Source organism: Moraxella sp. CTOTU47618 (genome assembly GCF_032017425.1).
GTDB classification, from domain to species: Bacteria; Pseudomonadota; Gammaproteobacteria; order Pseudomonadales; family Moraxellaceae; genus Faucicola; species Faucicola tetraodonis.
In genome coordinates, this window is sequence record NZ_DALZPW010000005.1 from 1 (window position 1) to 56592 (window position 56592).

The 56592-nt window shown below is 44.8% G+C and carries 63 protein-coding genes (1 of these 63 only partly in view); 19 read left to right on the top strand and 44 right to left on the bottom strand.

Annotated features, from left to right (window positions below):
- The first annotated feature begins 204 nt into the window (after nucleotides 1-204).
- Both hslO and RTS09_RS05320 read left to right on the top strand, forming a co-directional pair.
- Nucleotides 205-1140, top strand: coding sequence for an Hsp33 family molecular chaperone HslO (gene hslO / locus RTS09_RS05315; RefSeq protein ID WP_312535025.1), 936 nt, complete (start codon nucleotides 205-207; stop codon nucleotides 1138-1140).
- A 233-nt stretch (nucleotides 1141-1373) separates the two neighbouring features.
- Nucleotides 1374-1595: a dodecin family protein gene (locus tag RTS09_RS05320; RefSeq protein WP_062331757.1), complete on the top strand. Its 222-nt coding sequence runs from the start codon at nucleotides 1374-1376 to the stop codon at nucleotides 1593-1595.
- A gap of 58 nt (nucleotides 1596-1653) precedes the next feature.
- On the opposite strand, the gene topA is transcribed toward RTS09_RS05320, so the two are convergent.
- From topA to RTS09_RS05335, 3 genes are read right to left on the bottom strand one after another with little or no spacing between them, the layout of a single operon-like run.
- On the bottom strand, nucleotides 1654-4410 hold the full coding sequence (gene topA, locus RTS09_RS05325) for a type I DNA topoisomerase (protein ID WP_312535030.1): 2757 nt from the start codon (nucleotides 4408-4410) through the stop codon (nucleotides 1654-1656).
- 47 nt (nucleotides 4411-4457) lie between these two features.
- Nucleotides 4458-4958: a hypothetical protein gene (locus RTS09_RS05330; RefSeq protein ID WP_095355881.1), complete on the bottom strand. Its 501-nt coding sequence runs from the start codon at nucleotides 4956-4958 to the stop codon at nucleotides 4458-4460.
- 8 nt (nucleotides 4959-4966) lie between these two features.
- A complete protein-coding gene (locus RTS09_RS05335) occupies nucleotides 4967-5722 on the bottom strand; it encodes a nucleotide-binding protein (RefSeq protein ID WP_309574761.1) in 756 nt (251 codons plus the stop codon).
- Between the two features lie 241 nt (nucleotides 5723-5963).
- On the opposite strand from RTS09_RS05335, the gene RTS09_RS05340 reads away from it, so the two are divergent.
- Nucleotides 5964-6629, top strand: coding sequence for a DUF2799 domain-containing protein (locus RTS09_RS05340; RefSeq protein WP_312535033.1), 666 nt, complete (start codon nucleotides 5964-5966; stop codon nucleotides 6627-6629).
- Nucleotides 6630-6885: 256 nt separating this feature from the next.
- On the opposite strand, the gene ttcA is transcribed toward RTS09_RS05340, so the two are convergent.
- A complete protein-coding gene (ttcA, locus tag RTS09_RS05345; RefSeq protein ID WP_409418376.1) occupies nucleotides 6886-7923 on the bottom strand; it encodes a tRNA 2-thiocytidine(32) synthetase TtcA in 1038 nt (345 codons plus the stop codon).
- A 478-nt stretch (nucleotides 7924-8401) separates the two neighbouring features.
- Complete coding sequence (locus tag RTS09_RS05350) at nucleotides 8402-9628, bottom strand: AI-2E family transporter (RefSeq protein WP_312535035.1); 1227 nt, start codon at nucleotides 9626-9628, stop codon at nucleotides 8402-8404.
- 315 nt (nucleotides 9629-9943) lie between these two features.
- Here RTS09_RS05350 and purM point away from each other — a divergent pair, with 315 nt between their 5' ends.
- Complete coding sequence (gene purM / locus RTS09_RS05355) at nucleotides 9944-10990, top strand: phosphoribosylformylglycinamidine cyclo-ligase (RefSeq protein WP_050324706.1); 1047 nt, start codon at nucleotides 9944-9946, stop codon at nucleotides 10988-10990.
- A 169-nt stretch (nucleotides 10991-11159) separates the two neighbouring features.
- On the top strand, nucleotides 11160-11852 hold the full coding sequence (purN, locus tag RTS09_RS05360; RefSeq protein ID WP_312535038.1) for a phosphoribosylglycinamide formyltransferase: 693 nt from the start codon (nucleotides 11160-11162) through the stop codon (nucleotides 11850-11852).
- 70 nt (nucleotides 11853-11922) lie between these two features.
- Here the strand turns inward: purN and ubiA are convergent, their stop codons facing one another.
- The 3 genes from ubiA to RTS09_RS05375 form a co-directional block, all read right to left on the bottom strand.
- On the bottom strand, nucleotides 11923-12834 hold the full coding sequence (gene ubiA, locus RTS09_RS05365) for a 4-hydroxybenzoate octaprenyltransferase (RefSeq protein WP_312535040.1): 912 nt from the start codon (nucleotides 12832-12834) through the stop codon (nucleotides 11923-11925).
- Nucleotides 12835-12962: 128 nt separating this feature from the next.
- Nucleotides 12963-13781: a methyltransferase domain-containing protein gene (locus RTS09_RS05370; protein ID WP_312535042.1), complete on the bottom strand. Its 819-nt coding sequence runs from the start codon at nucleotides 13779-13781 to the stop codon at nucleotides 12963-12965.
- 16 nt (nucleotides 13782-13797) lie between these two features.
- Complete coding sequence (locus RTS09_RS05375; RefSeq protein WP_309593456.1) at nucleotides 13798-14613, bottom strand: oxygen-binding di-iron domain-containing protein; 816 nt, start codon at nucleotides 14611-14613, stop codon at nucleotides 13798-13800.
- Between the two features lie 345 nt (nucleotides 14614-14958).
- Here RTS09_RS05375 and tsaB point away from each other — a divergent pair, with 345 nt between their 5' ends.
- From tsaB to RTS09_RS05390, 3 genes are all read left to right on the top strand, one after another.
- Nucleotides 14959-15630, top strand: a complete 672-nt coding sequence (gene tsaB, locus RTS09_RS05380) for a tRNA (adenosine(37)-N6)-threonylcarbamoyltransferase complex dimerization subunit type 1 TsaB (protein ID WP_312535045.1) — start codon at nucleotides 14959-14961, stop codon at nucleotides 15628-15630.
- 113 nt (nucleotides 15631-15743) lie between these two features.
- Nucleotides 15744-16580: an undecaprenyl-diphosphate phosphatase gene (locus tag RTS09_RS05385; protein ID WP_007115602.1), complete on the top strand. Its 837-nt coding sequence runs from the start codon at nucleotides 15744-15746 to the stop codon at nucleotides 16578-16580.
- 63 nt (nucleotides 16581-16643) lie between these two features.
- Entirely contained in the window at nucleotides 16644-17387 is a 744-nt protein-coding gene (locus RTS09_RS05390; protein ID WP_312535049.1) for a class I SAM-dependent methyltransferase, read from the top strand.
- Between the two features lie 31 nt (nucleotides 17388-17418).
- Here the strand turns inward: RTS09_RS05390 and RTS09_RS05395 are convergent, their stop codons facing one another.
- On the bottom strand, nucleotides 17419-17844 hold the full coding sequence (locus tag RTS09_RS05395) for a hypothetical protein (protein ID WP_095355870.1): 426 nt from the start codon (nucleotides 17842-17844) through the stop codon (nucleotides 17419-17421).
- 115 nt (nucleotides 17845-17959) lie between these two features.
- Nucleotides 17960-20770 (bottom strand): preprotein translocase subunit SecA, encoded by a 2811-nt coding sequence (gene secA, locus RTS09_RS05400; RefSeq protein WP_312535055.1) that lies wholly within the window; start codon nucleotides 20768-20770, stop codon nucleotides 17960-17962.
- Between the two features lie 283 nt (nucleotides 20771-21053).
- Between secA and RTS09_RS05405 the strand changes: the two genes are divergently transcribed.
- From RTS09_RS05405 to fdxA, 3 genes are all read left to right on the top strand, one after another.
- Nucleotides 21054-22064 (top strand): adenosine deaminase, encoded by a 1011-nt coding sequence (locus tag RTS09_RS05405; protein WP_409418375.1) that lies wholly within the window; start codon nucleotides 21054-21056, stop codon nucleotides 22062-22064.
- 143 nt (nucleotides 22065-22207) lie between these two features.
- Nucleotides 22208-25099 (top strand): DNA mismatch repair protein MutS, encoded by a 2892-nt coding sequence (mutS, locus tag RTS09_RS05410; protein WP_312535058.1) that lies wholly within the window; start codon nucleotides 22208-22210, stop codon nucleotides 25097-25099.
- A 72-nt stretch (nucleotides 25100-25171) separates the two neighbouring features.
- Complete coding sequence (fdxA, locus tag RTS09_RS05415; RefSeq protein ID WP_007115596.1) at nucleotides 25172-25495, top strand: ferredoxin FdxA; 324 nt, start codon at nucleotides 25172-25174, stop codon at nucleotides 25493-25495.
- A 269-nt stretch (nucleotides 25496-25764) separates the two neighbouring features.
- Here fdxA and RTS09_RS05420 read toward each other — a convergent pair whose 3' ends face one another.
- Both RTS09_RS05420 and RTS09_RS05425 read right to left on the bottom strand, forming a co-directional pair.
- Nucleotides 25765-26598, bottom strand: a complete 834-nt coding sequence (locus RTS09_RS05420; RefSeq protein ID WP_007115595.1) for an inositol monophosphatase family protein — start codon at nucleotides 26596-26598, stop codon at nucleotides 25765-25767.
- Between the two features lie 35 nt (nucleotides 26599-26633).
- The gene (locus tag RTS09_RS05425; RefSeq protein ID WP_312535061.1) at nucleotides 26634-28775 is read right to left on the bottom strand and encodes a 1-deoxy-D-xylulose-5-phosphate synthase; all 2142 of its coding nucleotides are present in this window, start codon (nucleotides 28773-28775) and stop codon (nucleotides 26634-26636) included.
- 508 nt (nucleotides 28776-29283) lie between these two features.
- Between RTS09_RS05425 and ribA the strand changes: the two genes are divergently transcribed.
- Complete coding sequence (ribA, locus tag RTS09_RS05430) at nucleotides 29284-29922, top strand: GTP cyclohydrolase II (protein ID WP_312535063.1); 639 nt, start codon at nucleotides 29284-29286, stop codon at nucleotides 29920-29922.
- A 47-nt stretch (nucleotides 29923-29969) separates the two neighbouring features.
- On the opposite strand, the gene RTS09_RS05435 is transcribed toward ribA, so the two are convergent.
- Entirely contained in the window at nucleotides 29970-30782 is an 813-nt protein-coding gene (locus RTS09_RS05435) for a sulfite exporter TauE/SafE family protein (RefSeq protein WP_312535066.1), read from the bottom strand.
- 109 nt (nucleotides 30783-30891) lie between these two features.
- Between RTS09_RS05435 and RTS09_RS05440 the strand changes: the two genes are divergently transcribed.
- The 3 genes from RTS09_RS05440 (at nucleotide 30892) to RTS09_RS05450 (ending at nucleotide 33114) form a co-directional block, all read left to right on the top strand.
- On the top strand, nucleotides 30892-31821 hold the full coding sequence (locus tag RTS09_RS05440) for a biotin--[acetyl-CoA-carboxylase] ligase (protein WP_312535069.1): 930 nt from the start codon (nucleotides 30892-30894) through the stop codon (nucleotides 31819-31821).
- A 26-nt stretch (nucleotides 31822-31847) separates the two neighbouring features.
- Nucleotides 31848-32576: a pantothenate kinase gene (locus RTS09_RS05445; RefSeq protein WP_309592736.1), complete on the top strand. Its 729-nt coding sequence runs from the start codon at nucleotides 31848-31850 to the stop codon at nucleotides 32574-32576.
- 64 nt (nucleotides 32577-32640) lie between these two features.
- Nucleotides 32641-33114, top strand: coding sequence for a hypothetical protein (locus RTS09_RS05450; protein WP_312535074.1), 474 nt, complete (start codon nucleotides 32641-32643; stop codon nucleotides 33112-33114).
- Nucleotides 33115-33184: 70 nt separating this feature from the next.
- Here RTS09_RS05450 and RTS09_RS05455 read toward each other — a convergent pair whose 3' ends face one another.
- The gene (locus RTS09_RS05455) at nucleotides 33185-34753 is read right to left on the bottom strand and encodes a TerC family protein (protein WP_312535076.1); all 1569 of its coding nucleotides are present in this window, start codon (nucleotides 34751-34753) and stop codon (nucleotides 33185-33187) included.
- Between the two features lie 304 nt (nucleotides 34754-35057).
- Between RTS09_RS05455 and RTS09_RS05460 the strand changes: the two genes are divergently transcribed.
- Together RTS09_RS05460 and RTS09_RS05465 are read left to right on the top strand one after the other, a co-directional pair.
- On the top strand, nucleotides 35058-36107 hold the full coding sequence (locus RTS09_RS05460) for an esterase/lipase family protein (RefSeq protein WP_312535078.1): 1050 nt from the start codon (nucleotides 35058-35060) through the stop codon (nucleotides 36105-36107).
- Between the two features lie 10 nt (nucleotides 36108-36117).
- Nucleotides 36118-37218 carry a lipase secretion chaperone gene (locus tag RTS09_RS05465; protein ID WP_312535080.1) on the top strand — a complete coding sequence of 367 codons (1101 nt, stop codon included), beginning with the start codon at nucleotides 36118-36120 and terminating at the stop codon, nucleotides 37216-37218.
- 74 nt (nucleotides 37219-37292) lie between these two features.
- On the opposite strand, the gene hisD is transcribed toward RTS09_RS05465, so the two are convergent.
- From hisD to RTS09_RS05500, 7 genes are all read right to left on the bottom strand, one after another.
- Complete coding sequence (hisD, locus tag RTS09_RS05470; RefSeq protein ID WP_312535082.1) at nucleotides 37293-38588, bottom strand: histidinol dehydrogenase; 1296 nt, start codon at nucleotides 38586-38588, stop codon at nucleotides 37293-37295.
- 272 nt (nucleotides 38589-38860) lie between these two features.
- Nucleotides 38861-39208 carry a gamma-glutamylcyclotransferase family protein gene (locus RTS09_RS05475; protein ID WP_312535085.1) on the bottom strand — a complete coding sequence of 116 codons (348 nt, stop codon included), beginning with the start codon at nucleotides 39206-39208 and terminating at the stop codon, nucleotides 38861-38863.
- Nucleotides 39209-39224: 16 nt separating this feature from the next.
- Entirely contained in the window at nucleotides 39225-39887 is a 663-nt protein-coding gene (hisG, locus tag RTS09_RS05480; RefSeq protein ID WP_099834369.1) for an ATP phosphoribosyltransferase, read from the bottom strand.
- Between the two features lie 13 nt (nucleotides 39888-39900).
- A complete protein-coding gene (murA, locus tag RTS09_RS05485) occupies nucleotides 39901-41166 on the bottom strand; it encodes a UDP-N-acetylglucosamine 1-carboxyvinyltransferase (RefSeq protein WP_312535088.1) in 1266 nt (421 codons plus the stop codon).
- Nucleotides 41167-41186: 20 nt separating this feature from the next.
- A complete protein-coding gene (locus RTS09_RS05490) occupies nucleotides 41187-41444 on the bottom strand; it encodes a BolA/IbaG family iron-sulfur metabolism protein (protein ID WP_036594190.1) in 258 nt (85 codons plus the stop codon).
- Between the two features lie 92 nt (nucleotides 41445-41536).
- Nucleotides 41537-41941: a YraN family protein gene (locus tag RTS09_RS05495; RefSeq protein WP_312535091.1), complete on the bottom strand. Its 405-nt coding sequence runs from the start codon at nucleotides 41939-41941 to the stop codon at nucleotides 41537-41539.
- A gap of 7 nt (nucleotides 41942-41948) precedes the next feature.
- Nucleotides 41949-42506: a hypothetical protein gene (locus RTS09_RS05500; RefSeq protein ID WP_312535094.1), complete on the bottom strand. Its 558-nt coding sequence runs from the start codon at nucleotides 42504-42506 to the stop codon at nucleotides 41949-41951.
- A gap of 69 nt (nucleotides 42507-42575) precedes the next feature.
- Here RTS09_RS05500 and rsmI point away from each other — a divergent pair, with 69 nt between their 5' ends.
- Complete coding sequence (gene rsmI, locus RTS09_RS05505) at nucleotides 42576-43421, top strand: 16S rRNA (cytidine(1402)-2'-O)-methyltransferase (RefSeq protein WP_312535095.1); 846 nt, start codon at nucleotides 42576-42578, stop codon at nucleotides 43419-43421.
- 182 nt (nucleotides 43422-43603) lie between these two features.
- Here the strand turns inward: rsmI and coaBC are convergent, their stop codons facing one another.
- Nucleotides 43604-44926, bottom strand: a complete 1323-nt coding sequence (gene coaBC, locus RTS09_RS05510) for a bifunctional phosphopantothenoylcysteine decarboxylase/phosphopantothenate--cysteine ligase CoaBC (RefSeq protein ID WP_312535097.1) — start codon at nucleotides 44924-44926, stop codon at nucleotides 43604-43606.
- Between the two features lie 87 nt (nucleotides 44927-45013).
- On the opposite strand from coaBC, the gene radC reads away from it, so the two are divergent.
- The gene (gene radC, locus RTS09_RS05515; protein ID WP_065253360.1) at nucleotides 45014-45691 is read left to right on the top strand and encodes a RadC family protein; all 678 of its coding nucleotides are present in this window, start codon (nucleotides 45014-45016) and stop codon (nucleotides 45689-45691) included.
- Here the strand turns inward: radC and RTS09_RS05520 are convergent.
- The 22 genes from RTS09_RS05520 to rplP form a co-directional block, all read right to left on the bottom strand.
- Nucleotides 45688-46257 carry a DUF4126 domain-containing protein gene (locus RTS09_RS05520; RefSeq protein WP_050324676.1) on the bottom strand — a complete coding sequence of 190 codons (570 nt, stop codon included), beginning with the start codon at nucleotides 46255-46257 and terminating at the stop codon, nucleotides 45688-45690. The two genes, radC and RTS09_RS05520, sit on opposite strands and share 4 nt — an antisense overlap.
- A gap of 53 nt (nucleotides 46258-46310) precedes the next feature.
- Nucleotides 46311-47063, bottom strand: coding sequence for a TSUP family transporter (locus tag RTS09_RS05525; RefSeq protein WP_312535225.1), 753 nt, complete (start codon nucleotides 47061-47063; stop codon nucleotides 46311-46313).
- A gap of 89 nt (nucleotides 47064-47152) precedes the next feature.
- Nucleotides 47153-47512, bottom strand: coding sequence for a 50S ribosomal protein L17 (gene rplQ / locus RTS09_RS05530; protein ID WP_036593417.1), 360 nt, complete (start codon nucleotides 47510-47512; stop codon nucleotides 47153-47155).
- A 20-nt stretch (nucleotides 47513-47532) separates the two neighbouring features.
- Nucleotides 47533-48540, bottom strand: a complete 1008-nt coding sequence (locus tag RTS09_RS05535) for a DNA-directed RNA polymerase subunit alpha (RefSeq protein WP_007115569.1) — start codon at nucleotides 48538-48540, stop codon at nucleotides 47533-47535.
- Between the two features lie 29 nt (nucleotides 48541-48569).
- Nucleotides 48570-49211 carry a 30S ribosomal protein S4 gene (gene rpsD, locus RTS09_RS05540; protein WP_007115568.1) on the bottom strand — a complete coding sequence of 214 codons (642 nt, stop codon included), beginning with the start codon at nucleotides 49209-49211 and terminating at the stop codon, nucleotides 48570-48572.
- Between the two features lie 10 nt (nucleotides 49212-49221).
- The gene (gene rpsK / locus RTS09_RS05545) at nucleotides 49222-49611 is read right to left on the bottom strand and encodes a 30S ribosomal protein S11 (protein ID WP_007115567.1); all 390 of its coding nucleotides are present in this window, start codon (nucleotides 49609-49611) and stop codon (nucleotides 49222-49224) included.
- Between the two features lie 20 nt (nucleotides 49612-49631).
- Nucleotides 49632-49988 carry a 30S ribosomal protein S13 gene (rpsM, locus tag RTS09_RS05550; RefSeq protein WP_007115566.1) on the bottom strand — a complete coding sequence of 119 codons (357 nt, stop codon included), beginning with the start codon at nucleotides 49986-49988 and terminating at the stop codon, nucleotides 49632-49634.
- Between the two features lie 155 nt (nucleotides 49989-50143).
- Complete coding sequence (rpmJ, locus tag RTS09_RS05555; protein WP_040403280.1) at nucleotides 50144-50260, bottom strand: 50S ribosomal protein L36; 117 nt, start codon at nucleotides 50258-50260, stop codon at nucleotides 50144-50146.
- A 19-nt stretch (nucleotides 50261-50279) separates the two neighbouring features.
- Nucleotides 50280-51617: a preprotein translocase subunit SecY gene (secY, locus tag RTS09_RS05560; protein WP_007115565.1), complete on the bottom strand. Its 1338-nt coding sequence runs from the start codon at nucleotides 51615-51617 to the stop codon at nucleotides 50280-50282.
- Between the two features lie 6 nt (nucleotides 51618-51623).
- Nucleotides 51624-52064, bottom strand: coding sequence for a 50S ribosomal protein L15 (gene rplO, locus RTS09_RS05565; protein ID WP_007115564.1), 441 nt, complete (start codon nucleotides 52062-52064; stop codon nucleotides 51624-51626).
- On the bottom strand, nucleotides 52064-52243 hold the full coding sequence (gene rpmD, locus RTS09_RS05570) for a 50S ribosomal protein L30 (RefSeq protein WP_007115563.1): 180 nt from the start codon (nucleotides 52241-52243) through the stop codon (nucleotides 52064-52066). The genes rplO and rpmD overlap by 1 nt, the downstream gene beginning before the upstream one ends.
- 14 nt (nucleotides 52244-52257) lie before the next feature.
- Nucleotides 52258-52755: a 30S ribosomal protein S5 gene (rpsE, locus tag RTS09_RS05575; protein WP_312535098.1), complete on the bottom strand. Its 498-nt coding sequence runs from the start codon at nucleotides 52753-52755 to the stop codon at nucleotides 52258-52260.
- Nucleotides 52756-52757: 2 nt separating this feature from the next.
- Nucleotides 52758-53108, bottom strand: coding sequence for a 50S ribosomal protein L18 (gene rplR, locus RTS09_RS05580; protein ID WP_007115561.1), 351 nt, complete (start codon nucleotides 53106-53108; stop codon nucleotides 52758-52760).
- 11 nt (nucleotides 53109-53119) lie between these two features.
- Entirely contained in the window at nucleotides 53120-53653 is a 534-nt protein-coding gene (gene rplF / locus RTS09_RS05585; protein ID WP_007115560.1) for a 50S ribosomal protein L6, read from the bottom strand.
- A gap of 73 nt (nucleotides 53654-53726) precedes the next feature.
- Nucleotides 53727-54125: a 30S ribosomal protein S8 gene (gene rpsH, locus RTS09_RS05590; RefSeq protein WP_312535099.1), complete on the bottom strand. Its 399-nt coding sequence runs from the start codon at nucleotides 54123-54125 to the stop codon at nucleotides 53727-53729.
- A gap of 11 nt (nucleotides 54126-54136) precedes the next feature.
- A complete protein-coding gene (gene rpsN / locus RTS09_RS05595; protein ID WP_036593424.1) occupies nucleotides 54137-54442 on the bottom strand; it encodes a 30S ribosomal protein S14 in 306 nt (101 codons plus the stop codon).
- Between the two features lie 18 nt (nucleotides 54443-54460).
- Nucleotides 54461-55000, bottom strand: a complete 540-nt coding sequence (gene rplE / locus RTS09_RS05600) for a 50S ribosomal protein L5 (RefSeq protein WP_007115557.1) — start codon at nucleotides 54998-55000, stop codon at nucleotides 54461-54463.
- A gap of 19 nt (nucleotides 55001-55019) precedes the next feature.
- On the bottom strand, nucleotides 55020-55337 hold the full coding sequence (gene rplX, locus RTS09_RS05605) for a 50S ribosomal protein L24 (protein WP_036593426.1): 318 nt from the start codon (nucleotides 55335-55337) through the stop codon (nucleotides 55020-55022).
- A 7-nt stretch (nucleotides 55338-55344) separates the two neighbouring features.
- Complete coding sequence (gene rplN / locus RTS09_RS05610; RefSeq protein WP_007115555.1) at nucleotides 55345-55713, bottom strand: 50S ribosomal protein L14; 369 nt, start codon at nucleotides 55711-55713, stop codon at nucleotides 55345-55347.
- 116 nt (nucleotides 55714-55829) lie between these two features.
- Nucleotides 55830-56114: a 30S ribosomal protein S17 gene (rpsQ, locus tag RTS09_RS05615; protein ID WP_007115554.1), complete on the bottom strand. Its 285-nt coding sequence runs from the start codon at nucleotides 56112-56114 to the stop codon at nucleotides 55830-55832.
- 2 nt (nucleotides 56115-56116) lie between these two features.
- A complete protein-coding gene (gene rpmC, locus RTS09_RS05620; RefSeq protein WP_007115553.1) occupies nucleotides 56117-56323 on the bottom strand; it encodes a 50S ribosomal protein L29 in 207 nt (68 codons plus the stop codon).
- Nucleotides 56323-56592, bottom strand: partial view of a 50S ribosomal protein L16 gene (gene rplP / locus RTS09_RS05625; protein ID WP_007115552.1) — the 3' portion only. 144 nt of this gene lie beyond the right edge of the window; only the last 270 of its 414 coding nucleotides appear in the window; its start codon lies off the right edge, out of view — the gene reads right to left on this strand; the stop codon is at nucleotides 56323-56325. The genes rpmC and rplP overlap by 1 nt, the downstream gene beginning before the upstream one ends.

A 56592-nucleotide genomic window follows, 5' to 3' on the forward strand; every position in this document is an offset into this window, starting at 1 on the left:
TCGGTTGAGTATGCCATTTTGTTATTGTAGCACTTCTATATTTCTTTAACTATAGTAATTTACTTTTCTGTGTTGTGACAATAGATTTACAAAAAATATTTTTTTCTTTATCGACAATTTTTTTACCATTTTTTTGCTATTTTGTATTTTATCCCCATTTATAGCTCAATAAATTGATTAAAACTCACTTAAGATAGGTTATTTATGACAACAGCGACTCAAGCACTTCACGATTTTGATATGCGCCAACGTTTTTATTTTGAGAAAAGCCCTGTACGCGGTGACGTGGTACGCATCAATGACAGCCTGCAGACGATATTGCAGCAAAAAGATTACCCAGTTGCCCTGCAAAAACTACTTGGGGAAATGTTGGTTGCGGCAAGCTTGCTGATTGGTACATTAAAAATCGAAGGTCGTCTATCCATTCAATTACAAAATTCAGGTGCAGCCGCGGATACTGAACAGGACAGCTTAACTTGGGCGATGGCAGAGTGCGACCACCAAGGTCACATTCGAGGTCTTGCAGAGTGGACAGGCTCGTGGCAATCCGCACAAACGGCAAATGATGCCTTTGCCAAACTTGGTAAAGTGGGTGAAGGGGTGTTATTTATTAATATCCAACCTGATGCCACGTATGGCACGCAAGCAGAAGGGTATCAAGGCATTGTTGAACGTGTGGCAGATAACTTAGCGGATTGTTTGGCACATTACCAACAGCAATCTGTGCAGATTCCTACCCTAATCAACTTGGCTTGTGATGGTGAGCAAGCGGGCGGTATCGTGCTGCAGTTGCTACCACGTACCACAGAAGAAGAGTATGAGACAGTGGACAATGACTTGTTCCCCCGCTTAAAAATCTTAACCAAAACGCTAAAAGCTGAAGAATTAACCACCTTGCCAGCTGATGAGATTTTATATCGCTTGTATCATGAAGAAGACGTGGTGACGGCTGAGCCTATGCCGTTGACCTTTGCTTGTACCTGCTCACAGCAGAAAAGTGAATCGGCAATTTTTCAGTTGGGCAAACCAGCTGCATTAGAAATCGCTAATGAGCATGGGGGCGCGGTGGCGTTGGATTGTGGTTTCTGCGGACATGTTTACCGTTTTGATCACAAAGATATTGAAATGATTTTTGCTTAATTTAATGGATTGCATAGCTACTTTTACATCATTTAAAATTGCGCAATATTGGTTACGCTTCTAGTTGATGTGATAGCCAAAACTAATACCAAAGTTACAAGTTAACTTTGGTATTTTTTTGCATATTTGATAAGTTATAAGCATTAAGTTTGCGATAACTTAAGTTAAACTTGATAAGTGTTAGATTAAAAATTGATTAGGAAAATAATACAATAGAAAATAAGGATATAGTTATGTCAGTGGCAAAAAATATTGAAATTAGCAGCAGCTCAACGGTAAGTTTTGAAGATGCCATCAAAAAAGGCATTGCACAAGTCAACAAAACGGTTAATAACGTGGAAGGTGCTTGGATTAAAGAGCAAAAAGTACGCATTAGCGATGGTAATATCACTAGCTATAACGTGATGATGATTGTTAGCTTTGTAATTGAAGATGACAGCACTGATTTAAAATAAAGATTTTATTTATCCATAAAAAACCCTAGCATAGGCTAGGGTTTTTTGTTGGTTGCCATTACTCTTCAATCCATTTGCCTTTTCGATAAACCAATGCAAACTTAGTCGCTTTGCCGTCTTTTTCTGAGCCGATATATTGCTCGGCATTTTTACGGCTCCAACGCAAAATTGTTGGATTGCCCTCATTGTCGGTATCTGGCGCGGTAAATAAATACTGGAATTTATCTTCCAACTGATCTTTTATCGCGCGTAATTCTGACAGTTTTGGTGGGCGCGTCTCGCGCACTTTAGGAAATTTTGACGCTGCCAAGAATAACCCTGCTGCCCCTTCACGCAAAATATAATGGTCATCAAATTTTTGTGACTTGAGTTCTGGCATAGGGATTGCGGTCATGCGTGGCGGCGCTGCATCGCCATTTTTGAGCACTTTACGGGTGTTATCGCACTGCTGACAGGCAAAATAGGCACCAAAACGCCCAGTTTTAAGCACCATTTGCCCATCGCATTTATCACAAGGTATGGTAGGCACATCGTCATTGCCTGCGGTTTCAAAGACGCCTTTTTCTAATAGATAGCCATCACAGTCAGGATTGTTACCACAGACATGGAGTTTTAACCCGCCATCGACGATATACCCATCCATCGCGGTATGGCATTTCGGGCAGCGTTTTTTCTCAAGTAGCGCTTGTATCTCGTCGTTGTTGTCCGCGTCGTCCTCACCGAGATTTTGGCTCTCTTTACTGGTTTGGCTATGAAAGGCTTCCACAGGCATCAAATTTTTGGTGCCTTTACAACGCTCTTTGGGGGGTAAATTATAGCCGGTACAACTCAAAAACACCCCTGTAGAGCCTGTACGGATCTGCATTGGGCGCTGACATAAGTCACAATGAATATCTGGGACATCGGTTGGGTCATTGGGCTTCATGCCGTCTTCGTCTTTGGCACGCTCTAACTTGCCTTTAAAATCGCCATAAAAATCATCCAGCACTTTTTTCCAGTTTTGCTGACCTTCAGCGACTTCATCTAGGTTTTCTTCCAGCCCTGCGGTAAAAGTATAATCCATCAAATGCGGAAAGCTGTTGACCAATCTGTCAGTGACGATATCACCCATCTTTTCGGCGAATAAACGTTTGTTTTCTACCTTGACATAACCACGTTCTTGAATGGTTGAGATGATAGCAGCATACGTGGACGGACGACCAATCCCACGTTTTTCCAATTCTTTGACTAAGCTTGCTTCAGTATAGCGGGCCGGTGGCTTGGTAAAATGTTGGGTAGGCTCGATACTATCGACCACCAGTTTTTCCCCGATTTTTACATCAGGTAATAGATTGTCTTCATTTTTGGCCGGGGGCTGTACTTTGGTATACCCATCAAAGGTCATTACGCGACCTTTGGCTCTAAGCTCAATCTCACCAGCATTGACAATCAACGTCATGGATTGGTACTGCGCAGGTGGCATCTGACACGCCACAAACTGGCGCCAAATCAACTCATATAGGCGCTGGGCATCGCGCTCCATGTCTTTTAGCGAGGCAGATTGCACCAAAACATCTGACGGGCGAATCGCTTCGTGCGCTTCTTGGGCGTTTTGCTTGTTGCCATACACATTGGGCGATTTTGGGACATATCTTGCGCCGTATTGCTTGTCAATAAAACCGCGCACACTGGTGAGTGCATCCGCTGACAAAAAAGTACTGTCCGTTCGCATATAGGTGATATGACCTGCTTCATACAGGCGCTGAGCCAACATCATGGTTTTTTTGACCGGAAAACCAAGGCGGGTACTTGCGGCTTGTTGCAGTGTCGAGGTGATAAAGGGTGCAGCGGGTTTTGACTGGGTGGGTTTTTCTTCCCGATCCGCCACGATAAAATCGGATTTCTCAAGCAATGCAACTACGGCATGGGTCTGTGCTTCGTTTTCTAGCGACAGGGGTTTGCCCGCTTTTTTTACCGCTTCTAGGCGAATGGTCTCTTGTTTGGCTTGCTGGCTGTGGGTATTGCTGTGGATTTCCCAATATTCCACTGGGGTAAAAGCGCGAATTTCACGTTCACGCTCCACCACTAGACGCGTGGCAACAGATTGTACTCGCCCTGCCGACAGTCCGCGCGCTACTTTTTGCCATAGCAATGGCGATACCATGAAGCCGACGACACGGTCTAAAAATCGTCTAGCTTGCTGCGCGTTGACACGGTCATAGTTTAGCTTGGTGGGGCTTTTAAAGGCATTTTGAATCGCGTTTTTGGTGATTTCGTTAAATACCACACGGCTGTATTTGTCATCACTGCCACCGATAACTTCTTTGAGATGCCAGGCAATCGCTTCCCCTTCTCTATCCAAGTCGGTTGCGAGATAAATTTCTTTGGCGTCTTTGGCAAGGGATTTTAATTCTTTAATGACTTTAACTTTGCTGGGTAGAATTTCATAATGTGCCACCCAGTCGTGCTCGGGGTCAATGCCCATACGCCGCACCAAAGCTTGCTGCGCTTTTTGCTCTTTAGTAAGTTTGTTATCCGACTTATCATCGGTTTTTGCTGCGCCAGAACCCGACACAGGTAAATCACGTACATGCCCCACGCTAGAGCGGACGATAAAATCATTTCCCAGATACTTATTGATGGTTTTGGCTTTGGCAGGGGATTCCACAATCACCAAGGCTTTGCCTTGCCCCGACGTTTTAGACGCTGCTTTTGATGCTTTTGATGTGGCTGTTGATTTGGGCGCGGCGGCTTTGGTTGCGGCTTTCGTGTCTGTTTTTGTATCAGCCGTATCCGTGGTTTTGGTTGATTTTCTCGCTGTCGGTGTTTTACTCATGTTGGGTTCACAAAATCATTAAAAAGGGTAAGTTAAAATACGAAAAGTTAGTTATTCTGCACCAATTTGGCATAATCATGCAATTTACTTTTTAACATGATTAGGTCTTTTTCGGTGGTTTCAAGTTCTGATTTCATGCCCAGTTGGCTATTTTCTTGCCAATAAATACACACAAAATTGGCTTTACAGCTTAAACCTTTAACAGTTGTTGCGATGGATGCCGGTAAATCCACCTCCCGATTATCGAGCGCAAAATTAGCGGGATAATGCCCGGTAAAGGGTCGCCATTTGCCCTCAATCACTTGATAATCACAGGGGCGCATCTTCGCGTCCTCAATCACCACGCCGTATTGCGCCATCATGCCTTTACCGCGTTCGCCTGTATCGCCGATAATCCAATCGGGGCATGCGACCAGTTTTGGCTGCACGCCCACGCGTCTGGCTGCCATACGCAGATTATCACGCATGGTCTCGCGAGCAGATGGTTTTAACCCCATGATACTACCGACAATAAACACCCCGATGGCGATGGCTATCCATATTCCCATTGATTATATCACTCGTACCAGCTGCTATTTTTGGATTTTTTAGATGACGTTTTTGCTTCAGTTTTGGTGTCAGCTTTGTTTTCGGCTTTGGCGTCAGCTTTATCAGTCGGCTGCAGCTCGGAAGCTAGCATATCCATAATCGGCTGCCACTGGGCTTGAATGTCTCGATACGGTTTTTGGCTTTTATCAAAAATCGTCAAGCCGCGCTCTGCCAAGGCTTGATAAATACTACGCTCAGATAGCCAAGCCAGGGGCTGCTGCCCAATATCAGTAAAATACGCCATCAGTTTTTCGGTCGGCTCATTGTCCTGCATCAATTGACTACGCACGCGATTGGCAACCAGATAAATATCGACTTTGCCTTTGCGGATACGTTTGATGTCTTCTAGGCTTTTTAAAAAGCGTTTGGTACTGTCAATATCAAAAAAAGCAGGTAAAACAGGAATTAAAATCGCCTTGCATTCGGCAATCAGCTGCTCGGCTTTAGTGCCTGATAACGCACCTGGGGCATCAATAATCAGCCAGTCGTTTTTACCCAAGGTTTTTGGGATATCACCTATATCATTGCTATCGCGCCAGTCAATACCGATAACGGCAGGTACGTCCGCTGGGCGCATTTTTAGCCACTGTAGGCTTGATTTTTGGGGGTCTGCATCTGCCAATGCCACTGTTTTGCCTTGGTTTGCCAATGCCGCCGCTAGACTTACCGCAATGGAGGTTTTACCACATCCCCCTTTTTGATTGGCGATTAAAATTTTTTGCATGACCCTCACCCTGTTGATAAAAAATTAATGCAATATCACCACATTAACTCAAAAATTTGACCCTGTTAATTTGACGCTATTCATTTGGTTGTATTAAGTAGCCTAACAAAATTTTAACCATTGATAAATGCTTTTATATAAATAATCTGCTAAATTAAAAAATATCAATTCATTAACGGTTTAATCGGTTTAGCCAGTTTTTGACTGACTAATGGCGACCGTAAACCTCAAAGGTGCCACCATGACGATGCTTTCATTCATAGAAACCTATCACCCAGCAACCACCTCAAAAAAAATACTTGGACTGTTTGCTGTCACTGCCTCGATGACAGGTTGTGCTACCTTGGGTGGCGGATTAACACCCACTCAGTGCCAACAAAGCAATTGGCAAACCGTTGGTTATCAAGATGGTTTACTGGGTCGCAGTCAAGATTATATTCAAAAGCATATCAAGCAATGCGCTAAAGCTAATACTGTGCCTGATCAGCAACAGTGGCGACAAGGTCGTGAAGCAGGGTTAAAACGTTATTGCACACCGCTACGTGCTTACCAGTTGGGACGTGAGGGCTATGACTACAATGATGTATGCCCACAATCGATGACGCTTGATTTGTTAAAAGCGCATGACGAAGGTTATCTCAACTACCAACGTGAGCAAAGGCTAAATCAACTGTGGTACAACACCGACCCATTTTGGGGCTCACCCTTCTATAGTAATCGTTTTGGTGGTTGGGGCGGTTTAGATAGAAGGTCACGTCCGTATTATCCGCGGAGTGTACCTAACAACCGCTATCCAAAATACACTGATACCCATCAGCCTACATCAAGCCAACCTGTAGCGCCTCGCCCTGTTATGCCAAGCCCCGTTACCCCTAGCAATGATGCAACTATAGGGTCAAAAAAATAATCGCGGATAAGATAAAAAACAACGGGACAACTCGTTGTGAAATTTTGTTTTGAAATTTCGTTGAGCAATCTCATTGAACAATATAACTCGCTGCGTGATGACAATAATTTACAGGTTAAAACTAAAAAAGAAGTTCGGGTGTATTTAACCGAACTTTCTTATTAAACCAATAGCTTATTAAATCAACCGCTTATCACCTCAATAGCCTAACCCATTACAGCAGCCAAAATATCCGTGTGCTTGACCCGCTTGGTTGTCAAATCAAAGGATTGATTGTCGGTATTTTTTGGCTCTCAGCGTTTTGGCTGGCGTTGGATTTTTGAGGCGCTTTGGGTTTTTGAGACGCTTTGTTTTTCTGAGATTTGGTGGGGTCAAAGGTTTGCACATCAGGTGCGGTTGGTACCCCTTTTTGCTGAAGCTGCTCATCAATCTGCCCCGCTTGGATGTTTTCCCCTTCAAATACACGGATATGCTCATCACGCTTTAACTGCAAATTTTCAAAGTCAAACAACTCACGGTCAGCGAGCTGTGACGGTGCGACATTTTGCATCGCGCCGAAGATCGAATCCAAGCGATTCGGGTATTGCTGATCCCATGTGCGTAGCATGTCATTAATCATCGCCCGTTGCAGGTTTTCTTGGCTGCCGCACAGGTTACAAGGAATAATTGGAAACTGCTTGTAATTGGCATATTTGATAATGTCTTTTTCTTCCACATACGCAAGCGGACGAATCAAAATATTTTGCCCATCATCCGATAGCAGTTTTGGTGGCATCGCTTTGAGACTACCGCCATGAAATAAATTTAAGAAAAATGTCGCCATGATATCATCACGGTGATGACCGAGTGCCACTTTGGTTGCGCCGATTTGTTTGGCAAAACCATATAACGAACCACGGCGCAGCCGTGAACACGCAGAACAGTAAGTTTTACCTTCTGGTACGATTTGCTTGACCACGCTATAGGTGTCTTTTTCTAAAATATAATACGGAATGCCGTGCTTGGTCAGATAGTTGGGCAAAATATCTTCAGGATAGTCAGGTTGCTTTTGGTCAAGATTGACGGCAATCACATCAAACTGAATCGGTGCTATTTTCTTTAAGAACAATAAAATATCCAGTAAGGTAAAACTGTCTTTACCGCCTGAAATACACACCATGACCACATCACCGTCTTCAATCATGTTGTAGTCACGAATCGCCCAAGAGACCAGCTTACGTAATTTTTTTTGTAGCTTGCGAAAACGCGCGGACTTGATGTCATCGCCTTGGCTATCCCCTTTAGCATCCCCCAAGGTCTGCTGCGCTTCATTGTTTAACGCTTTGTTTAACGCTTCATTGTTTAAAGCTTCATTGTCTAAAGTATCATTGTTTGACGCATCATCATCCCAATCATTATCATCAAGCCCATCTATGTCACTATCTGAGTCTACGTCACTCTCTACTAGTTGGGCTGATAATTGGGGATTTAATTGAGCGGCAGACATGGCTGCTACTGGGCTTACAGAATTGTTTGATTGCATAAGATACCTAACTAATGATAAACCAATAAATAAACCTATGAGGACGCTATCGGCTATCAACGACGCGTAATTTATGGGGAAAATTGCAAATAAAAAAAAGCATTTAACGCAAGGCTGACCAATCCCTCACAACAAATGCTTGATTGAGCGTATCTATAGCCGCCTATCAGATAGAAAACGCCTATCACATAGTCGGCTATTATACGGCAAAATTACGCGCTTGTAGTCATTTGAATGACATCTTGCTGTTTTAGAAGATATTTTTTATCCGCGTCATCCAACTGGTATTTTCTTTCTTCATTTGCGCCTCGATTTGTTTTTGTTGCTGCTCAAGCTTGATATCCATCAGATTTTTTTCTTTAAATAGACTATATTGGGCATCGCCTTTATAAAACTCAGTTTCACGGTAACTGTCATACGCATGTTTGAATAGCACATTGAGCACAGCGGCGAGCGGCAAAGCAATCAGCATACCGGCAATGCCTGCTAGTGCCGCCCCGGCAAGTACCGCAAATATCACCCACAATGGTGATAAACCAATTTTATCACCCAACAATAACGGCTGCAAAACATAACCTTCCACCGCCTGCCCTACCATAAAGGCACCGACAATTAGCACTAAATGTACCCAGTCTACGCCAAATTGAAATAGCCCTGCAATAATCGCCGCAATAAAGCCAAGGGTAAAGCCAAGATACGGCACAAAACTTGCGATACCCGCCATCATACCGATGATAAGACCGACTTTAAGTCCAATGAGCTGAAGTTGCACCGCATACACCATACCGAGCAACACCATCACTAGTAACTGACCTTTGATAAATGACATCAACGCTTCATCACTTTCTTTAGCGATACGATAGACCGATGGAATATAACGGTTGGGAATCATATGACGCATTTTTACCAAGCGCTCATCCCAATTATATAAAAAATAAAACATCAAAATCGGCACCAGTACCACAATGCCAGCCACGTTGATTACATTCATGCCTGATAACATTAAATTGGTAAAAAATGACCGCGCATCGGTGATATTGTAGTTTTCTTTGAGAAAATCGACCAAGCCTTTGGACATATCACGTACTTGCATGGCAGGCAAGCGTACGGGCGTGTGAGAACGCACCCAGCCTCGCAGCGTATTGTTATAATAGTCAATTGCCGTCGGTACATACTTCCATGCCGATTGTAACTGCTCCCACACCAGTGGAATGAGCCACCAAAGTATCAATCCAATCATCAGCGCAGTGGACAAATATACCAGCAAAATCGCCACCCAGCGGCGAATGTGTGCCTTGTCCTGTAATTTTTGCACCAACGGATTAATCGCATACGATAAAATAAATGCTACCAAAAATGGCAAAATTACCGATTGTAATTGATAAATGATATAGCCTATTGCAACCAAAAATAGCGATATAAATACCCGTTTGAAAAACACATCTTTCGTAAATCGATAAGGGAATGGGTTGTACATAGGTTCCTCAAAAAAGCCAAATACGCCAAAAATATAAGGGTAATGTCAAATAAAAGACGGTCACTGCCATCGTTGTATTTTCGACTAATTTTAGGTAATTTGACAAAAATAGATAGCGCAAACTGCACAACTCATACAAATATTCAAAGCTATGTTATAAAGCCATATCACATTTGTGGGGCTTGAAAGCGTCATAAACGATAAACAGCCTAATATTAGCCAGGTAGGAAAGCGATGGATTATTTTTCTTTTTGATGGGAATTTGGGTATAATGCGCGTATTACTTTTCCCAATGATTCTGGCGATAGGAAGACCATGACTACACAACCCACTTCGTTAAGTTATAAAGATGCTGGCGTCGATATCGATGCTGGCGAAGCGTTAGTTCAGCGCATTAAATCAGTTGCCAAAGCAACTAGCCGCTCTGAAGTAGTCGGTGGTTTGGGTGGATTTGGCGCCTTGTGCCGTATTCCGCAAGGCTATAAATCCCCTTTATTGGTCTCAGGGACTGATGGTGTCGGTACCAAACTTAAACTGGCTTTACAACTTCAGCAGCACGACACCATTGGTCAAGACTTGGTCGCGATGTGTGTCAATGACCTGCTAGTCTGTGGCGCTGAGCCGTTATTTTTCTTGGATTATTACGCCACAGGAAAACTGGACGTCGATACCGCAGCAACGGTTATCAGTGGTATCGGTGACGGCTGTAAATTGGCAAATTGTGCGCTCATCGGTGGCGAAACGGCTGAAATGCCAGGTATGTACCAAGATGACGACTATGATTTGGCAGGTTTTTGTGTGGGCGTCGTCGAAGAGTCGGAAGTTATCACGGGTAAAAACGTTGCCAACAGTGATGTGTTAATCGGTATCGCCTCTAGCGGCGTGCATTCAAATGGTTATTCATTGGTGCGTAAAGTCATTGAAGTCAGCGGTGCCGATGTTGCCACTGAACAATTAGACGGCAAAGCATTAAAAGACGTGTTGATGGCACCGACAAAAATCTATGTCAAAGCCATTGGACAACTGCAAAAAACCTTGGGCAACGCAAGCTTGCATGCGATGGCACATATCACCGGCGGCGGCTTGACGGAGAACCTACCACGCGTATTGCCCGACCATTTGGCGGCGCAAATTGATGTGAAATCTTGGACATTCCCGCCTGTATTTGCTTGGTTGCAAGAAAAAGGCAATATTGCGCAAATGGAAATGTACCGCACTTTTAACTGCGGTGTGGGTTTTGTCGTCGTGGTACCGGCAGATAAAGCAGACCAAGCCATTGAATTACTCAATGAACAAGGCGAAACCGCATGGAAATTGGGTGAAATCGTTGAAAGAACAGGCGATGCGGTAACCTATCGCTAATGTTATCCGCGACTCAATCGGTACTCTTGCGCTATTTTACTCTTGAGCTATTTTATCATTAAGCTAATTTATCCTTGAGCTAGTTTACTATTGAGCTAATTTAAAAGGTGCGTTTTTACGCACCTTAGTTTTTCCAACCTATTGCTTTGCTATCCTTATGAAGTTGAACATGACAAACCCTACCCCGTTAAAAATTGCCGTCCTCGTCTCTGGCAGTGGCAGTAACCTGCAAGTATTAATTGATAAGCAGCTGCAGCAATTATTAAACATTCAAATCGTGGGCGTGATTAGTAATAAAGCCGATGCCTATGCACTTGAGCGCATCCGCCTTGCCAATGAGCAGCAAGCTAATATTGCAACCGCAGTGATTGCGCGTGACGATAATGGCAAAAAATATACCCGTGTCGGTTTTGAACAACGGGCACTGCAAGAATTGCGCGCGTGGCAACCTGATTTGGTGGTGTTGGCAGGATTTATGCGGATTTTAACGCCGCTGTTTATTGATGGTGTCACCAGCAAGGATGGATTAAACGTGCCCATGATAAATCTGCACCCGTCACTGCTACCCAATTATAAAGGCTTAGATACCCATACCCGTGTGCTACAATCTGGCGAGCGCTATCATGGTTGCAGCGTGCATTTGGTAACGAGCGAACTCGATGCGGGGGAAGTCATCGCTCAAGCGGTGACCTGCGTCAACGCGGCTGAAAATGCTAGCCAATTACAGCAGCGCGTTCATGCGATGGAACACCAACTGCTGCCTATGGTGGTGGGGTTATTTGCTGAGCGGATTGTTTCACTGAAAAATAACCAACTCACCAACCGCCTTGGACTCAATTTGCCTATCAAGTTATGGTTATAGTTAAATTATGGCTATTATCAAAAAAAAACGCCTATAATCAAATTTAGGCGTTTTTTATGTTTATCACAGTTTATCCTCGAAGTGCCGATACACTCAATATCACGATTAGCAAAAATACATAGCGCCCTACCCACACGTTGTCTAAAAATGCGTTAAAGCAAAGCTTACGGTCATAGGTAAGACATTGTTTATTTTGTCGGTAAAACATGACAACGATAGGTAGCAGCGCCAATACTGAAAGCACGCCAAAATAATGCCAAAACACGCCCGACAAACTGAGCAAAAACACCCCTTGAAGTAGGCTGATTATCAACACATCATATTTACCAAATAAAATCGCGGTGGATTTGACCCCAATTTTTAAATCATCCTCACGATCTGCCATGGCATATTGGGTATCATACGCCACCGTCCAGCACATATAGCCGAAAAACAGCAGCCAGCACCAAATATCAACCTCGGTCTGCCCCGTTAATACTTGCGATACCGCAACATACGCCATCGGAATCGCCCAGCCGAAAGCCGCCGCCAAAAACACTTGCGGCAAATGGGTAAAGCGTTTCATAAACGGATAGATAAACGCCAGCGCCACCGCACCAAATGACCAAATAAAGACCTGCACGGGCAAAAATACTAATAACGCTGCACTCACCCAAGATAAAATTAAAAACGTCCAAACTGCTTCTTTACCCGTCAAGCGACCATCCGCCAGCGGTCTACCTTTGGTTCGCGATACATGCCCATCGACTTTTCTGTCAGCAAAGTCATTGATGGCACAGCCTGCCGCTCGCATCAACACCGCACCCGTCGCAAAGATTGCCACCACATGCCAAGGTGGGAGTTGCTCAAACCCTTTTGCCGCCAAAAACACCGCCCATAAGGTCGACCAAAACACCAGCTCAATGCCCACAGGCTTATCAAAGCGGGTCAGGTGAATATAGGCTTGTAGCTTATCTTTAAAAGACAGAGTGTGTGTAGTCATAGCATGTTTAATTAAACTAATCAAAAAGGAATAGAAGGTTGACGCTAGCATAGCGCTAGCCAATAGTGTCACACTAAGCAATAGTGTAACGCTAAACGTTAGCCAAATCGTCGATAAATTTGTTACCCTTACAGCTGTAAGCCAATCATCAGCAGTTGGTAATCCAGCCCAATCGGCGATTGGTCTTGCAGATAGCGTCTAAATGTCGCCGTATCGATGCTATCTTTGCCAGAGACGGCGCCGCCCATTTGCTTGAGATTTTTTAACAGACTTTTTAAATTGTCATAAGAGACAGCAAACGCTTGCTCGGTGTGATACATTAGCGTGCCTTGACGCTGTTGTTGCAAAGTGTGTATCGCCGCTAGCCAAGCGTGACTGGGTAAAAAATCAAACACAGGCAACTTGGGAAAGCGCTGACTGACTTCATGAAAAGAACCTGCCACCGGAATCGCCAAATGCAGCTGACCTTTGGTTTTGACGATGCGCCCAAGCTCTGCGATAACGCTTGGCGATGTCCAATGAAGGGCAAAACTACTCATCACCAAATCGGCTGATTGATTCGCCAATGCCATATCTGCCATATTGGCGCAAAGCGCTTGGCTGTGCAGCGTCATTGGAGAAGTTGGTGAGGATGAGGTAGATGACAGCGGCATCGACAAAAGATGCGCGACTCGCTGTTGCCAAATTGCAAGCATACTGGCAGCAGTATCGACGCCATATAACTGAGCGGAAGCTAACGCTGCATTTTGTAAAAACTTTGACATCACCGCCTGCGTCAATTTTCCTGTGCCACAGCCCACATCAACCACGCACATATCGGTTACGCCGGTATGGTAACGCACAATGAGCTGCGCCAAATGCTCTGCCACCTGCGATTGAATCGGCGTGGCGGCATCGTATGAGGTGGCAAATTGTTCAAAAACAGGGGTAACAGTACAGGACATCATCGACTAAAACAACAAATCAGTCAACTTTAACACTATTAATCAGCCTTGCATAGTCATAATCGTCTTGTGTGAGCAAATCAACCCCACAAGGCAAATTGCCTATCCAATCCAAAAAGCGATTAATCATGGCTTTGCCAACAAAAGATTTGCCATGCTGCGGCACAATCATCTCGACATCTAACTGCCGAACCGCATCTGCCCAAAAACGGGTGACTTTATTACTGACCATGTAGCGCTGATGAAACCCTCGCATGGTCGGAATATGCGCGTCAAAATCTTCCACTGGCACATTCGCATCACCGAGCAACGAAGCCCCCATATCGCCTGAAAATAAAATTTTGCTGATGGGGTCATAAAACTGAAAATTACCTTCTGAATGCAGAAAGTGCGCAGGCAAAGCAAATAACTGGGTTTTCCCCAAAGGTAACACCGCGCCTTCATCTGGCAGCGCAATCAAGCGCTTAAGATACCCTTCTTGCAGACGGTCAGTGGTAAACGCGGAGTTAAGATGCGGTAAAAAACGCTCCCACAATCTTGAGATGACGATATTGGCTTGGGTATGCAATAGCCAACGCGGCAATGACGCAATGATATCAGGGTCTTGGTGTGAGCCAATCACATAGCGGATATGCCTTATATCAGTATGTTTGAGCAGTGCAAGGGTGAGCGGCGTATAGGTCAAATCCCCACCTGGGTCAATAACCGCGCCGACAGTTTCTTCATCTGAGTGCAAAATTAAAAATTGATTGGACTGAATACCGTCACCTTTTACCAAATCACTAAACATAATGCACTGATGCTTGCCATTATCAAAAATTATTTTACCGCTCATAACCTATCTACCCATTTAACCGACAAATAAAACTTAAACTACTGATAAAAAACGCTATCACACACGCTATAAAATTGTGCAGCAAAGTGACTTTGAGGGACTTTGAATGGCTTTGCAAACCATTGTTAACCGTTCGTTATTTGCCTCAATAAACTGCCCTTAAACCCTTAGAAATAGTGAGGATTATAGCATTTTATTGACGGGATTGAGGGCATTTTTGCCCAAATCCCTGTTAACTAAATTATGCTCAAATTTGTTTTTAGTGGTATTATACCAAGCAATTTTTTAGGCAAAATTTGTGTGCTTTAAGCGCATGATTACTGCAAACGGTAAAGGCAATTTGTTATGATTTTGGCACTTGAAAGTGTATTTGACCAATGCTCAGTGGCATTCGTGGATTTAGCAGGTAATGTCATCGCTGAACAGACCCTGACGGGAAATCGTCTGCAAACCCAGCAAATTTTGCCGATGATACATGCGCTGATGACGGCATCATCGATTGATTGGTCACAACTGACTGCGATTGCTTTTAATCGAGGTCCCGGGGCTTTTAGTGGCATACGCATTAATACGGCGGTAGCGCAAGCCATCGCCTTTGCCCATGATGTGCCTTGTTTGCCTGTATCAAGCCTGCAAGCTATCGCCCAAGCGGCATTTGAACTACATCAACGCCCCCACGTATTGGCGCTGACAGATGCGCGCATGAACCAAGTGTACGCCGGTGAATACGCCATGAGCGATGGTATCATGCACCTTGTGGCAGGTGCTACTGAGCATTTGCTTGATTATGACAGTGTGATAGACAAAGACTTAGCCTTAGTAGGTAACGGCGCAACCTTGGTCAATGCGCAGCTAGGTCAAGCCATCTTTGCCGATATTCGCCCCTCAGCCGTTATCATTGCCAAACTTGGGCTAGCCTTGTATCAGCAGCACCAATCCGTCCCAGCTGAGCTGGCGTTGCCAGTTTATTTAAGAAATAATGCGTGGAAAACTCTAGCCGAACAACAAAAGGCTTAATTTATCGGCTGATTACTCATGTTGTGTTAAGTTTGACTCGCTACCCTTTATCTTGTTATAAGCGCAAAAATTGTTAGCTTTGACTGTTAATAACTAACATTGTTGGATACGTTATGGATCTTATTTTGATTTTTAAAGCCATCATCATGGGCATGGTTGAGGGCATTACCGAATTTTTACCGATTTCAAGTACCGGGCATTTAATTCTTGCCGACTCCTTGTTAAATTTTTGGACCAAAGACAAAGCCGACTTGTTTATCGTCGTCATTCAGCTGGGTGCGATTTCAGCGGTAATTTATCTGTACTGGGGACGGCTATGGCGTGCCTTGATGGGACTTATTACGGGTAAAGACCCTGAGCGTAACAACCCGCGTCAATTGGGTATCTCGCTGATTATTTCCACCATTCCGATTATGCTGATAGGTTTGATGTTTGATAAAGCGTTAAAAGCGGCGTTATTTAACCCAACCGTGGTGGCAATCTCATTGATTGTCGGTGGTTTGATTATCTTTTGGGCAGAGCGCCAACAACACAAACATACGGTCAAATATGCCGAAGCGGAAGATATTGATATTAAAACAGCGATTATCATTGGTTTGATTCAATGTCTTGCCTTGATTCCTGGTACTTCTCGCTCAGGGTCTACGATTATTGGTTCCCTATTTTTGGGGGTATCACGTAAGGCGTCTGCGGAGTATTCTTTCTTCTTAGGGATTCCTGTATTAGTAGGTGCTGGGCTATTAGATCTGACCAAAAACCATCATATTTTAACCACCACTGAAGACTGGACCATCATGGCAGTGGGTGTGGTGGTCTCATTTATTTTTGCTATGATTTTCATCAAATGGTTGGTTAACTGGGTCAGTACCCGCGATTTTACGATTTTTGCTTGGTGGCGCATCGTGGTAGGCGTACTGGTACTCATCGCTGGTATGCTGGGCTATATTTAACTCCCCATGCTATCTCATCAATCAATCCTATATTATGTTGACACTTTGCCAAGCGAGCAGCGTTTGGCAAACGTTGAAACCATACTCGCCCCTTTATCTGTCAATTTACAATTGCAAAAGATTACTAGCAAAGTAACTCAAAAATGGCTGAAATCAGTCGATGATAACAGTGTGCTGATTGATGAGGTAGGCGATGTTTTTGTCATCGCAGCGGGCATGAAAGTCAGCCCAAATTGGCAAAGCCTACAACAGCGGGTGGTCAAAGCAGGCAAAAAAACTGAGATGCTACTCAAAGCCATGCAGCTACAAGCCAGCATGACTGTCATTGATGCGACCGCAGGTTTTGGGCATGATAGCCTAATCTTGGCAAGTACCGGTGCCAGTGTGACTTTGCTAGAGCAGCAGCCACTCATGTTTTTGCTACTGCAACTAGAACAGCAAAAAATGGCGCAGCATCGCAACTGGCAAAAATTGATGAGTCGATTAACGATTTATCATGGCGACGCGATAGAATTGCTGGCTAAATTGCCAAAAGTTGACCGTATCTATCTAGATCCGATGTTTCCCGCGGATAGCTACAAATCAGCGGTTAATAAACATATGCAGATGTTGCATACTGTGACGACCCCACCGTCGATTGCGCAATCACAACAATTATTGTCGGCAGCGTTGGCGCAAATCACCCCCAATGGTATGGTGGTAGTCAAACGACCCAAATCAGCGCCTTTTCTTGCGAACTTGCCAGCTGACAACAGTCAGTCAAATGACATGGTTCGTTTTGATACCTATCTAAACAAAAAAAGCTGATGGATATCAGCTTTTTTTGTGAGTGTAGTTGTTATTGACCAACCTTTTGGTTACCGACGGCAGGCGCTGCATCGTCAGTGGCTTTGGGTGCGTTGGGCGAGGCAGGTGCATTGTCAATCACGGTATCATTTTCCGTAATCTTATCCATGTCTGAATTATCCGCGCCGCCGTCATCTGCAGCCTCTACCTCATCGCTACTCGCTGGCATCGCATCTACAGTGGTCGCCGTGCCACTGGCGCTGGTAGCGTCAGGACCGGCATCTACGGTGGCATTGGCTTCGGTCACAGCGGCGCTATTTTTTTCATCGGCAGGCGCAGCTGACATCGGTACGGCTTGTGATTCTGCCACTGACGCTGCCGCGGCGTTGTCTGTGCTGTCAGTCTTTTTATCACAAGCTGTCAACGTAAGCGCCGATACTAAACTCAGCATGGTGATTTTTGCTAGTGTGTTTTGCATGGGTATTCCTCTACTATCAATAAATCGCTCAATCCGACAACGTACTTGATAGCCTATATAGTAAAAATTGCTGAAGCCATGATGCGGCTAATTCAAAGATGATAATGATGTCACCTTAAATTTTACCATGGCATTGCTTGTATTTTAAACCCGAACCACATGGACAAGGGGCATTTCGGCTAATCGCTAAGTTGGCATACGGATTGTCACCATTTTCAGCCATCTCTGGACTCGCGGTTGCTGCTGCTGAGCCGCTTAGACCAAATGAATACGTGGCTCGCGTGCGTTGCTGGCTGTTACGCGCAATCATGTCTTCATCGTCACTCAGCTCACCGGTCACGCCATTCATTTCTTGGTGCTCAAAATGCAGACGCATCATCTCGGCTTGTTCACGTTGCTGGCGCTCAAGCTCAGCGATTTCTTCTGGCGTTGGGATATGCACACGCGCTAAATCTTGCACGGTTTCAGACTTGATAGCACCGAGCATACTTTGGAACAATGAGAAAGATTCAGATTTATATTCTTGCTCAGGATTTTTTTGCGCATAGCCTCGTAGATGAATCCCTTTACGCAATTGATCCATTTGGTTTAGATGTTCTTTCCAATGCTTATCTAGGCTAGATAGCATAAAGTGACGCTCAAGCTGGGCGGCATTTTCCTCGCCCATTTGCTCACGGCGAGCGCGGTAGTTGAGTAACGCAGCCTCAATGATTTTTTGGCGTAAACCTTCTTCATCCAAACGACGATCGGCATCTAGCCAGTCATTGATTGGCATATAAATACGAAACTCATTTTCAAGCTCGTCTTCAAGCCCATCAATGTCCCATTGGTCATCAATCGAACCGGGTGGCACGAACTGGTCAATCAAGGCATTGTACACATCGTAGTGCATCGCTTCGATACCTGCTTGTAGATTACTTTCGGCGAGCAGTTCATCGCGCTGTTTATAGATAACCTTACGTTGTTCGTTGGCAACGTCATCGTATTTGAGTAGACTCTTACGGGCATCAAAGTCGCGGTTTTCTACTTTTCTTTGGGCGTTTTCAATCGAGCGTGATACCATTTTGTGCTCAATGGCTTCGTCTTCTTTTAGCCCCATGGCGCGCATCATATTGACCACGCGATCGCCAGCGAAAATCCGCATCAAGTCATCTTCAAGCGACAAGAAAAACCGTGATTCCCCAGGGTCACCTTGACGACCTGCACGACCGCGCAATTGGTTATCAATACGGCGTGATTCGTGACGCTCAGAACCGATGATATGTAAACCACCCGCCTCTAGCACTTGTTGGTTTCGCACTTGCCATTCGGCATGGGCTTGATCTTTCATTTCAGGGGTGACGTTGTCGATTTTGGCGAGCTCTGCTTGCCAGTTACCCCCCAAGATAATATCGGTACCGCGACCTGCCATGTTGGTGGCAATAGTGACCGCATTGGGGCTGCCCGCTTGCGCGATAATATCGGCTTCACGCTCGTGCTGTTTGGCATTGAGGACGTTATGTTGAATGCCTTCTTGCGTCAATAACTCTGAAAGCACTTCACTGGCTTCAATGGTTGCCGTCCCCACCAAAATCGGTGCCTGTTTTTCTTGAATGCGTTTGATTTCGCGGATGATGCCTTGATATTTGCCCATTTTACTTAGGAAAATTTGGTCATCAAGGTCAATACGCTGAATCGGTTTGTGGGTTGGGATAATCACCACATCTAAATCGTACGTTTGTTTAAACTCCGCAGCTTCGGTATCCGCTGTACCTGTCATGCCTGAGAGTTTGTCATACAGACGGAAATAATTTTGGAATGTCGTGGTGGCAAGGGTTTGGTTTTCGGCTTGGATTTCAACTTGTTCTTTGGCTTCAACCGCTTGGTGCAACCCTTCTGACCAGCGGCGACCGGGCATGGTACGCCCTGTGTTTTCATCGACAATGATGACTTCGCCTTCATGCACGATATAGTGAATGTTTTTAACAAATAAATGGTGCGCACGAATCGCGGCTTGGACGTGGGCTAGTAGTGGCAAGCGCGTTGGGCTATATAGGCTCTCATTTTCGCCAAGCTCGCCTTTTTCCACCAAGAATTTTTCGATTTTCTCGTAGCCTTTTTCGCTGATTTCGATTTGACGATTTTTTTCATCAATCCAAAAATCCTGCTCACGGTTTTCGCGGTTGCCTTCTTCGGTTTCTGAACGTTTGAGGCGTGGGATAATGGTGTCAATCAGCCTGTACATGGCGGATGAGTCTTCGGCTTGACCCGAGATAATCAGCGGCGTACGCGCTTCATCAATCAAAATCGAGTCAATCTCATCGATGATACAATAGTTGAGTCCGCGCTGTTTTTTCTCATCTAGGCGAAATACCATATTGTCGCGCAGGTAGTCAAAGCCGTATTCGTTGTTGGTACCGTAGGTAATATCCGCGGCATAGGCCTCAAATTTTTCCATCGGGTCTTGCTGTGAGTAAATCACGCCGACAGTTAAGCCCAAAAAGTCAAACAACGGGCGGTTTAGTTCGGCATCACGGCTTGCCAAGTAATCATTGACAGTGACCACATGCACGCCCTTACCGCTAATAGCATTGAGATATATCGCAAGCGTTGCCATCAAGGTTTTACCTTCACCCGTGCGCATCTCGGCGATTTTACCTTCATGCAGGGTGATACCCCCGATGAGCTGTACATCGTAGTGACGCATGCCAAGGACACGGCTTGAGGCTTCACGACAAACCGCAAAGGCTTCAGGTAAAATGGTATCTAGGCTAGTACCCTGCTCAAATTGGGTTTTAAATTCCGCAGTTTTCTGTTTTAATGCTTCGTCAGAGAGGGGCTGGATTTTGGGTTCTAAGGCGTTGATTTTGTCGACCAACTTACGCATTCGCTTAAGCTCACGGTCGTTTTTGGTGCCGATAACCTTGCCTATCATTTTGCCTAACATACGAGGGTTTTCCTAAAGTGCTTAAATCAATAAGTGCGATGACTTTTAATACAATGACGGTTAATAAAGGTGTTCAAAATAAATTTTGCTATTATATATGGGTTTGCTTTTTTTAGATACAAGGTTATGACAGCCTGTAAGTTTGAACCGCTTGCCTCTATTAACTTTATCTTTATGAATCCATCCCCATAATTGAACTTTATTTTCGAGATTTTCTTTTCATTGTTGAAATTTTCTTGGAAGATTTTAACCCCATCTTTGCCATTATGCTATCGAGTTTGCCATGACTGCCCCATTGACGCCACAACAACTGATTCATCAATTACCCAAAGCCGAATTACACGTGCATATCGAAGGCACGTTTGAGCCGGAGCTGATGTTTGCCATCGCTAAACGCAACCAAATCGATATACCCTACCAAACCATTGAAGATGTCAAAAATGCCTACAATTTTCATAATTTACAATCGTTTTTGGATACCTACTATGCCGGCGCAAACGTTTTGGTCAAACAGCAGGATTTTTATGATTTAGCGTGGGCGTATTTTGAAAAATGCCAGGCTGATAATGTGGTGCATACGGAGATTTTCTTTGACCCACAGACCCATACTGAGCGGGGGGTGGATTTTGCCACCTGTTTTCAAGGGCTTTATCAAGCAAGCTTAGATGCCAAAGCAAAAATGGGTATCACCTCGCATTGGATCTTGTGTTTTTTGCGTCATTTGAGCGAAGACAGCGCATTTGCCACCCTTGAGCAGGCTTTGCCATTTAAAGATAATATCATTGGCGTGGGGCTTGACTCTAGCGAAGTGGGCAATCCACCCGCTAAGTTTGAACGGGTATTTGCCAAAGCTCGAGCGCTTGGGTTTTTGACGGTTGCGCATGCGGGTGAAGAAGGCGATCCCGCGTATGTTTGGCAAGCGTTGGATTTGTTAAAGGTCAATCGTATCGATCACGGTGTGCGCTCGGCAGAAGATGATAAACTCATGCAACGCTTGATAGCTGAGCAAATGCCGTTGACGGTGTGTCCGTTAAGTAATCTTAAACTAAAAGTGGTGCAAGACATGGGCGAGCACAATATAAAAACCATGCTGCACCAAGGCGTGTGCGTGACGGTGAACTCAGATGACCCGGCGTACTTTGGTGGCTATATGAATGACAACTTTGTCGCTATTGAGCAAGCGTTAGCGCTATCAAATGACGATATCAAACAATTGGCGATCAACAGCTTTAACGCATCTTTTATAGATAATGCTGAAAAACAGCATTGGATCTCAAAAATCGAATCGCTTTAAGCTTTTAAATAAGTTGGTAAATAAGCTCTAAAAAATAGGCTGGAACTAACGCGCATTTGTGCATCCCAGCCTTAACCAACCTCACACACCCAACATGGTGCGACAAACGCACCTGTTGCTTAACTTCATAACGTTTAACCATTATGACCCAGACCATGCCTCACAATCTTGACGATCATACCCCCATGATGCAGCAATATCTCACCCTAAAAGCGGATTATCCCCATGCCTTGGTGCTGTACCGGATGGGCGATTTCTATGAGCTATTTTTTGATGATGCCAAGCTTGCTGCCGATATTTTGGGCATCACCTTGACCCGACGTGGCAAAGATAAACAGGGCAATACCATCCCGATGGCAGGCGTGCCGTTTCATTCGGCAGACGGCTATATTGCTCGGCTGATTAATGCCGGGCAAACCGTGGTGGTCTGTGAACAAGTTGAAGAAGAAAAGACTGAAGACGAGCCTGAAGAAAACATTGTAGCAAAAGACACTGCAGCCAAAAGCATAGCAAAAAAAACCAGCAAAACAAAAGCCAATGCCGCTAAGATTATGGAGCGTAAAGTCGTCCGTACCTTGACCGCAGGGACGCTGACCGATGATAACCTCATCACCCAAGGACAAACGCCAACGGTCGTCGCGATCAGCTTTGCCAAACAGCAAATGTCGGTGGGATTGGCGCAGCTGGATTTGGCACAAGGACAAATCCGCGTCACTGAGCTTAACTGCGACAGCCATACTGCACTACAAAGCGAGCTTGCTAACGCGCTCGCCCGCTTTGATCCCAGTGAAGTGCTGATAGATGAACAGCTGTCTGAGGCATGGCAACATTTTTTGCAGGATTGTCTGAGCGCAAATAGTCCAACAGCTAGTCTGCCGCCGATTTTGTCACAGCCGCACAGTTATTTTCTGCCCAATAACGCCCTTGAACATCTGACCCAGCATCTAAGCGTCACCACGCTGGCAGGGTTTGGCATTGAGCAAAAACCGCTTGCCATCTCATCGGCATCGGTTGTACTGCATTACGGCAAACAGACACAGCAAGCTGATTTACGCCATATTTGCAGCCTACAGCTCGAGCATAACGGCGATTTTTTGCAGCTTGATACCATCAGTCAGCAAAATTTGGAAATTTTTAAACCCGTGTTGGCATCGGGTATTTCGCTGTTATCGGTGATTGATCATTGCCAAACGCCGATGGGCAAACGCGCTTTAGTGCATCATTTGCGCCGACCGCTACGCAATGTCACCCTGATTAACCGCAGGCTTGATGCGGTTGAACAACTGATGCAATTGCCGATAGCAGCGTTTGAATTGCTTAAACAAACATTAAGCGAAATCAGCGATATCGAACGCATTGGGGGACGCATTGGCTTGGGTTCAGCAAAACCGACCGATTTGCTCAAATTGCGTCTGAGCTTGGCGCAAGCGTTAGCGTTGTCAAAGCAGTTGCAGCAACATTTTGATTTTACCACCATAACGACGCTAACTGCCGAGACGCCTTTGCTTGCCATGCTCAGCAAACAGCTACCTGACTTAGCCTTAAATGATAGCTTTGCCAATATTTATGCTTTACTAGAGCAAGCGATTGTCGATGAGCCGCCCGCCCACATCCGTGATGGCGGCATGATAAAAAAAGGCTATGACCCACAGCTTGATGAATGGCAAAATCTGCATGGCAATATCGAGCAAACTTTGGAAGCATTGGCGGTGCAAGAGCGGCAAAAAAACAACCTGCCCATGCTCAAAGTGGGCTTTAATAAAGTCAGCGGATTTTATTTTGAACTTAGCGCCCTACAAGCCAAGAATGCGCCTGAATATTTTACCCGCCGTCAAACGCTCAAAAATGCTGAACGCTTTATCACGCCAGCGCTCAAAGCCATTGAAGAATCCTATCTATCAGCTCAAGGGCAAGCGTTGACCCTTGAAAAGCGTATCTATGAAAATCTGCTGGGTCAGCTCAAGTCTCAGCTTGGCGATGTGCAGCGCCTTGCCAAAGCGATTGGGTATTTGGACGTACTTGCCAACTGGGTCAGCCTAACGCGTTTGCAGAATCGCTCTCATCATAATAAAAACTGGTGCCGCCCGTTGTTTAATACCACTGATGATACCGCAAGCCTACATATCCAAGGCGGACGCCATATCGTGGTTGAAGCTGGTCAACAGCGCCAAGCTCACCATCAGACGGCATCGCTTGACCCATTTGTCGCCAATGACTGTGTCATGGGAACAGCCACCCAACTTGAACGATTAATGCTCATTACAGGGCCCAATATGGGCGGTAAGTCGACCTACATGCGTCAAACCGCTCTTATCGTACTACTTGCTTGTTGTGGCGCGTATGTCCCTGCGCAGTCGGTGACGCTCGGTCGTATTGAGCGGATTTTTACCCGCATTGGCTCAGCAGATGACTTGGCAAGTGGTAAATCAACCTTTATGGTCGAGATGATTGAAACCGCCAATATCATGAACCAAGCCAATGCCAACTCGTTGGTACTCATGGATGAAGTCGGTCGTGGCACCAGCACCCAAGATGGTCTAGCGATTGCGCATGCGTGCGTGAATTATTTAGCAGAAAAAATCGGCTGTTTGACCCTATTTGCTACCCATTATTTTGAGCTCACTGAACTGGCTGAGCACCACCCCAAAATGTTTAATCAGCACCTTGTCACCCAAGAAATCAACGGGCAGTTACTACTAATGCATAAAATCGCACCCGGGGCGACGCATCGCAGTTTTGGATTGCATGTCGCCAAAATGGCAGGTTTGCCGCAAGCCTTGTTAGCCCAAGCGCAATATTATTTGGATAACCAAAGCGAACAAAAAAGTTTGCCCAACAATCCTTTACTGTATCCACCAAAAGATGAGCAGCAAATGGGTCTGGATTTGCAAAGTGCAGCGGCTGACTATCAAACGTTGAAGGCTGATGAATACAAACTTACTCAGCAACTAACAGCCCTAAACCCTGACGAGCTGACGCCGAAACAGGCGTTAGAATTTATTTATTCATTAAAGGAATTGTTAAAAAAAGCGTAACGCGCTAAAATAATACGATTGTATTTTTTATGCTTTTAACATTTGTGCAACTAAAAAAAGGTAGCCACCGCCATGACTTTCGTCGTTACTGATAACTGTGTTCGTTGTAAATATACTGACTGCGTTGAAGTCTGTCCTGTGGACTGTTTCTATGAAGGTCCGAATTTTTTGGTCATCCATCCTGATGAATGTATTGACTGTGCGCTGTGTGAACCAGAATGCCCTGCCAATGCGATTTTTTCTGAAGATGAAGTACCAAAAGGTCAAGAAATATACATCGAACTGAATGCAGAGCTTGCCGAAAAATGGCCAAACATCTCAGCCATGCATGACCCACTACCCGATGCCAAAGAATGGGATGGCGTACCCAATAAATTACAGTATATTGAAAGATAGCCTTTCTAAGATACGCCAGTTAGGTGATTTTTAGCAAGATGCTATAAACAGGATTCCATAAAACAGCATATAGAACGAGGACGGCAATCAGTGAATACTGATTGCCGTTTTTATATTGCCATCTCTTATTATGCCAGCCTTGGTATTATGCCAACGTTGTTGTCTATCTGCTTAACTTAACCTCTTTAGCTTAGCCTATTTTTTTGCAAATTGATTATGAAATAAAAAAACGCGCTATGGATTAGCGCGTTTTTAATGTCACAGTAACATCAGCCTTTTACGGCACTGCCCCAAACTGGCACCACGGTTTGCATCAATGGTTTTAATAGTTTGATATTTGCCGCAAAGATAGAACCTGTTTGCATCGCATTGTGTGCGCCTGTATGGTCAACCACCGTGCCGCGTGCTTCAGTGACAATTAATTCACCGGCACAGATATCCCAAGGTTTGATAGACATTTCAAAATAACCATCAAACCGTCCCGCTGCTACATAGGCCAAATCTAACGCGGCCGAGCCCACACGGCGCACTTGACCGCCTTGTTCGCAGATTTTTTGTAAGCTTTCAAAATGCTCTTTGGCATACGATACTTTACCTTCCGCGCGGTTACGCTCAAGCGGATGACCTGTGGTAAAAAAGCCGCCATCAATGGTTTTATGCTCACTGACGCTGATACGGCGTTGGTTGAGACGCGCGCCTTTACCACGACTGGCTGAGAACATCTCATCACGCACTGGGTCATAGATGATACCATGTTCGGTGACGCCATTTTTTTGCACCCCGATTGAGACACAAAAATGCGGTAAGCCATGAATAAAGTTGTGGGTACCATCTAATGGATCAATGACCCAGCACCAGTCTTTATCATTGCCCTTGCCTTCTTGTAGCCCAAATTCTTCACCCAAAAATGAGTGGGTTGGGTAGCTTTCTTTCAGCATCGCGATCAATAATTCTTCGCTGTAACGGTCGATTTGGGTCACCAAACCATCTAAGCCTTTACTTTCAATCGTGAACTCTAGCTTGTGACGATTGTTGTGTGCATTTAAAATCTCTTGACCTACTTTTTGTGCAGCGCGGGCTGCCATGACGACCATCGGTTCCATAATTGACCTTTTGTTGAAGGATAAAAATCTAAAATTTATGACAAAATCGTTTGCATCTGTTTGACCACACCCGCGACATCTAGCCCACAATCGGCTAATTGCTGCTCAGGGCTGCCATGCGCGATATATTTATCGGGGATACCGATGTTAAGTATCGTTGGCAAAGCTTGGCTTGTTTTTGCTGCTTGGGCAACGAGGTATTCATTGACCGCACTACCGGCACCGCCCATGACTTGGTGTTCTTCAAGGGTAACAATGGAGCAGTTTTGCGCCAATAGAGTATCCAGTAATTCGCTGTCTAACGGTTTAACAAACCGCATATTATAAACAAAAAACGTCGTCGTTGGGTAAGTTTCGGCTAAGTTTTGACACGCCGTAACCGCTGTTTTTACCATGGTACCAAAGGCAAGCACCGCAACTTTTTTCACCACGTTGCTCGTATCTGCTCCAGTGGCATCAATAGTCTGCTCAAGCGCTGCCTTACCGATTGGATACATCGCTTGGTTTTTATCAATCTCTGCCCCAATGCCATTGCCACGTGGATAACGCACCGCAGCGGGTCCAATACGCTCATAACAGGTATTGAGTAAGTTATAGCACTCATTTTCATCTTTGGGACAAGCAATCACCATATTAGGCACAGTTCGCATGAAGGCGATATCAAACACCCCCGCATGAGTCGCACCGTCTTCACCGACTAAGCCTGCACGGTCAATGGCGAACATCACGTTGAGATTTTGCAAAGCCACATCGTGAATCAGTTGGTCATAGCCACGTTGTAAAAATGTGGAGTAAATCGCGACAATCGGTTTGACGCCTTGGGTTGCCATACCACCTGCTAGGGTCACTGCATGTTGCTCGGCAATCGCCACATCAAAGAATTGGCTAGCAAATCGCTTGGCAAATTCGGTCATGCCTGAGCCTTCAGCCATCGCAGGGGTAATCGCCATCAGTTGTTTGTCAGTGGCGGCTTTATCGCAGATAAACTCGCCAAACACTTGCGAGTATTTTTTGGCGGGAGTAGGCACTGGCTTTTGGCTGTCAACTGGCACAGATTTTTCTTGCGCTGGGTTGATTTTTTTAAGTTTGGTAATGGCATGATACGTAATCGGGTCGCATTCTGCAGGTAAAAAGCCTTTACCTTTGACCGTATGCACATGGACAAGTACCGCACCTTTCAACTGCTTGACCCGTTCAAACACTTGAGTCAATTTGGCAACATCATGCCCGTCAAACGGTCCAAAATAATGAAAACCGATGGCTTTAAATAAGTTTTCGGGGAACACTTCATCAATGAGTTTATTGGCGATTTTCTCAGGTAATGTCTCTAACTGAGAGGGTTTAGGAATACCTTTTTCTGCCAATTTTTCGACAATTTTATTGGGCAGGCGCGAGGTCCAATCATCCAAAGCTTCGTTTGCCATGTGCAAATAATGACGAATACGGCGGTCTTCACTGGAAATGACGCGCTTGGTAAAAATCGCATCACCATTTTTATCGATATCGACTGCCAAACCACGCTGCCAAAGGGTGGCTAAATGTTTAGAAAATCCGCCCGTTGCCTGTGAGATTGACATGTCATTATCGTTGAGCACCACAATCAAATCGGCATTTTGCTGCACCGCGTCATTCATCGCTTCAAACGCCATGCCGCCTGTCATAGCACCATCACCGACGATGCTAACCACTTTGTCATGTTTGCCTAAATAGCGCATAGCAAGCGACATGCCTAGCCCTGCAGAAATCGCCGTCGATGAATGCCCAACGCCAAAAGTATCATACTCAGACTCATGACGCTCGGGGAAGGCGGTCAGCCCATGTTGGCTACGAATGGTGGTAAGCTTGTCACGGCGACCCGTTAAAATTTTGTGGGGATAGGCTTGGTGCCCTACGTCCCAGACAATTTGGTCTTTGGGTGAATTAAAGACATAATGCAGCGCAATGGTGAGCTCAACGACGCCAAGGTTAGAACCAAAATGCCCGCCGCTGACACCTGTCGTATACAGTAAAAACTCGCGCAGTTCATCTGCTAATTGCTGCAATTTCGCGGTACTCATTTTTTTTAGGTCGTCAGGACTGTCCACCCCATCGAGCAGCGGCGTATGCGGCTTTAGCATAGGGATGGTATCAAAGTTTTTTAATGAGTAGTTTTGGTTAGCTATTTTAGTTTTTGACATATCTTGGCTGACACTTTTCATTGCTTACAGGCACTCGATGAGCCCTGTTGACACAGGTGAAAAAAATAAATGGTAAAACGCACAATGACTATTAACACCTTATTGCTGGCACAAAATTGGCACAAAATACGGGCACAAAGTTGACAGACTGCCAAAGCGTTGGGCGCTTGAAAATCTAGGTGGCTAAGCTGGCATTAACAGCTTTGAATTGCCAATGTGGCGCATGAATGTGGCATAATAGCATTTTTTTGTTGATTAAACATCAAACCTCGCTATTTTAGATTGTATCTTATAGCTTCTATAAAGTTTAGCTTAGCGCCTTGAATTTTTGATAAATTTTGACAAAAAATTTGCGTCAGATAGCATACTAGCCTAGCTTGCGGCTTATTGATAAGATGCGTAATGACGCTATCCTTCTTGATATTTTAATCAACGCCTTCATGTAAAGGGCACTTTTATTTTTGGGTTTACCGACTTGGTTCAGTTGGACATTTTTTTGGAGTAGTGGGTGTCGTATCAATTTATCACGCAAGCAACCTTACCAACAGCGCATGGGCTATTTGATATTCATGTGTTTGAAGATACAGACGACACGGCACGCGATGCGCTTGGCAATCGTAAACATGAACACGTCATGCTGACGGTTGGCTTGCCCACGGCTGATAAATCCAAAATCCCATTGGTACGCATTCATAGCGAATGTTTGACAGGGGATGCCTTTAGTTCGCTTAAATGCGACTGCGGACCTCAGCTCAATGCCACCATGCAGATGATTCAATCTTATGCTAAAGATGGCGGCTGCGGGGCGATTTTATATTTGCGCCAAGAAGGGCGCGGGATTGGACTGACCAACAAAATCCGTGCTTACGCATTGCAAGACCAAGGACATGATACACTTGATGCCAATTTGCTGCTCGATTTACCTGCCGATGCTCGCACCTATGAAATGTGCAAGCCGATGCTTGAGCATGTCGGTGTGGATAAGGTAAAGCTGATAACCAACAACCCCAACAAAATTGACTATCTCAATGATATTGGTATTGAGGTGGTAGCGCGCGTGCCGCTGTTGGTGGGTATCAACCCTCACAATGAAGCCTATCTCAACACCAAAAAAGAGCGCATGGGGCATATGATTGAGAATGAGTGATAAACACTCATTCTCATAAAATGCTAGAACATTAATTTTTTGTTTTTTTACAATAAATTAACCCCGAGTACATTCAGCATCATTTTTGCCCCCACAATCAGCAGCAAACCACCAAACATGCGCTTTAAGGTGTTGGCAGGCAATTGGTGCGCCAATTTCGCCCCCACTTTGGCAAATACATAACTCATCACTGAAATACACAAAAACGCAGTGACATGCACAAAGCCAATCGCCTCAGCGGGCAAACCCTGTACATCTTTACCAAAAAACATAAACCCGAGCGCCCCCGCAATGGCAATCGGTAAGCCACAGGCTGCTGACGTACCCACCGCTTGTTGCATGGTCAAACCAAAACGGCTCAAAAACGGCACAGTAAAACTGCCACCGCCAATACCGAAAATCGCCGATGCTGCGCCAATCAAGCCCCCGACCCCTGTTTGCACAGGCGCAGATGGCAAGTGAGTGGTCGCGACAACTTCCGATTTTTTAGCCAAAAGCATTTTTAGCCCCATAAACAGCGCCATGCCAGCAATCAAAAACGCCAAGACCTTACCATGCAATAAATCTGCGATATAAGCACCAACAAAACTACCCACCACCAAGCCAATCGACATATTGCGCCATACATCCCAGCGCACGCCACCGCGCTTATTGTGCGATTGCATGGAGCTTATCGATGTCACCACAATCGTGGCAAGCGATGTCCCTACCGCCAAATGGGTAATGACATCGCTTGGATAGCCATACGCTTTAAAAATCGCCATCAGCACGGGTACGATAATCAATCCACCACCGATACCAAACAGACCCGCACAAGTGCCAGCAAATGCCCCCGCCAGCAAAAACCACAGATACATCATTTTTTGCATTTCCTTTGATTAAAAATAGCGTTAGTATAGCAAACTTATCTTTTTGACGTTTGTAACATTGTGCCTAAGCTTATGAACCCGACCCTATATACCCATCCCCATGAGAATTGATTCGCTTTGCCATACCCATTTATCATCAACCCACTCAACCAACAGCCAGCTGATTGAGTGGATGGTGCTAAGCTATCAAGCGCAGTCGCCCACTGACCATAACCGACCGCATTTTAGCCGCCCCCATTTGTTGACTGCCGATACCCAATCAGGCGGACGTGGTCAACATGGCAGAACATGGCAATCACCGCTAGGCAATGTTTATTTATCATTGTATGTGCCGATACAAGCCTATGCTTGGCAGCAAAATCTTTGCTTATCTTATCGATTAGATGGTCGCTTGTCACTGTGCGTGGGTTATCAGCTCAGTCAAATCCCTATCATAGAACACATCAACCAAACAAGACTGGCAAAGCATTTGCCCACCATTGGCGTCAAATGGGTGAACGATGTGGGTTTTTATCAACCACAAGACAACCTACCTGACCAATTTCAAAAACTCTCGGGTATTTTGATAGAGCCTGTCAATGTCGCAGGTCACATGCTAGGGGTCGTCATCGGTGTGGGGGTCAATATTGCCCATGCCCCTGTGCTGACCGAGCAAACCCAAGAAGGCTTAAACTACCAAGCGATAAGCCTGCAAGATTTGACAGCGCAGCGCTTACAGCCCAGTGAATTTTATCAGCCCATTACCGATGCCATAGCTAATGCGATTGGGCAATTTAATCAGCTGCAAGCGACTGAAGCAAGTCAACAATTTATCCATGATTTTGCCCAAAAAGACGTATTAAAAAATAAGCATTTGCAAATTCATAACGCCTTATCTGAGCAATCAATAACAGGCATTGCAACAGGTATCGATGCGCAAGGCTGTCTATTGATTGAGCAAGCAGATGGCAGCACACAAACGATTTGGACAGGTACTATTCAAGTTTTGGATTCAGCCGTTTCATCGTTGCAGGCAAATAAACACAAATAAAGCATCCCTCTCAAAGGCTCTCATTTATGACAAAACTTTGGCTAGACTTGGGTAATACCCGCTTAAAATATTGGCTTACGGACGATAAGGGTCAAGTGCTGGATCATGCGGCTGAACAGCATTTGCAAGCCCCTGCCGAATTGCTCAAAGGGTTGACATTTCGGCTTGAACGACTCAATCCTGACTTTATCGGGGTATCATCCGTGCTTGGACAAGCCGTCAATAATCACGTCGCAGAAAGCCTAGAGCGATTGCAAAAACCGTTTGAATTTGCCCAAGTCCATGCCAAGCACGCGCTGATGTCGAGCGACTATAACCCCGCCCAACTTGGCGTTGACCGCTGGCTACAAATGCTCGGTATCATCGAGCCTAGCAAAAAACAATGCGTGATTGGCTGCGGCACTGCCGTTACCATCGATTTGGTCGATCAGGGTCATCACTTGGGAGGCTATATTTTCCCCAGTATCTATTTGCAGCGCGAGTCGCTATTCTCAGGAACGCGCCAGATTAGTATTATTGATGGCACTTTTGATAGTATAGATTCAGGCACCAATACCCAAGACGCGGTGCATCATGGTATTATGTTATCCATTGTCGGGGCCATCAATGAAACCATTCATCGCTACCCACAATTTGAAATCACCATGACAGGCGGTGATGCCCATACTTTTGAGCCGCACCTATCAGCCAGCGTGGAAATTCGGCAAGACTTGGTATTGGCGGGACTACAGCGTTTTTTTGCCGCTAAAAAATAACACTAAAAATCAAAACTAAAAACCAGAAATAAAATTAACCGTTAAGAAAAAAAGGAAATCACCCATGAAAAAAATCATTCAAACCACAAGCATCGCTTTACTCACTACGAGCTTATTAACCGCCTGTATGACTGCGCCTACTTTGCCCGCCAAGCCAACGCCTTCAACAGTCAACCAGCCCGCCAATGCCACTCGCACGGTCACGCTTGCACTGGGTCAAAACATTTTTGTTAAAGAACACCAGCTAAATCTGACTTTTGATAAAGTGCTCAATGATAGCCGCTGTGCCACAGGCGTACAGTGTATTTGGGCAGGCAATGCCACGGTAGCGGTCACGGCTATGACAACCACCTCTCGCCCACAAACTTTTAATTTATCGATTGGGGATTTGCGCGGTGACTTGCGTCAAACACAGCGTTTTGCCAATATGGATATTACACTGACTGCGCTATCATCCACGCCTGTGTCCAGTCAATCTGCTGCCACGTCAACCAGCAATCTGCCTACTATCACCTTGGCGATTAAGCAAATTCCTTAATTGTTATGCTGCCTAAAAAAGTAATAAAAAAAGAGGTAATTAACCCCTTTTTTTATATCCAATCAGTGATTTAAACCGTTGCCACCATCGGGGCTTCACGTTCAACTTTTAATTTCAAAATGCGCGATGTTGAAGTTTCTAGAATGGTAAACTTATAGGCACCAATATCAATGGTTTGATTGACTTCTGGGACATCGGTCAACTGAGAAATCAAATACCCGCCAATGGTGAACTGATCGGCATCGAGTAGCAAATCTGGATCGTCAAGCTCCAAACGTAGTTGGTGCAAGCTTGCTGTACCTTCCACAATCCAATAATCGTCATACGGGATAATTTCTAAAGTTTCATCTTCATCAGGGAACTCACCTGCAATCGCCTCTAGCACATCAAGCGGTGTCACTAGCCCTGCGACTTGACCATATTCATCAATCACCATCGCCAAATTACCTTTGGCTTTTTTGAGCATATTGAGCAGTTTTAGGTTGTCAATGCTCTCTGACACAAACACAGGTTGCTGCTTGTTAAGTAAGGGTTTAATGGCGGTTTCAATATCTGCGACATTGTTATCGAGCAAATCCAAAAAGTCTTTGGCGCGTACTACCCCAAGCACTTTATCAATGGTATCTCGGCACACAGGGAACAAGCTATGCGGCGTATCAAGCAATTGCGCGCGCATTTCTTCGCGGCTACCATTGATATTGACCCAAGAGATATCATTGCGCGGCGTCATGATGGTATGTACATCGCGCTCATTGAGCGCTAGTACGCCACTAATCATATAACGCTCTTCTTGCGCAAAGGGCATACTATCAAAATCAAAATGTTCTGAATTATTCTCTGGGGTAACCGCTTCTTCAGTTTTACCACCCATTAAGCGTAAAATCGCATCCGCAGTACGGTCACGAATCGGAATTTGATTTTCATATTTGGTTTTATTGCGTTTGGCTACTTGGTTAAACACTTCAATCAAAATTGAGAACGCAATCGCCGCGTACAAGTAACCTTTTGGCATATGAAAGCCTAGTCCTTCAACAATCAAACTAAAGCCAATCATCAGTAAGAAACTTAAGCATAAAATCACCACAGTCGGGTGACGACCAACAAACTCCGTCAAGGCTTTGGAAGCAGCCACCATCAATACCATGGCAATGATCACTGCCGCCATCATGATTTCAAGGTGTTTTGCCATCCCTACAGCGGTAATCACCGCGTCAAACGAGAACACCGCATCTAAAATCACAATCTGTGCGACAACCGCAATAAACCCTGCTTGCACTTTGCTTTGGTTGGTATGCTCAGGTTTTCCTTCTAGCCGCTCATGCAGCTCAGTGGTTGCTTTAAACAGCAAGAACACCCCGCCCACCAATAAAATAATGTCGCGAACTGATAAATCAAAACTTCCCCACGTGACAACGGGATCGGTTAAGGTAATGAGCCATGACATAATCGACAATAAGAACAGCCGCATGACCAATGCCAAGCCAAGTCCTAAATTTCGGGCTTTAGCGCGCTGATGCGGCGGGAGTTTATTGGCTAAGATGGCAATAAAGACAAGATTATCAATACCTAAAACAATCTCAAGAATGACAAGCGTCGCAAGGCTTAGCCACGCGGACGGGTCAGATAGTAGTTCTAACATAGTGGGTCAGTTATTCTCTTGTAATGAGGGGCAAAAAATCAACAAACAGCAAAAACGAAAAATCAGCCGTTACCTTAGCAAATCATAGCAAAAAATCAATGATAATTTGTGTCTGCTTTTGTAGATGGCACGCTGATTATTCTAATACACCACTGGACCTTTAACCTTACCTACATTCTGCAGCAACTGACCTTACCAAAAAATATACTGATCAGTCATTTTATTTGATTCATAAATTCTTGATTTAGGTTAAATTAATCCATAGGACAGCGAAACTTCATTATGACTTTACAAGGATAAGTATATGTCACATCATCGCTTTATGCGCCGTGCCGCCAAAGGATTGCTTTTTTCTTCCATCGCGTTTTCTGCGTCTTCTTATGCCTCAAGCTATTACAACTGTGCCAATGCCACTGGGTGCGTCGCAGTCACTACTCTCAACGCCACCTCAGATTATGCAAAAACCAAATACCCTATCGTACTTGCTCATGGGCTTGGTGGCTGGAACAAACTGTTTGGTTTGGTCGATTATTTTAATGGCATTCCTCAAGATCTCACCAAAAATGGCGCGAGTGTGTATGTGACCAAGACATCAAGTGTCAATGACACCGAAGTGCGCGGTGAGCAGCTACTCCAACAGGTCAAAACTATCATTGCAATCACCGGCAGCCCGAAGGTTAACTTAATGGGTCATAGCCAAGGCGGGATTGATATTCGCTATGTGGCGGGGGTTGCGCCATCGCTAGTCTCGTCTGTGACGGCGATTTCTAGCCCTGAGCAAGGCTCAAAAATGGCGGATTGGACAGTCAAAATGGTGACTGAAGGCAGCGCGGCTGATGGCTTACCGGCTGGCGAATTTAATACCGCTTCTTTAATGGCAATCAAGTTTTTTGAATTGGTGGGCGGTGTGATGGATATCGGATCTGGCGTGCCACTGAATCAACTGCAGCAGCAAGATGGCTGGGCAGCCGTCAATTCACTCACCACCAATTATGCAGCCAAATTTAACCAAAAATTCCCTGCAGCCATGCCGACCAGTTATTGTGGATACCCAAAAGACACGGTAGTCAATAATGTACGTTACTACTCATTTAGTGGTGACCAAACTATGACCACGCTTGTCGATCCGTCTGATACGGTATTGGGGTTGACGGGTTTATCATTCAATGGCGAAGCCAATGATGGGCTTGTTTCACCTTGTTCAAGTCGTCTCGGCGAAGTGATTCGTGATAACTATAAAATGAACCACATGGATTCAGTGAATCAGGTATTTGGCATTGTCAGTTTGCTAGATACCAATCCATTGACTGTATATCGCAACCAAGTCAATCGCTTAAAAGGTCAATCGTTGTAAGCTTATGCCTATGGTTCCTTCAAATAACCCTGACACAAACCAACGACCAATAACCTGGCTAATAATCGTATTAGCCAGTGGCATCATCGCATTATTGATAGCTTGCATACTCTGGTTAAAACCTAAGGACGCTGTCAAAACAGCCAATAATTTACAGCATGATGCTGCTAGTACGATGCCATCTGGTGTATTGCCGTCCAATCAAACCGTAACCTTCGCCAATGCATCCTCCGTCAGCGCGAACGCTAACCCTTTGCCCACATCGCTGCCCAAATCACTACAAGGCACCCAAGTCGATGGCGAAATTATTATCGATGAAAACAAGCAATTGGTGGTGACCGCGGGTTTGCGCCGACTGTTTGATTATTTTTTGTCCGCACAAGGGGAAGAGCCGTTAAGCCAGATTGAACAACGGGTGATTGCCTATATTCGTGAACATACGCCTGAGCCTGCCGCAAGCCAAGCGGTTAACATTTTTCAAAATTATCTAACCTATTTGACTGCTGTCAGCCAGCTAGATAAGCCTAAAGCACAGCAAAACCCCAACGTTAGCGCATTAGATTTATCTGCGATTAAGAACCAATTACGCGCAGTACAACAGCTGCAAGCCCGCTATTTTGACGCCAAAACCCGTGAAGCCTTTTTTGGGGATGAACAAGCCGTCAATGACTACAACATGACGGTCGTCGAAGCCAACCAAAACGCGCAACTGAGCAATGACCAGCGCCAAGCCATCATGGATAAGGCGCAAACTGCCTATATCGCCAGTGTTAAAGACCCAAATCTACAGACAAAGCTAACCCAGCAGCGCAATATTGACAAGTTATTAGCGCAAACGCAGCAAATGCAGCAGCAAGGGGCAACGCAAAGCCAAATCAATGCCATGCGTAGTCAATACGTCTCCCCTGAAGCGGTCAAACGGCTTGAACAGCTTGACCAGTCCGAAGCGCAATTTGCGCAGCGTGTGGCAACCTATCAGACACAGTCTAATCAAATACTGGGCAAATTGGGTAATGTGCCGCAAGCACAGCAACAAATTGTGGCGTTACAGCAGACGATGTTTACGCCTGAAGAACGGCTACGCCTAGATGTATTGACAAAGCAGCGTTAACTTCCCCGTTAAAATGAGTTAAATGCCCCATTGAATTACCATAAGCTGTTGAATTGCCACAGGCGCGTTTGAGCCTATTTTACCCGGTAACGGGCTGAACGCGCGTGGGCATCCAAATTTTCTTCCACCGCTAATATATCGGCAGTTTTTGCCAGCGTTTGGCTACCTTGCTCGCTACAATAAATAATCGAAGATTTCTTTTGAAAATCATACACGCCGAGCGGTGAACTAAAGCGTGCGGTACCTGACGTTGGCAAAACGTGATTAGGGCCAGCGCAATAATCACCAATCGCTTCAGGGGTATAGCGACCCATAAAGATAGCGCCCGCATGGCGGACATCTTTGAGCATTGCCTCTGGGTCATCTACCGATAATTCCAAATGCTCAGGCGCAATGCGGTTAATCACCTCAATACCCTCTGCGCGGTCTTTCACCAAAATCAGCGCGCCACGGTTGGCAATCGCCGCTTTAGCGATTTCAGCTTTTGGCAAATCTGCTAAGGCTTTTTCGATTTCTTGCGCAACTTTTTTGAGTAATGGCTCAGATGGGGTGACAAAAATCGCTTGCGCGACGGTGTCATGCTCAGCTTGCGATAATAAATCCATGGCCAGCCACTCAGCGCGGTCATTATCACTGCCTTCAGCATATACCAACACTTCAGAAGGCCCTGCAATCATATCAATGCCCACTTGCCCAAACACGGCGCGTTTGGCGGCTGCCACGTATTTGTTGCCAGGTCCTGTGATTTTATCGACTTGCGGAATGGTGTTAGTACCATAAGCCAACGCTGCCACCGCTTGCGCGCCCCCAATGGTAAAGACTTTATCCACACCCGCCAAATAAGCGGCCGCCAATACCAAGGGATTTAGTTCACCATGAGGCGCAGGCACCACCATGATAATTTGCCCGACCCCTGCCACTTTGGCGGGTAACGCATTCATCAAGACGCTGGATGGATAACTTGCCAGCCCACCTGGCACATAAATACCCACCTTATCGAGTGGCGTAACTTGTTGTCCAAGCGTATTACCTAGCGCATCTTGATACGTCCAGCTTTCTTGCCGTTGGCGCTCGTGAAAAGATGTGACGCGTTGTGCCGCCAGTTCAAGCGCTTGCTTAATTGTAGGGTTTAACCCATCAAATGCTTGTTTGAGCTTTTCTTGTGAAATCTCTAGCTCAGCAAAAGTTTTGGCAGGATGGTTGTCAAACTGTTGGGTCAGCTTTAACACCACCTCATCCCCACCCTGACGCACTTGTACGATAATATCGTCAACCGTAGCCAGTAGCGCTGGATCATTTACCGTTTCAAAAGCAAGCAGCTCTGTCAATTCCTGCTCAAAACTGGCTTGTTGGCTATTTAACAATCGCATGGTATTCCCCTAAAAATAAAAAATGACTAACACATAGCATAACAAATTTTTTCATGGATGAAAGCGGCTTTTTAGCCTGCACAGCTTCGCCAACCCATCAAATTGGCGCATCAAAATCGGCTAAACTGAGCCAATCCGTCACCACTTTTAGTTTTCGCCCAATTAAAATTCACCAAGCTAAAAAAAGACGTTTTAATAACGTCTTTTTTTAATCTTCAATGTTTTAGTTTTCCATGTTTTCATCTTCCATGTTTTAATCGGCATAGCCAGCTTTAATAATGCTGTAGATTGTCGAGTGCATACACAAAGGTTTGGATTTTCGCACCATTGTCAAGCGTGGCGGTTACTTCAATGCGCTGATAGGCTTCACCTTCAAACTCATCTAGCCGCGTCCAATGATTGGCCAAATCATCCGACGAAAACACCAAGCCCGCTACCATGTCGCCTTGTTCATCTGGGATGACTGCAGGAAATCCGAGCGCCGAGCCCCAACCGCCATCTGGCATCAAATGCCCACGAATAGTCGCAGACTGCCAACTACCGTTGTTGATGGGTGTCATGATAGCGTGGTTGTCGCGATTGGGGGCTAGCGTGCCATACACAAAAAGATGCTGCATCATGGTGATTTTTGAACCGTTACTGGGTGTTATCAGCGACGCTTTGCTTAAAGCTTTCGATGATTGGCTCAAGCAGCGCAAATTTGCGTTTATAACTGACCTGATTGACAATCAAACGCGAAGAGACTTGGCAAATCTCTTGGCGCGGCTCTAGACCATTGGCTTTTAAGGTATTACCGGTATCGACCACATCCACAATCAAATCACCCAAGCCTACCAAGGGCGCAAGTTCCATGGAACCATAGAGTTTAATCACATCGACTTGTTCACCGCGACTGGCAAAAAACGCGCGCGTCACATTGACATATTTGGTGGCAATTCTAAGACGACGACTGGGTAGTTGTAGCCCCACTTTACCTGCCGTCATCAAACGGCATTTGGCAATTTGTAGGTCAAGCAATTCATATAAATTGCTTGAGCCATGCTCCATTAGTACATCTTTACCCGCTACACCAAAATCCGCCGCCCCATGCTCCACATAGGTTGGCACGTCACTGGCACGTAAAATCAAAATCCGCACGTCAGCATGCGTGGTCGGGAAAATAAGTTTACGTGATTCTTCTGGGTCTTCAAGTAGTTCGATACCTGCCTTTTTTAGCAGGGGCAAGGTATCTTTTAAGATTCGCCCTTTGGATAACGCTAAGGTAAGACCGTTATAATTGGCATCATTTGCTTGTATCATTGTCTTATACCTGTTATTCGCCTTTTACCCGCTCAATGGTGACGCCCAAGCCGCGCAGTTTATCTTCCACATACTCATAACCACGGTCAATGTGGTAAATGCGCTCGATACAGGTCTCGCCTTGGGCTGCCACCGCGGCCATTACCAGTGACATAGATGCGCGTAAATCGGTTGCAATGACAGGCGCGGCATTGAGTTTATCGACGCCTTGAACAACGGCAGTATGGCCATCGACTTTGATATTTGCCCCCATACGTTGCAGCTCAGGGACATGCATGTAGCGATTTTCAAAAATATTCTCAATAATGGTACTGGTGCCTTCTGCAATACAGCAAACTGTCATGAGCTGGGCTTGCATATCGGTTGGGAACGCAGGGTGTGGTAATGTACGGATATCAACGGCTTTTGGACGACCCGCCATTTTGACATTAATCCAGTCGCTGCCAACAGTGACTTGGGCGCCCATTTCTTCAAATTTTTTAAGCACGGATTGCATCAAACTGGCTTCGGTTTTTTTGGCAGTCACTTCCCCGCCTGTCATCATGGCAAGCGCAAGATATGAGCCTGTTTCGATACGGTCTGGTACTACTGAGTACTCACAGCCATTTAATTTGTCAACGCCTTCAATGGTCATATAAGCGGTGCCAATGCCTTCAATTTTTGCGCCCATTTTGACAAGCATATTAGCCAGATCAACTACTTCTGGTTCACGCGCACAGTTTTCTAGGTGCGTGATTCCTTCCCCCAATGCCGCTGCCATGATGGTATTTTCAGTGCCGCCAACCGTGACCATATCAAAGGTGAAATGACAACCTTTTAGCCGACCGCTCGCGGGTGCTTTGGCTTTGACATAGCCATTTTCAACGGTGATGGTCGCTCCCATCGCTTCCAAGGCTTTTAGATGTTGGTCGACAGGGCGTGAGCCAATTGCGCAGCCACCAGGTAGCGACACTTCAGCCTGCCCAAAGCGCGCAAGCAGCGGCCCCAATACCAAAATCGATGCGCGCATGGTTTTGACCAGCTCATACGGGGCATAGTAGCTATTGATGGTACTGGTATCGCAAGTCACCGTATCGCCGTTCTTTTCAATGGTGATACCCGTGCCCGCAATCAATTTGACCAAGGTATTGACGTCTTTGAGTGTCGGTACATTGTGCAGGGTGACTGGGGTTTCTGCCAAAATCATTGCCGCAAGCAAGGGCAATGCTGCATTTTTTGCACCAGAGATGACCACTTCACCTTTGACCTGGGTACCACCCGTGATTAAAAATTTATCCATGTGTTTCTCCTAAAAATGGCTTATTGCGCAGCTTGTTTGGCTTGCATCTCATGCCACTGGGCATAGGTCAACGCTTGGATATTGAGTGCATGGATTTCACCTGACGCAAATTTATCAGACACCAACCCCAATACGGCTTGTTGACGCGCGACAGCACGTTTACCCTCAAAGCTGTCATCCACCACGCGCACATCAAATTTGTTGCCTTGATTGGCGGCTTCGATTTTGCCACTCGGAAAATGGGGTTGTAGTAAAGTAATTAAATCTTGTGCGTTCATGGGAAATACCTAATAAAAGAGGGGTAAAATTATACTATTTTGCTGCGTAGCATAGCATAATTTTTGCTAAGTTTATACGTTATACAAAATGCTTAATTTACGCTAAAAGCGTCCTTAATCCACGTAGGCATTGGCATGACAGCCTGTCCTACAGCTAGAACGCCTTCATAACTTACCACATCAAAGCGAATGTCAAAGGTATCAAATTGTGGATGCGCTTGTAAAAAAGCTGCGGTGGTTTTAATGATTTTACGTTGTTTGGCGGGGGTGATACTGTCTAAACTTGTGCCAAATTGGCTGGCTTTTCGTTGACGCACTTCGACAATGACGAGGCAAGGAGGTTTTTGCGTCGGCTCAAGCATCACCAAATCAAGCTCGCCCAAGTTTTTGTAGTGCCAGTTTTTGGCAAAAAACGTTAAACCTTGCGCTTCAAGGTAGCCTTTAGCCAGGGTTTCATAATAGTCGCCTTGGCGCTGTTTTGGGGCGGTGAGTTTCATTGTTGGGTTATTTTACTGTTGCAAAGGTTTTTTCTAAAGCGGCACAAGTTGGGTATTTTTGCTGTAATTTTGCCAAATAATAGGCTTGGTTGTTGTCGATAAAGCCATCCAAAATCCCTGAGTAATTTTGACCAATCCCACATCGTTGCTGTTGTCGATTCCAACTGACCGGTATTACCAACGGGTTTTGTAAAATCAGCTGGTTATTTTGACAAGTCAGCTTTGCCACACTATCAATGCGGTAATTATGCGGTTTACCCCCATCATAATGACTGGCTAATGCCACAAAGATATCGTTGGGTTTTAGTGACCTAATGGCAAAAACACCTTCAAAACGCTGCGCCGATGGCAAAATAAGCTGTTGACGCCATGTGCGAAATACCCAGTGATAATCGGTGAATTTTAAGCCAAAACCTTGCTTTGCGTAGCTTTCACGTTGCAATTCACCGCCTTTTTCGATACTGGCAATTCTTCCGACTAACACATCAGCCGAGGATGAGGGTAAACAAGCCTCTGCGGTTGAAATTAAACTTACACATAAAATAGCAAAGCAAATTGTTTTCATCACAAATCCTTTTTTCCGCGGAAAACACCTTATAATACCACCAATATTTAGCAAAATTTGAGAAAAATCATGCAGCAAAACGGCACACTCTATATCGTCGCCACCCCAATTGGTAATTTATCCGATATCACCGCCCACGCCATCGACTGCCTAAAAACCGTGGCTATCATCGCCTGTGAGGACACCCGTACCTCGGGCAAACTGCTTAACCACTTTAACATCCCCACCAAAACTTGGGCTTATCACGACCACAATGCCGAAGTACAGACCCCTAAACTGATTGAGATATTACAGTCAGGGCAAAGCATCGCGCTTATCAGTGATGCCGGCACCCCACTCATTAGCGACCCTGGTTTTCGACTGGTGCGCGCCTGTCACCAAGCTGGTATCAAAGTCTCGCCGGTTGTCGGCGCCAGTGCTGCCATAGCCGCCTTATCGGTCGCAGGATTACCTTCAGACAAGTTTTATTTTTATGGCTTTTTGCCTGCCAAAACCGCAGGACGACAAAACGAATTGACTAAAATCAAGGATTTAACCGCCACGCTGATTTTTTATGAAGCGCCCCATCGTATTGTTGAATGTATCGATGATATGATTACGGTGCTTGGCGACAATCGACAAGTGACGTTTTGCCGTGAGATAACCAAAACGTTTGAAACCATTTATCCGTCAACGCTCGGTGCATTAAAGCAGTTTGTTGCAAGCGATGCCAATCAGCAAAAAGGGGAAATGGTACTGGTGGTCGCTGGGGCAAGTGAATTACAGAATAATGATAATCAACACGATGAATTGCTAAAACGACTATTGCAAGATTTGTCGGTGAAAAAAGCCGCACAGCTCGCCAGCGATATTACAGGCGCAAAGAAAAATGCCTTATATGACAGAGCTTTACGACTACAACGGATAGTAGAATAAACGCTGATACTTTTCATCAGCGCTACCCCGTCAAGTGATGAAATATATTAACCATCGCTAAAATCGCAACTATCACTAATCATTAGCACCAAACTAATTAGCGGCTGAAAGCTAAAACAACCTAAGACGCACTTTAGTTAATGCAAAAAAGTTGGGTGCAATCACGCAACTTTTTTGGGTGGTTAATGCAAATGTTCCCCAATTAGGGCAACCAATTGTTCCGCGATTTTATCTTTACTAGCCTTTTCTAGTGTCACCCCTGCTGCTTTATCCCTGAAAAACACCGTCATGGCATTGTTGTCACTACCAAAGCCAATATCGGTGCGGGACACATCATTACAAGCAATCATATCGAGATTTTTCGCTTCGAGTTTGCCACGAGCATATTTTTCGATATCTTGGGTTTCTGCCGCAAATCCTACCACAAAAACCTCAGGGAATTCTTCGGCAATGGTCGCCAAAATATCAGGATTTTTCACCAAATCCAGTGCCATCTGATCTTGCGTTTTTTTAATCTTTTGCGGCACGACATCACGCGTGCGGTAATCAGCAACCGCAGCCGTGGCAATAAAAATATCGGTCGCTGTCCTGACAGGTTCGACTTCGATATCATTGCCGAATTCATCATGGTCATGATGGTGGTGATGATCATGATGAGGGTGGTCATGGTCGTGATGGTGGTGGTCATGGCACTCACATATATCGTCACTGGCGCATTGGCGAGCGGTCATTAGCATTTCTTCAGCCGATAACACATCGATACGATTGACCAGTAGTGGCGTTGGCAGCGGTACTTTACCCCCAACGATCAAGGTTACCCTCGCGCCTGCATTACGGCACGCTTTTGCCAGCGCAAAACCCATTTTGCCCGTGGAATGATTGGATAGATAGCGCACAGGGTCTATGGCTTCAATCGTCGGACCTGCGGTGATTGTCACATTTTTACCCGCCAATACTTGCGGGGTGATTTGCGCTGCGATGAAATATTGCACGTATTCAAGCAACTGCTCTGGCTCTGGCAATCTTCCCTCACCGATATCACCACAGGCTTGCTCACCGCTGGCTGGTTGGATGATTTCATAATCATAATCGGTTAACGTCTGCAAATTAAGTTTGACCGATGGATGTTGCCACATTTGCTGATTCATAGCAGGTGCCACCAAAATCGGTGCCGTGGTGGCAAGGCAAACGGTAGTGAGTAAATCATCCGCTATTCCCATGGCTAGTTTAGCAATCGTATTCGCGGTAGCAGGCGCGATAATCAGTAAATCCGCCCATTTTGCCAGTTCAATATGCCCCATTCCCAGCTCAGCGCTCTCATCCAATAAGTCGATATGCACTGGGTTACCCGTTAAGGCCTGCAGCGTTAACGGTGTGATAAAGGCTTGCGCGCTTGCCGTCATAATAACACGGACGTCATAGCCACTTTTAATCAATAGTCGGGCAAACGAGGCAGATTTATAGGCAGCAATACCGCCTGTGATACCAAGAAGGATATTTTTCATAAGATAAAAGCACTAAAAAATTTCGCCTATAGTAACAATTTTCTGCCATTTTAGGTATGATTAATCATCATTTATTAGGAAATGCCTATGGCAATCAAAGACTGGCACCAAGACGAGCGCCCCAGAGAAAAGCTACTGCAAAAAGGCGCTGAGAGTCTATCCGATAGCGAGATTTTGGCAATATTCTTACGCACAGGCACCAAAGACCAATCCGCTATCGAACTGGCTCGTGGCTTGATTGAAAAATTTGGTAGTCTGGCTCAGTTACTATCTGCGCCGAGTGAAGCAGTCATGGCATGTCATGGTATCGGCATGGCAAAATACGCGCAGATTTTGGCAAGCCTTGAGATGGGCAAACGCTACCTTGCCAGCCAAGTCAAACAAGCCCCTACCCTTAACGCCAGCCAATTGGTCAAAGACTATCTGACTACGCAGCTGCGACCGCTCAATCGCGAGGTGTTTGCGGTGCTGTTTTTGACCAATCAGCTCACCTTAATCCAGTATGAGGTGTTGTTCACAGGTGGTATTTCATCGTGCTCGGTGTGTGTACGGGAAGTGTTGCGCTGTGCGTTAAAATACGGGGCAAGTCAGCTTATTATCGCCCACAATCACCCAAGCACCTCTGCCACAGCGTCACAAGCAGATCTAGAAATTACCCGCAGTTTGGCAAAAGCGTGTCAGCTTGTCGATATGACTTTGATTGACCATATTATCGTGGGTCAAGATGGCACGCTTTCTTTACAAGAAACAGGCAAGATGCCTTAGCGTTTGACGCGGTTTTTAACCATTATTACTACCCAAATCATCATCAGTAAACCAATGATTAACGCAATCATCGCAAAAATGGGTGAAAAAATCGACAAAGCCGACAGCCCTATCGCTGTCCCGGTCTCTGCCACTGAAACAGCGGGATTTGCCAAACCGCCCGTCGTCGCAGTCGAAGCCACGCGCGTGGTGGCAGCTGTACCTTTTATCGTAGCCGCAGCGCCGCCGCCAGCAATGATCGCTAGCGCCCAAGTCATGGCAGGACTCATATCGGTCAATGTCGAAGCCATGACCAATGTTCCTGCAATCCCTGCGAGCGGTACAGCAACCGTATCTAACAGATGATCAACCAACGGGATTAAATAACTGATCGACTCTGCAATACTGGCTACACCCAAAATAATTAACGCAGGCGTAGAAGCCACCCACTGCCAGCTATCATTAAGGGGAATAATATGAAAATATGCGGCACAACTGAGCGCAAACAGCGGTACAAACACACGAAACCCGCTACTTGCCGCCAAGCCAATCCCAAGAAAAATACTTAAAATCATTTCAGTTGTCATATTCTCGATACTCAAAGTATGAATAATTTTACCGCTATCATAAATAAAAATTATTAAGAAAAAAACACATATTTAATTAGCATCGCAAAACACATCACCACAATGACCGGTCGAATAAACTTGGTACCGCCTTTGACCACCATCTGCACGCCCAATGAAGCACCAATAAATTGCCCCAACATCATAGCAAACCCCACTGACCAAAGCACTTTTCCACCCAACACAAAGAACATCAACGATGCTGCATTGCTAGTAAAGTTGAGTAATTTGGCATTGGCAGTCGCGGTAATCATATCTAATCCCCGCATAGTGATACCGCCTAGCGCAAAAAACATCCCTGTACCAGGGCCCAAATAGCCATCATAAAAACCAATTAAGGGTGACATCCCATATTGCCATTTATTTTTGCTGATTCGTGGTGCAGATTTGACCTCACCGATAGTGGGTGCAAACAGATAATAAATACCAATAAGCGCGATTAAAAAAGGAATGCCTTTGGCTAATAGCACTGGCGGAGAAAGCTGCACAGCCATGGCGCCTAGCACAGCGCCCACAAAACAGGCGATAAGCGAACGCCAAATTTGCTTGGGGTGAATTTTGCCTTTGCGTATCATGGTAATAGAAGCAGAAAGCGAACCTGCCGTCGCTTGCAGCTTATTGGTGCCCAAGGTATAAAGCGTAGGAACATTTGCCATTAACAGAGCAGGAATGGTCAATAAGCCGCCACCCCCTGCCATGGCATCTAAAAATCCTGCAATGCCCGCGACCAACGTTAACATCACTAGTACATCAAAACTCAATTGCATCATATTTCCAAAGGTTAATTGAGGAGTTATCACTATAAACAAAAAAACCCCATAAGCGCGAACCTATGGGGTTTTTTTAATCAGGATGATTAGTCACGGTCTACTAATTCAACGTATGCCATCGGTGCAGCATCGCCATCGCGATAACCACATTTGATGATACGTAAATAACCACCTGGACGCGCTTTGTAGCGTGGGCCTAGTGTCGTGAATAATTTACCTACAGTCGCTTTATTACGTAAGCGGTTAAACGCTAGACGACGGTTAGCAACTGAATCTTCTTTTGCCAAAGTAATTAGCGGCTCTGCCACACGGCGAAGCTCTTTAGCTTTAGGAAGAGTAGTTTTGATGAGTTCATGTTCAAATAGTGAGTTCGTCATATTTTGGAACATGGCCTTACGATGGCTGCTGGTACGACCCAACTTAACTCCACTGTTACGATGTCGCATGGTCAAACTTCCTTTAAATTTTAACGGCTACGGTAAGAGAAGCGGTCATCAACACGTAAATCAGCAGGTGGCCAATTTTCAAGGCGCATACCAAGCTCTAAGTCTTTAGAAGCAAGGACGTCTTTGATTTCAGTTAATGATTTCTTACCGAGATTTGGGGTTTTTAACAACTCAGTTTCGGTGCGTTGTACCAAATCGCCAATGTAATAGATATTTTCCGCCTTCAAGCAATTTGCTGAGCGAACCGTTAATTCCAAGTCATCCACTGGGCGCAGTAGCACAGGGTCAACTTCTTCTTTTTCCTTAACAGGTTCTGGGGTAGCTTCCGCTTCAAGGTCAACAAATACGGCAATTTGCTGCTGCAAAATCGTTGCTGCTTTGCGAATCGCTTCTTCTGGATCGATGGTGCCATTGGTTTCAAGTTCGATAACCAAACGGTCTAAGTCAGTGCGCTGTTCGACACGGGCATTTTCAACTTGGTATGCCACGCGTAAAATTGGGCTATAGCTAGCGTCCAATTTTAAACGACCAATAACTTTGTTATCACCAGAATCTTTACGTACATTGGCAGGCTCATAACCACGGCCTACTGCTACACGCAATCGCATTTTTAAATGACCACGATCACTTAAAGTACCTAAAACTAAATCAGGATTGATAATCTCTACATTGTGAGGTAACTCAATATCTGATGCTAGTACAGTGCCAGGACCTTGTTTGTCAAGGGTCAAGAATACTTCATTTTGATCATGCAATTGGATCGCTAAACCTTTTAAATTTAATAATAGATCTAGCACATCTTCTTGCAACCCTTCAAGGGTTGAATACTCATGATCAACGCCTTCGATTTCAGCCTCGATTACAGCTGCACCAGGCAATGAAGATAATAGAATACGACGTAGGGCATTACCTAAGGTATGCCCAAAACCTCGTTCTAACGGTTCGAGCGTGACTTTGGCGTGTGTTTCATTGACCGTGTCCACATGAATGGCATTCGGTGTAAGAAACTCAGTAGCATTTAGCATCATTTGTCACCTCGACTTTATAGTAAAATTAATTATTTAGAGTACAACTCAACGATTAAGCTTTCGTTGATTTCGGTTGGTAAATCAGCACGCTCTGGCGCTTGTTTAAAAGTACCTTGCAATTTGCTGTGATCAACTTCCAACCATACAGGCGTACCACGTTGACCCGCCAATTCAATTGCGTTTTTAATACGTAATTGTTCTTTGGCTTTTTCGTGTACGGCAATCACATCACCATCTTGCAATTGGATTGAAGGAATGTTCACACGAACAAACTCATCACGACCCGCTTTTTTTACTAGAATAGCACGATGGCTAACTAATTGGCGAGCTTCTGCGCGAGTTGCACCAAAACCCATACGATAAACAACGTTATCGAGGCGACGTTCTAACATTTGAAGCAAGTTTTCGCCAGTTGCGCCTTTCATACGCGCAGCTTCTTTATAGTAGTTTGAGAATTGACGCTCTAACACACCATAAATGCGTTTTACTTTTTGTTTTTCACGAAGCTGTGCAGAATACTCTGACGTTTTGCTACGTGGATTACCATGTTGACCAGGGGCACGGTCAGCTTTTTTGGTTTTTTCTTCGTACGCTTTTACGCCTGATTTTAATTGTAAATCAGTACCTTCACGACGAGAAAGTTTTAATTTTGGACCTAGATAACGGGCCATGAAAGTCTCCTTATACGCGACGTTTTTTCGGTGGACGAGTTCCGTTATGAGGAATCGGGGTTATATCGCTAATGCTGTTTATTTTATAACCCAATGCACCTAAGGCTCTTACCGCAGACTCACGACCAGGTCCTGGACCTTTAACCAAGACATCAACATTCTTGACACCATATTCTTGTGCTGCTTTACCAGCAACTTCAGCCGCAACCTGTGCAGCAAATGGTGTAGATTTACGTGAACCACGGAAGCCTTGTCCACCAGCGGTGGCCCAAGCCAAAGCATTACCTTGACGATCGGTAATCGTTACAATGGTGTTATTAAAAGACGCATGGATGTGCGCTACGCCCTCAGCTACCGAGCGGCGAGTCACTTTTTTGCGACTACGAGTGTCTTTTGCCATCTTTTAGCTTCCTAAGTTAATTATTTTCTGATTGCTTTACGTGGACCCTTACGAGTACGCGCATTTGTTTTTGTGCGTTGACCATTTACTGGTAAACCGCGACGATGACGCAAGCCACGATAGCAACCTAAGTCTACTAAACGTTTAATATTCATCGAGATTTCACGACGCAAGTCACCTTCAGTCGCATATTCTGCAACTTGGGTACGGACAGCATCAAGCTGAGTATCATTTAGTTCACTGATTTTAGTAGTTGGTGCAATGTTTACCGCTTCTAAAATTTTAGCAGCAGTGGTACGACCAATACCAAAAATATAAGTGAGTGAAATGATAGCGTGCTTGTTGTCCGGAATGTTTACACCGGCAATACGAGCCATTGACATTTCTCCAATTATAAGGAAAAGATGAGTTAATCATCTACTGATGTAGCATTTTGAAACACTTGGTTATCTACAAATGTGTCAAAATAACGACAAGTAGCGGATAATACAGTATCCGCTACCTGATTTCAAGTCCAATCTAACAATTTAGATTAACCTTGACGTTGTTTATGACGCGGTTCTGCACTACAAATAACGCGAACAACGCCTTTGCGGCGTACAATTTTGCAGCTACCGCAGATTCTTTTTACAGATGCTTGAACTTTCATTTTCAGCTCCTAGTAGTAGTTATGAATGCTTGACTTCCATGGTTTGCATCAGCGAATAATCATGGTATTGGTGAGTCATTAAGTGCGCTTTAACTTGGGCAATAAAGTCCATAATCACGACCACACTAATCAGTACTGAGGTACCGCCTAAATGAAACGGAATACCAAACGCAGATTGCAATATCATCGGCATCAAACAAATAATTGTCATATAAATCGCACCAATAAAGGTTAAGCGATTTAATACATGATCTAAATAACGTTGAGTTTGTAAACCTGGACGAATACCTGGAATATACGCCCCACTTCGTTTCAAATTCTCTGATACTTCTTTTGGACTAAATACCAACGCGGTATAAAAATAACAAAAGAAAATAATCAAGGCTGCAAAAATTACCAAATACAGCGGCTGACCCGGTGATAACACTAATGCCATATTCTGCAAGAAACTTTGAAAAATATTGGGATTGGGGGATTGACCCACCCACTGTCCCAAACTCGCTGGGAATAACAACAGTGAACTGGCAAAAATCGCTGGAATGACCCCTGCCATATTAATTTTTAATGGCAAATGCGATTGCTGCTGTGCATATATTTTTCGTTCTTGCGATTGCTTTTGGGCATAGTTGACTGGTATACGGCGCTGGGCACGCTCAATAAAAACAATCCCTGCCACGACCGCTAACGCCAATAAACTAAATATCAACAAGGCAATCATATTCATTTGACCTTGCTGGACAGAGTTAATCGACTGCGTGACCACTTGTGGAAAAGTCGCTACGATACCCGCTAAAATTAGCATTGAAATACCGTTACCAATACCACGTTCAGTAATCTGTTCACCTAACCACATCAAAAACATCGACCCTGCAACCAACGAGGTTACTGCAGGAATATAAAAACCAAGGCCACTGGTTAATGTGAGATTCTGACTAATCAAGCCTGTACACATACCAATTGATTGAACCAAAGCTAAGGCAAGGGTTAATTGGCGTGTATACTTATTAATTTGGCGTTGACCGGCTTGGCCTTCTTTTTTTAATGCATCCAGTGATGGTATAACCGCCGTCATCATCTGGACAATGATTGAAGCAGAAATATAAGGCATAATCCCGAGTGCCATGACTGACATCCGCTCTAATGCCCCACCAGAAAACATATTAAACAAACCTAAAATAGTATTTTCATTGGTTTGAAAAAATTTCGATAAGCTTTCTGGATCCATACCAGGAATAGGTACGTGTGAACCGAAACGATAGACGACTAAAGCACCCAACAAAAATAGTAAACGATTAAATAATTCATCGTACTTACGAATAAATGCTAGAGGATTCATCGATGTTGAATGCTTAGTCATGTAGGATTACTCCTCAACAGTACCACCAGCTGCTTCAATAGCCGCTTTAGCACCTTTAGTCACTTTAACACCTTTAAAAGTATATGCTTTAGTTACGTCACCTGAAAGGATGATACGAACACGTTGCATATCGTGGCGAATGATATTCGCTGCTTTTAAAGACTCAACGCTTACCACGTCACCATCAACTTGGTTCAATTCTGATAAACGCACTTCTGCCGTTACCATTGCAAGTTTACTGGTGAAACCAAATTTTGGCAAACGACGGTATAAAGGCATCTGACCGCCTTCAAAACCTGAGCGAATACCAGAACCTGTACGTGAGGTTTGACCTTTGACACCACGACCACCGGTTTTACCGATACCAGAACCGATACCACGACCACGGCGAAGTTTATTTTTTCTTGAACCTTCAGCTGGGCTCAATTCATTTAAACGTAGACCCATTATACTTCCTCCACTTTAACTAAGTAGTTAACGCGGTTTACCATACCACGGGTCGAAGGGGTATCTTCAACTTCGACAGTATGTCCAATACGACGCAACCCTAAACCTTTCAAACAAGCTTTATGGCTTGCTAGGCGATGGGCACTCGATTTTACTTGAGTAACTTTCATTTTTTTCATGTTATCACCTTAGCTTAGCCCAAGATTTCTTCAACTGATTTGCCGCGTTTTGCCGCAACTTTTTCAGGAGAAGACATTCCTTTTAACCCGTTGAAAGTTGCACGTACAACGTTAGCAGCATTGGTTGAACCATAGCATTTTGCTAATACGTTTTCTACGCCTGCAACTTCTAATACTGCACGCATTGCACCACCGGCGATAACACCAGTACCTTCAGAGGCTGGTTGCATATACACGCGGCTTGCACCGTGGCTAGCAGTAATAGGATGTTGAAGGGTTGTACCCGCTAAATCAACGGTAATCATATTACGTTTGGCAGCTTCTAGTGCTTTTTGAATCGCTGCAGGCACTTCACGCGCTTTACCACGACCAAAACCAACACGACCATTACCATCACCTACCACTGTGAGTGCGGTGAAAGAAAAGATACGACCACCTTTTACAACTTTAGATACACGGCCAACTGTGACTAAGCGCTCTACTAAACCGTCTGTTTGTTCAACTTTTGCCATGATTAGAACTCCAATCCATTTTCACGAGCGGCTTCAGCTAATGCTTTAACACGACCATGATATTTAAAACCGCTACGATCAAACGCAACTTTAGTAATACCGGCAGCTTTAGCGCGTTCTGCAATTAATTTACCAACGGCAGTTGCAGCTTCGATGTTGCTAGTTTGACCAGCACGTAAAGTAGTATCTAATGTTGAAGCTTGGGCTAATACTTCACCACCCGTTGGTGAGATAACTTGTGCATAAATGTGGGTGTTAGTACGATTAACAGATAGACGATTTACGCCTAAACCACGGATATGTGCACGGGTTTTTTTCGCTCTGCGAAGGCGAGCAGCTTTTTTATCAAACATGTCATTTCACCTTATTTTTTCTTAGCTTCTTTACGAGCGACATACTCATCGCTATAACGAACGCCTTTGCCTTTGTAAGGCTCAGGTGGGCGATAGCCACGAATGTTTGCTGCTGCTTGACCTAGCTTTTGTTTGTCGCTAGATTTTAACACGATTTCAGTCGCAGTTGGGGTTTCAGCAGTAACACCTTCAGGTAGTACATATTCGATTGGGTGTGAGTAGCCTAAGTTTAGGTTAACTTTATTGCCAGCAACAGCGGCTTTATAACCAACACCAATCAATTGTAGACGACGTTCGAAGCCTTCAGTAACACCTTTAACCATGTTGCTTAATAATGCACGAACTGTACCAGTGTGCATCCAACCGTCTTTAGTGTCAGATTTTGGTGAAAGAATAATTTGATTATCTTCCTGTTTTAGCTCGACCAAATCATGCAGGCGTAAAGTTAGCGTACCTTTGCTACCTTTAACTTCAACCTGCTGACCGTTCAAAGTAACACTTGTACCATTTGGTAGTGCTACAGGGGCTTTAGCCACACGAGACATACGGGTAATTCCTATAAAAGTGATAAAAAAACGAACAGGCACAACAAACTATGCCTGTCCCTCTTAATGTTAATTAAGCTACGAAAGCAATAACTTCGCCGCCTAATCCAGCTGCACGAGCTTCACGGTCGCTCATGATGCCTTTATTGGTAGAGATGATTGCTACACCTAGACCTTTTTGGACACTTGGTAGTGCATCTTTACCACGGTATTGACGTAAACCTGGACGACTATAACGTTTAATCGTTTCAATAACTGGTTTACCTTCAAAATATTTTAACTCGATAGTTAATTCAGTTTTACCTGTGCCAACTTCTTCAGTTTCTGCGGTCGCAACATAACCTTCTTTTACTAGCAAATCAGCAATTGATTTACGTAGTTTTGAGCTTGGCATAGTCACAGACGCTTTTTGAGCCATTTGTGCATTACGGATACGAGTCAACATATCAGCAACGGTATCTTGCATACTCATATTGTTTCCCCTTACCAGCTTGCTTTATGAACGCCAGGTACATCACCTTGCATTACTTTTTCACGAATCATGTTACGTGAAAGACCAAATTTACGGAAATAACCGTGTGGACGACCTGTCAATGCACAACGATTACGTAAACGTACTGGTGAAGCATCACGTGGCAGTGCTTGTAATGTAAGCATTGCGTCCATACGCTCTTCGTCAGTTGCGTTGATGTCGCTGATAATTGCCTTAAGCTTTGCACGCTTCTCAGCATATTTAGCAACAGTCGCTTCGCGTTTAAATTCGCGATTAATCATACTTTTCTTTGCCATATTGCCTTATCCTTGCTGTTAGCCCTTAAATGGGAAGCCGAATGCTTTAAGCAATGCACGACCTTGATCATCAGTTTTTGCGGTAGTCGTAATGGTAATATCTAAACCACGAATACGGTCGATTTTGTCAAAGTCAACTTCAGGGAAAACGATTTGCTCTTTGATACCTAGTGAATAGTTACCACGGCCATCAAATGCTTTATCTGTAAAACCGCGGAAGTCACGGATACGTGGAATAGCGATTGAGATTAAACGATCTAAAAACTCGTACATCTGTTCGCCACGTAACGTTACTTTACAGCCGATTGGCCATTCTTCACGGATTTTAAAGCCGGCAACTGATTTGCGAGCTTTGGTTACTACAGGTTTTTGACCGGCAATTGCCGTCATATCCGCTAATGCACCTTCAAGCACTTTTTTGTCTTGCGCCGCATCACCCACACCCATGTTTAGGGTGATTTTGGTGATTTTAGGGATTTCCATAACGTTGGCTAAACCAAGCTCTTGCTGAATTTTTTGCTTAAGCTGTTCGTTATATTGTGTTTTAAGTCTTGCCATTACTGATACCCTTAGATAGTTATGCAGTCGCCACAACTTCACCAGATGAACGATAAACGCGTTGTTTTTTGCCTTCATCATTCAATTGGTAAGAAATACGATCTGCCTTTTGGGTTGCTGCATTATAAATTGCAACATTTGAAATGTGTAAAAATGCTTCTTTCTCGATAATACCACCTTCAACGCCAGTCTGTTGGTTTGGCTTTTGGTGTTTTTTAACGATGTTGATGCCTTCAACTTTTACACGGTCTTCTTTTACTGCTAGTACTGTACCTTGCTTGCCTTTATCTTTGCCAGCAATTACAATCACTTGGTCGCCTTTACGTAATTTTGCCATGTTTTCCTCACAATACTTCTGGGGCTAATGAAACAATTTTCATAAATTGTTCGCCACGTAGTTCGCGGGTTACTGGTCCAAAAATACGTGTTGCAATTGGTGCTTTATTGTTGTTCAACAACACAGCTGCATTATCATCAAAACGTAGTACTGAACCGTCAGGACGACGTACACCAAACTTCGTGCGTACGACTACCGCGTTCATTACATCACCTTTCTTGACACGACCGCGTGGAATTGCTTCTTTCACAGTCACTTTAATGATGTCGCCTACTGATGCATAACGACGATGTGAGCCACCTAGTACTTTAATGCACATAACTCGTTTTGCACCACTGTTGTCTGCAACTTCCAGCATTGTTTCAGTCTGAATCATCGCGTTACTCCATAAATTGGCAAAACAAGTCTTTGCCACAATAAGCCATTTTTAAGGTGGCGTATTGTAGCAGTTACTGACTTGCTTTGCAATTATAACTATCTATTTAAGTTAAATTAAATATTAACTGCTTTTTCTACGACGTCTACCAACACCCAAGATTTGGTTTTTGATAGTGGACGTGTTGATTTGATACGAACTGTATCACCAACGCCACACTCATTGTTTTCGTCATGAGCATGTAGTTTGGTAGAACGGCGAATCATTTTGCCATATTTGGCATGACGAATACGACGCTCAACAAGTACAGTAATGGTTTTATCCATTTTGTCACTGACAACTTTACCAGTGACTGTACTTTGTTCAGTAGCGTTAGCTTGGTTGGTATTTTGCTCACTCATGATTAAGCCCCTTGGTTTTCGGTGTTCTGTTTTTCAGAGATAAGAGTCTTGATTTGAGCAATCGTACGACGATTTGCTTTAATCTCATGGGTGTTGCCTAACTGACCAGTGGCTTTTGCCATACGAAGACGAAATGTTTCTAACTGTTTTTCGTCTAGTAATTGGGTCAGCTCTTCGACTGATTTGTCTTTAAGTTCACTGATCTTCATTACATTATCGTCCGTTTAACAATGGTGGTTTTGAAAGGCAACTTGGCAGCTGCAAGCGTGAACGCTTCAGTTGCTAGCTCGTCAGAAACCCCTTCGATTTCATAAAGCATTTTGCCTGGTTTGATTTCGCATACCCAGTATTCTACTGGACCTTTACCTTTACCCATACGAACTTCTAGTGGTTTTTCGGTAATTGGTTTGTCTGGGAACACACGAATCCAAATTTTACCACCGCGCTTGATACGACGTGAAATCGTACGACGAGCAGC

Excerpts from the sequence above, each read along its gene's own strand:
- hslO (WP_312535025.1), top strand. The coding sequence starts at position 205 with ATGACAACAGCGACTCAAGCACTTCACGATTTTGATATGCGCCAACGT.
- RTS09_RS05320 (WP_062331757.1), top strand. The coding sequence starts at position 1,374 with ATGTCAGTGGCAAAAAATATTGAAATTAGCAGCAGCTCAACGGTAAGT.
- topA (WP_312535030.1), bottom strand. The coding sequence starts at position 4,410 with ATGAGTAAAACACCGACAGCGAGAAAATCAACCAAAACCACGGATACG.
- RTS09_RS05330 (WP_095355881.1), bottom strand. The coding sequence starts at position 4,958 with ATGGGAATATGGATAGCCATCGCCATCGGGGTGTTTATTGTCGGTAGT.
- RTS09_RS05335 (WP_309574761.1), bottom strand. The coding sequence starts at position 5,722 with ATGCAAAAAATTTTAATCGCCAATCAAAAAGGGGGATGTGGTAAAACC.
- RTS09_RS05340 (WP_312535033.1), top strand. The coding sequence starts at position 5,964 with ATGACGATGCTTTCATTCATAGAAACCTATCACCCAGCAACCACCTCA.
- RTS09_RS05350 (WP_312535035.1), bottom strand. The coding sequence starts at position 9,628 with ATGTACAACCCATTCCCTTATCGATTTACGAAAGATGTGTTTTTCAAA.
- purM (WP_050324706.1), top strand. The coding sequence starts at position 9,944 with ATGACTACACAACCCACTTCGTTAAGTTATAAAGATGCTGGCGTCGAT.
- purN (WP_312535038.1), top strand. The coding sequence starts at position 11,160 with ATGACAAACCCTACCCCGTTAAAAATTGCCGTCCTCGTCTCTGGCAGT.
- ubiA (WP_312535040.1), bottom strand. The coding sequence starts at position 12,834 with ATGACTACACACACTCTGTCTTTTAAAGATAAGCTACAAGCCTATATT.
- RTS09_RS05370 (WP_312535042.1), bottom strand. The coding sequence starts at position 13,781 with ATGATGTCCTGTACTGTTACCCCTGTTTTTGAACAATTTGCCACCTCA.
- RTS09_RS05375 (WP_309593456.1), bottom strand. The coding sequence starts at position 14,613 with ATGAGCGGTAAAATAATTTTTGATAATGGCAAGCATCAGTGCATTATG.
- tsaB (WP_312535045.1), top strand. The coding sequence starts at position 14,959 with ATGATTTTGGCACTTGAAAGTGTATTTGACCAATGCTCAGTGGCATTC.
- RTS09_RS05385 (WP_007115602.1), top strand. The coding sequence starts at position 15,744 with ATGGATCTTATTTTGATTTTTAAAGCCATCATCATGGGCATGGTTGAG.
- RTS09_RS05395 (WP_095355870.1), bottom strand. The coding sequence starts at position 17,844 with ATGCAAAACACACTAGCAAAAATCACCATGCTGAGTTTAGTATCGGCG.
- secA (WP_312535055.1), bottom strand. The coding sequence starts at position 20,770 with ATGTTAGGCAAAATGATAGGCAAGGTTATCGGCACCAAAAACGACCGT.
- RTS09_RS05405 (WP_409418375.1), top strand. The coding sequence starts at position 21,054 with ATGACTGCCCCATTGACGCCACAACAACTGATTCATCAATTACCCAAA.
- mutS (WP_312535058.1), top strand. The coding sequence starts at position 22,208 with ATGACCCAGACCATGCCTCACAATCTTGACGATCATACCCCCATGATG.
- fdxA (WP_007115596.1), top strand. The coding sequence starts at position 25,172 with ATGACTTTCGTCGTTACTGATAACTGTGTTCGTTGTAAATATACTGAC.
- RTS09_RS05420 (WP_007115595.1), bottom strand. The coding sequence starts at position 26,598 with ATGGAACCGATGGTCGTCATGGCAGCCCGCGCTGCACAAAAAGTAGGT.
- RTS09_RS05425 (WP_312535061.1), bottom strand. The coding sequence starts at position 28,775 with ATGTCAAAAACTAAAATAGCTAACCAAAACTACTCATTAAAAAACTTT.
- RTS09_RS05435 (WP_312535066.1), bottom strand. The coding sequence starts at position 30,782 with ATGATGTATCTGTGGTTTTTGCTGGCGGGGGCATTTGCTGGCACTTGT.
- RTS09_RS05440 (WP_312535069.1), top strand. The coding sequence starts at position 30,892 with ATGAGAATTGATTCGCTTTGCCATACCCATTTATCATCAACCCACTCA.
- RTS09_RS05445 (WP_309592736.1), top strand. The coding sequence starts at position 31,848 with ATGACAAAACTTTGGCTAGACTTGGGTAATACCCGCTTAAAATATTGG.
- RTS09_RS05450 (WP_312535074.1), top strand. The coding sequence starts at position 32,641 with ATGAAAAAAATCATTCAAACCACAAGCATCGCTTTACTCACTACGAGC.
- RTS09_RS05455 (WP_312535076.1), bottom strand. The coding sequence starts at position 34,753 with ATGTTAGAACTACTATCTGACCCGTCCGCGTGGCTAAGCCTTGCGACG.
- RTS09_RS05460 (WP_312535078.1), top strand. The coding sequence starts at position 35,058 with ATGTCACATCATCGCTTTATGCGCCGTGCCGCCAAAGGATTGCTTTTT.
- RTS09_RS05465 (WP_312535080.1), top strand. The coding sequence starts at position 36,118 with ATGGTTCCTTCAAATAACCCTGACACAAACCAACGACCAATAACCTGG.
- hisD (WP_312535082.1), bottom strand. The coding sequence starts at position 38,588 with ATGCGATTGTTAAATAGCCAACAAGCCAGTTTTGAGCAGGAATTGACA.
- RTS09_RS05475 (WP_312535085.1), bottom strand. The coding sequence starts at position 39,208 with ATGATGCAGCATCTTTTTGTGTATGGCACGCTAGCCCCCAATCGCGAC.
- hisG (WP_099834369.1), bottom strand. The coding sequence starts at position 39,887 with ATGATACAAGCAAATGATGCCAATTATAACGGTCTTACCTTAGCGTTA.
- murA (WP_312535088.1), bottom strand. The coding sequence starts at position 41,166 with ATGGATAAATTTTTAATCACGGGTGGTACCCAGGTCAAAGGTGAAGTG.
- RTS09_RS05490 (WP_036594190.1), bottom strand. The coding sequence starts at position 41,444 with ATGAACGCACAAGATTTAATTACTTTACTACAACCCCATTTTCCGAGT.
- RTS09_RS05495 (WP_312535091.1), bottom strand. The coding sequence starts at position 41,941 with ATGAAACTCACCGCCCCAAAACAGCGCCAAGGCGACTATTATGAAACC.
- RTS09_RS05500 (WP_312535094.1), bottom strand. The coding sequence starts at position 42,506 with ATGAAAACAATTTGCTTTGCTATTTTATGTGTAAGTTTAATTTCAACC.
- rsmI (WP_312535095.1), top strand. The coding sequence starts at position 42,576 with ATGCAGCAAAACGGCACACTCTATATCGTCGCCACCCCAATTGGTAAT.
- coaBC (WP_312535097.1), bottom strand. The coding sequence starts at position 44,926 with ATGAAAAATATCCTTCTTGGTATCACAGGCGGTATTGCTGCCTATAAA.
- radC (WP_065253360.1), top strand. The coding sequence starts at position 45,014 with ATGGCAATCAAAGACTGGCACCAAGACGAGCGCCCCAGAGAAAAGCTA.
- RTS09_RS05520 (WP_050324676.1), bottom strand. The coding sequence starts at position 46,257 with ATGACAACTGAAATGATTTTAAGTATTTTTCTTGGGATTGGCTTGGCG.
- RTS09_RS05525 (WP_312535225.1), bottom strand. The coding sequence starts at position 47,063 with ATGCAATTGAGTTTTGATGTACTAGTGATGTTAACGTTGGTCGCGGGC.
- rplQ (WP_036593417.1), bottom strand. The coding sequence starts at position 47,512 with ATGCGACATCGTAACAGTGGAGTTAAGTTGGGTCGTACCAGCAGCCAT.
- RTS09_RS05535 (WP_007115569.1), bottom strand. The coding sequence starts at position 48,540 with ATGATGCTAAATGCTACTGAGTTTCTTACACCGAATGCCATTCATGTG.
- rpsD (WP_007115568.1), bottom strand. The coding sequence starts at position 49,211 with ATGGCCCGTTATCTAGGTCCAAAATTAAAACTTTCTCGTCGTGAAGGT.
- rpsK (WP_007115567.1), bottom strand. The coding sequence starts at position 49,611 with ATGGCAAAAGACACTCGTAGTCGCAAAAAAGTGACTCGCCGCTCGGTA.
- rpsM (WP_007115566.1), bottom strand. The coding sequence starts at position 49,988 with ATGGCTCGTATTGCCGGTGTAAACATTCCGGACAACAAGCACGCTATC.
- rpmJ (WP_040403280.1), bottom strand. The coding sequence starts at position 50,260 with ATGAAAGTTCAAGCATCTGTAAAAAGAATCTGCGGTAGCTGCAAAATT.
- secY (WP_007115565.1), bottom strand. The coding sequence starts at position 51,617 with ATGACTAAGCATTCAACATCGATGAATCCTCTAGCATTTATTCGTAAG.
- rplO (WP_007115564.1), bottom strand. The coding sequence starts at position 52,064 with ATGGGTCTACGTTTAAATGAATTGAGCCCAGCTGAAGGTTCAAGAAAA.
- rpmD (WP_007115563.1), bottom strand. The coding sequence starts at position 52,243 with ATGAAAAAAATGAAAGTTACTCAAGTAAAATCGAGTGCCCATCGCCTA.
- rpsE (WP_312535098.1), bottom strand. The coding sequence starts at position 52,755 with ATGGCAAAAGTTGAACAAACAGACGGTTTAGTAGAGCGCTTAGTCACA.
- rplR (WP_007115561.1), bottom strand. The coding sequence starts at position 53,108 with ATGTTTGATAAAAAAGCTGCTCGCCTTCGCAGAGCGAAAAAAACCCGT.
- rplF (WP_007115560.1), bottom strand. The coding sequence starts at position 53,653 with ATGTCTCGTGTGGCTAAAGCCCCTGTAGCACTACCAAATGGTACAAGT.
- rpsH (WP_312535099.1), bottom strand. The coding sequence starts at position 54,125 with ATGAGTATGCAAGATACCGTTGCTGATATGTTGACTCGTATCCGTAAT.
- rpsN (WP_036593424.1), bottom strand. The coding sequence starts at position 54,442 with ATGGCAAAGAAAAGTATGATTAATCGCGAATTTAAACGCGAAGCGACT.
- rplE (WP_007115557.1), bottom strand. The coding sequence starts at position 55,000 with ATGGCAAGACTTAAAACACAATATAACGAACAGCTTAAGCAAAAAATT.
- rplX (WP_036593426.1), bottom strand. The coding sequence starts at position 55,337 with ATGGCAAAATTACGTAAAGGCGACCAAGTGATTGTAATTGCTGGCAAA.
- rplN (WP_007115555.1), bottom strand. The coding sequence starts at position 55,713 with ATGATTCAGACTGAAACAATGCTGGAAGTTGCAGACAACAGTGGTGCA.
- rpsQ (WP_007115554.1), bottom strand. The coding sequence starts at position 56,114 with ATGAGTGAGCAAAATACCAACCAAGCTAACGCTACTGAACAAAGTACA.
- rpmC (WP_007115553.1), bottom strand. The coding sequence starts at position 56,323 with ATGAAGATCAGTGAACTTAAAGACAAATCAGTCGAAGAGCTGACCCAA.